This is a genomic window from Nitrospirota bacterium, assembly GCA_016219645.1.
Classification (GTDB): Bacteria; Nitrospirota; Nitrospiria; order Nitrospirales; family Nitrospiraceae; genus Palsa-1315.
Genome location: JACRLR010000007.1, coordinates 57,672 through 115,342, shown reverse-complemented (window position 1 = coordinate 115,342; position 57,671 = coordinate 57,672). Strand labels below are relative to the sequence as shown.

The following is a 57,671-nucleotide window of genomic DNA, read 5'->3' as shown; positions in this document are numbered from 1 at the left end:
GTGGCTGGCATGGAAGGCATGTAAGTAGTTGTCGTCGAAAAAATGGCAGAAGGGCCCGTGGCCGATGTCGTGGACAAGTGCCGTGACACGAAGAAACTCCTCAACATAGTTCGCCGAAGGAATCTCTTTGACGGACTTTTTGAGGAACGGATAGAGATGCTGCGCAAAGCGGCCTGCCACATGCATCGTGCCGATTGAGTGGACAAAGCGCGTATGTTCCGCCGAGGGATAGACCCAACGGGCGCTTTGGAGTTGATAGATGTATCGCAGACGTTGGACCCAGGGGGAATCGATTAGGTCTTTTTCTGTCCGTTCATGCGGGTCCGCAGAGGAGAAGGGCACAGTGAAGGAGACGTATTGATGGATTGGATCGGCGATCAGCGCAGAGCCGTCGTATGGAGCGGTGGATTGATGACTGGATTCGTGCATGACGTCCCGTCATCTTAGCGTACATCTCGTGGGGGCGGCAATGGCTCTGTCTAGCAGGATGCTGAAAAAGGCCGCCAGCTGCGTTCCCTGCCTCCGCCGAAGCGCTTCGCGCAGGCAGGTCGCATCGTTCAGACCCTCAACGTACCCCAAAGGGTACGCCTCGGGCCTTCACTCGTTGCGGCCTTGCTGGACGACCTTTTTGAGCATCCTACTGTTGGGTAGGCTCCTGGCCGAGCGGGTGTGACTGCCGATGTTTGGCCAAGAAATAGTAGGCGAGTGGGTAGGCGATCGCCGACCCCAGTACACTCAAGACAAATCCTCCAAGAAAGAATGGCACGGCGTAGGGCATGATCTGTTCATAGATCGCGCTGAAACTCACATCGTGCCAGTCGAAAGATGGACTGTCCGATCGTCCGAGCAAGAGGGCCCCGACCCAGTAGGTGGCGCCGAGGATAGGAACTATTGTCCAGGGGTTGTTGAGATAGGCGCCTGCCATGAGGGCGAGAAGGTTGAGCCTCAATGCCCAGGCGCAGACAATCACTATCACTGTGTGTAGCCCGTAAACCGGGGAGAAACAGATGAAGACTCCAATGGCGAAGGCTAACGCTGTTCGCTGTGGTGACTCCTGGAGATGGAGAACCTGTTTCAACAGCGATCGGACCGAAGGAATTTTGGCCATGGTGTCGTGGATGAAACTGGTTATGTGAAATGTCGGTAACTGCGGTTCTCTAACCGGTGACGTTGGCCGTAGGGGGAAAGGACTTGGATGCCAAACCGAAGGGGCCGAATATTCCCGATGCAGGTGAGAGCAAATCCTTTGTTGCTGGCCATCCGATCAAGTCGTGCACGTTGGCGTGGCGATACGGTAAAGAGCAATTCATAATCCTCCCCTCCGGTCAGCGCGAGGTCCGCCTGGTTCAGTTTCCTGGTAGCTGCATAGGCGCGGCAAGCTGTCGAGAGGGGGAGAGCGCGCAGATCGATCTCTGCTCCGACATGGCTTTGCTCGCAGATATGGCGGAGATCGCCGGAGAGACCGTCTGAAATATCGATTGCGGCGGTTGCGAGACGATGGGTACCGAGCCATTGGCCCTCTGTGACGCGCGCGGTCGGACGCAGATGCCGTTCGATAAGAAATTGCCGATGTCGATTCGAGAGTGCAGCAGTGCGCCGATGAGGCATCGTGCGAAATGGCGGTTCATTCAAAAGTCTCAGGCCGGCCAATGAATCGCCGATTGTGCCGCTCACGTAGAGGAAATCTCCGACTCGCGCGCCGCTCCGGAGGAGGGCCTGGTGGGGAGGGACCATTCCGGTCAAAGTCAAGCTGAGAAACCATCCGCGGGACGAAGCTGACGTATCTCCGCCGATCAGTCCGACATGGTGTGGGCGGCAGGCGGCCATCATCCCTCGGTACAGCTGGTGGACCTGGCGGCTGGCGCCGGTACGGGGAATCGCCAAGGAAGCGAGCAGGTGCTGCGGGGTTCCCCCCATCGCGGCGATGTCACTGAGATTTGCTGCTGCGGCGCGGAAACCGATATCGAATAGTGTGGCGGTTCGGAGATCGAAATGGATCCCTTCCGTTAACAGGTCGGTTGTCAGCACCGTCCATTGACCGGCCTGCGACGTGATGATTGCGGCATCGTCGCCGATTCCTTGTATCACGGAAGAAGTGCGGCGCCCATGGCGTCGGTGGAGGGCTCGAATGAGATCGAATTCCCGGATCGTGGGGCGGGTCTTTGTGCGGGCCGTGGAGGCCATGCTCGACGGATTGGTCCGGTTCATCCGGTTAGTTTAGTTCAACCAAACAAACCAAATAAACCAAATAAACAAGAGACACTTCGTGTTTCAGTATCCTGCTACTGGAACTGTAGGGGAGACGTCGCCGCACTGCTTGCATGCACGGGCAGGGAGCGAGCCGCTCGCCCTGTCTTCACCCGCGCGGCCTGTTTCTTTGATTGTGGCGGCGGCTGGTCGGGCTTGCCCGCAGGACGTAGGGATTTCGAGCCACGCCGAAGCGCCACCTTCATGACATCATCCATTGTGTCGGCAAACACGAGGTGAATGCCTTTCAAAATGTGCTTGGGGATTTCGTCAAGATCCTTTTTGTTGCGTTTCGGGAGAATCACAGTGGTAAGTTTGGCTCGTTTGGCTGCCAAGAGTTTCTCCTTCAATCCCCCGATGGGGAGCACTCGGCCACGGAGCGTGATCTCGCCGGTCATAGCCAGGTCTCGGCGTACCGGGATTTGCGACAACGTCGAAGCAATGGCGATGGCCATGGTAATGCCTGCCGATGGCCCATCTTTGGGGATGGCTCCGGCCGGCACATGGATATGGATGTCCTGAGTGGTGAATGCATCGGGATTGATGCCGAGCGTGCGCTCCCGCGACCGGACATAGCTCAAGGCGGCTTGGGCGGATTCTTTCATGATATCGCCCAACTGGCCGGTGAGGGTCAATTGCCCCTTCCCTTTCATCGCCGTGGCTTCGATATACAGGACATCGCCGCCGGATTCCGTCCAGGCTAGGCCGGTAGCCACGCCGATCTCGTCCGTTTCCAATTCCTCTTCCGGCACGAATTTGGGGACGCCGAGGTACTTGTGCAGATTGGCTGGATTGACAGGGAACCCGACGCCTTTGCCTTCCGCCACTTTTTTCGCCACTTTGCGCATGACGTTGGCAATCTCGCGTTCGAGGTTACGCACGCCGGCTTCTCTCGTATAGTTGGCGATGATCTGGCGCACCGCCGATTCGGCAATGCGGACGTGCTTTTCGGTGATGCCATGTTCGTTGAGTTGCCGAGGGATCAGATATTTCTGAGCGATGCCCAGTTTTTCTTCTTCGGTATAGCCGGGGATCCCGATCACTTCCATCCGATCACGTAAGGCGGGCAAAATAGGGTCGATCAGATTCGCCGTGGTAATGAACATGACTTCGGTCAGGTCGAAGGGCACGCCCAGGTAATGATCCGTGAACGAGTTATTCTGTTCCGGGTCGAGCACTTCGAGTAAGGCTGCGGAGGGATCACCTCGAAAATCCATTCCGACTTTGTCGACTTCGTCCAGCATGAAGACAGGGTTGTTCGTGCCGGCTTGTTTCATGCCTTGGATGATGCGGCCCGGGAGTGCGCCGACGTAGGTACGTCGATGGCCGCGGATCTCGGCTTCGTCACGGACGCCGCCGAGACTGATGCGGACGAACTCGCGGCCGAGTGCGCGGGCGATCGATTTTCCGAGCGAAGTTTTTCCGACGCCAGGGGGGCCGACGAAACAGAGAATCGGGCCCTTCATTTTGTCTTTGAGCTTCCGTACTGCAAGATACTCAAGGATCCGTTCCTTGACCTTTTCCAGATCGTAGTGGTCTTCATTGAGCACTTTGGCGGCAGCCTTGAGGTCGAGGTTGTCCTTCGATCTCTTGGACCAGGGCAGTTCCACGATCCATTCGATGTAGGTTCTGACGGTCGCAGATTCGGCTGTATCCGGGTGCATCTTCTCAAGCCGTTTGAGCTGCTTTTCGGTTTCCTTCAGCACCTTCTCCGGCATTTTCAGTTCTGCGACACGCTTGCGAAACTCGCTGATTTCCTCCGCGCGCTCGTCGAGCTCGCCCAGCTCTTTCTGGATCGCTTTGAGTTGCTCGCGCAGGAAGTACTCACGCTGGGTCTTGTCCATCTCCCCTTTGGCCTGGGCTTGAATCTTTTGTTGCATGGAGAGGACTTCAATTTCTTTTCCGAGAATCTCACTGACATGCCGGAGGCGTTTGACCGGATCGACGATCTCCAGAACTGCCTGGGTGGCCTCGACCTTGAGGCCGAGATTTGACGCCACCATGTCGGCCAGCCGCCCCGGGTCTTCGAGGTTCTCGATCACGATCATCACGTCCGGGATCAAGACCTTGCCCAGACTAATGATCCGTTCGATCTGTTCCTTGACCGTCCGCATGGCGGCTTCGGTTTCGAGTGCGGCGCCGGCCGGCTTGTGTTCGGTGAGTTTGTCGATACGCACGGAGTAATAGGGTTCAGACTGAACATAGCCGGCTATCTTGGCCTTCGAGAGCCCCTGCACGAGTATTTTGATCCGTTCATCGGGCAATTTCAGCATCCGCATAATGATGCCGACCGTGCCGATCGTATGGATATCCTCCGGTGAGGGATTTTCGACGTCCAGGGCCTTTTGCGTCGAGAGAAAGATCATTCGATTACCGGCTAACGCGGCTTCGATCGCTTTGATCGACATCTCCCGTCCGACAAAGAGAGGGAGGACCATGTAGGGGAAGACGACGATGTCTCGCACCGGCAACATGGGAAGCTGGTCGGGAACGTCGACGTTCTGGGGCAGCTGCAAGTCCTGTTCGCTCGGGTCGTTCATGGGAACTGGTGTCCTTGTTTCTTTGGTTTGTTTGGTTTATTTGGTTGAGGAACGGGATGCACAAAACAATCAGATGACCATTGGCTCTTTAATTGACTGGACCAACCAAATGAACGAAACAAACCAAATCAACCAAACAAACGGAGCCTGTCAGGATTTTCGCGGCGCTGTCGTGCGGCGTCCTCCGGAAGGCCGTATTCGATCCCGGAGATATTCACCGAACTCCGGCCCCAGAGAGGGATTCTTGAGTGCGAATTCAACGGTCGCAATGAGAAATCCCAACTTGTCTCCGGCATCATAGCGCTGCCCCTGTATCTCCAGCGCATACATAGGAGACTTTTTCGCCAGTTCCCGAAGTGCGTCGGTCAATTGGATCTCGCCATTTTTACCCGGCCTGGTTTTTCGAAGAATGGAGAAAATGTCAGGCGGCAGCACATAGCGACCGATGACCGCCAGATCGGACGGGGCTTCGTCCGGCGCTGGTTTCTCAACGAGACCCTCGACTCGATGTAGCCCCCCGGAGATGGCTTTAGGCGATACGATTCCGTAGCGGTTGACTTCATGGTGAGGTACTTCCTGTACACCGAGGACCGCGCCGTGTCGTTTCTTGAAGGCATGAATGAGTTGTGCGAGGCCTGGGACCGGGGCATCGATGACTTCATCGCCGAGTATGACTGCAAAGGGTTCGTCACCGATCAGCCGTTGGGCGCAGAGAACCGCGTGGCCGAGGCCGAGGGCTTCCGTCTGCCGGACGTAGCAGAAATTTGCGAGCGTAGAGATATGGCGCATCTGGCTCAGGAGCTGCGCCTTCCCGCTCCCCTTGAGATTTTCTTCTAACTCGACGGATCGGTCGAAATGGTCCTCGATTGCGCGTTTGCCTCGCCCCGTGATGATAATAATGTCCTCGATTCCGGAGGCGACCGCTTCTTCCACGGCATATTGAATCAGCGGCTTGTCGACGAGCGGCAACATCTCTTTGGGGGAAGCTTTGGTCGCGGGGAGGAAGCGAGTACCGAGGCCTGCAGCAGGAAGTACGGCTTTGCGAACGTCGTAGCGCGACATGTTTCGATACTATGTGATGGGGTAGGCGATGTCAAGGAAAGCAGGAGCTTGCAAGCGAGCGACAAGGGTGCATCTGGTTTATTGGTTTAGTTGGTTTATCTAAACAAACCAAACAGCCCCAAAGAGACAAGCGCAACAAGTCTGGCCCACTCCGTCTGTGTGTAATCGATCTTTGAGAATAATGCGTCCTGCCAGCTTTACATTCAAATACTTGCCCAATATAATTCGGAAGTTTCGCACGCATGTTCCTGTGAGGGATACGTTCGCGCTGACCACCAAGTGCTCCCACGTCAGCTGCCCCTTCGTTGGTCGTCGTTCGTGAAATCTGAGCGAGACAAGCAGGACGTGCGAGACTGGCGCGACTCGCAAAGGGGAACATTCCGGCCCGTCTAGCTTTTCTCGCGAATGTCGGGAGTCCGGCGCGAATAGCGAGATATGCTTCACAATTTGCGGGTATCGAGAATGCCGGGGCAGGGTAACGCATAATGCCTCTATTATCTGTTTTCTTGGTATATGGAACGCAGATCCAGTGAGCACAACTTGTTCCTCAGCATGGACTCGTTGGCCACTCATTATGATCCTCGTCACCCTGGCCTACGGTTCCTTACCGGTGATTGCGGTCGCTGCAGAGGAGGCTGGCGTCAAAGTGAAGGCGATTGAGATTCGAGGGAACAAGCGGATCGAGGTGCCGGCGATTATCAGCCGTTTGACGTTAAGGCCCGGCGATCCTTATATCCCTGAGAATGTTCATGGGCAAATTAAAATTCTCTACGATGCCGGGTACTTTGAAGATGTGCAAGTAGAGACGGAACCAGGAGCAGGCGGGGTGGCTCTGATCTTTCTGGTTCGGGAGAAACCTTTTATCGCCGAGATCGTATTCGATGGCAATCAAGCGTTAAGCGACGATAAGCTGAAAGAAAAGATCACGATTAAGAACCAGACCTTTCTCGATCAGGCCCAGGTCAAAGAGAGTGCGGAGAAGATTCGCCTGGCCTACCAGGGGGACGGTTTCTTCAATTGCGAAGTGATTCCGGTCGTGCAGACCTTGGATGAGGATCGAAAGCGTCTGACGTTCTTTGTGAAAGAAGGGGATAAAGCGCGCATCAAAACGGTCAATTTTGACGGACTGCACGCGGCGACGAAAGATGAAATGTTCAAGGCGATGGCAACACGGGAATGGATTCCCTGGTATGGTCTGTTCACGCAGCGGAAGTTACCGTCGTTTGTTTCAGATGCCGGTGTCTTGAAACGGGAGGAGATGAATAACGATGTTGAGCGGATCAAAGAGATCTTGCTCAACAGAGGCTACTTGAATGCCCAGGTCGGGTTGCCGACCGTGGAACTCAGCGACGACAGGAAATGGTTTGTCGTGACGTATCCGGTGAGGGAGGGGGAGCCTTTCACCATCAGCGAAATCGGATTCCGTGGGAATGTCGTGTTTGAAGATCCGGAGCTCCGCCAGGGGCTCAAAATGAAGCCGGGGGAGATTTTTCAACGCCAGAAGCTCCGCGATGAGATCACCAGACTGAAGGATTTATACGGGAGTAAAGGCTACGCATTTGCCGATGTCTTGCCCAATGTGATTCCGAATGATGCGGACCGGACTGCGGCCGTCATCCTGACCGTCAAGGAAGGGCAGTTGATGCAGGTCCGTCAGATCAACATCAATGGGAACGAGAAGACCAAAGACAATGTCATTCGGCGGGAAATCCGTCTCGATGAGCAGGATGTCATCGACACTCCCGCATTGAAGCGGAGCTTCCAGCGGCTCAATAACTTGAATTTCTTCGAGACGGTGGAAATCCTTCCCCAGCAAGTGGGCCCGGATAAGGTCGACCTGAATGTGAAGGTGAAGGAAAAGCCGACCGGCCAGTTCAGCATCGGCGGTGGATTCAGCACGTTGGACCAATTAGTCGCGATCGCCGACGTTACGGAAGGAAACCTCGGTGGGAATGGTTGGATGGGGCGTGTGCGCGGTCAGTTGGGACAGAGGCGGCAACTGGGGTTGATCACGTTTCGTAACCCCTATTTGAACGACTCCTTGACCTCGATGCAATTCGATCTCTTCAGCACCCAGACGAATTATTTCACCTACAGGGAGCGGAAATTGGGTGGCAGCGTGACGTTTGGCAGATGGTTTTCTGAGTATGTATCGGGGACCTTCAGTCCGGTTGTGGAATACATAAAATATACCGATCCGACGTCATCCGCGCCATCCCTTATCCTCAATCAAATTGGGGAGCAGACGACGACGGGGTTTCGAACCTCGCTGACCCGCGACACGAGAGACTTCCATATGGATCCCCGCAGCGGTTGGCGGACCACCGTCAGTCTTGGTGTCGGCACGCCCTATCTGGGGGGGTCCAACGATTTCTTTAAGTACACCTTCGATGTCCAGAAATATACTCCGCTCCCGTACGATACGCGTTTGTCGATCCGTGCGCGCTATGGGGCTGTAGAGGGCCTCAATACCGGCAGCAAACACGAGCCCGTTCCCCTTACCGAACTGTATTTCGTCGGAGGCATCAACACAATGCGCGGATTTTCTTTCGGCAAGGCGGGGCCGGTGACGTCGACTAACACCCTCCTCGGCGCAGCCAGTGAGTTGATCTTCAACTTTGACTTTATCTTTACGATCTCGGAAGAGGCGAAACTCAATGGCGTGGTGTTTTTCGACTATGGGAAAGGGTTCGCTGATACGAACATAAACTTTCCCTTGCGGTCAGCGGCCGGTTTCGAAGGGCGATGGGTTTCACCGTTTGGCCCTCTCCGCGCCGCATATGGGATTAATCTGGACCCCAACGAAGGAGAGCGTGAAGGGGTCTTCGAGTTTACCGTTGGGTCTATATTCTGAACTGAGCGAATTGTTGCAAGCAGGAGGGAGGTAGAGGTGTGAGCCAGGTTGCTGTCGCCATGCGGAAATTGTGCGGTGCAGGTGGTCTGTTGATGGCGCTCCTCATCGTCTCCGGTTGTGCCTCAGGCGGCCACAAATTTGAGGGGAACGTCGGAGTCGTCGATTCAGCCCGTGTCTTGAACGAAACGAGCTCAGGCAAAAGGGCCAAGGATTCCTTAAGCGCGTTCTCCAAGAATCGCCAGGCGGTCATCGAGATGGACGAGAAGGAACTCCGCCGCATGGAGGAAGATTTCGGGAGGCAGGCCAATGTGTTGAGCGCGATTGCAAAAAAGGAGCGCGAAGATCAGTTTCGACGCCGGGTGGCTGAATATCAGCAGAAAGCGGCCGAAATGAACCGGGAGGTTCAAGAAAAGCAAAAAGACGTGCTCGAAGGGTTCCGTGAGAAGATGGAACTCGTTGTGGGAAAAGTGTCGAAGCGCCTCGGATTGCAGATCGTCATGGAGAAAGGGAAAGGCGGCCCTACCTTATATAGCGAGGCAGGAATCGATATTACGGGTCAGATCATTGATGAAGTGAATCGTGAATATCCGTAGTTAGTCTGTTTGGTTCATTTGGTTTGTTTAGTTTGTTTGGTTTTGGGTTGAACGAAACAAACCAAATAAACAAGACACACCAAACTAACCAGAGGGGCAGAGGAGGATTCAATGGAACGAAGGGGAGTGACTAGTCTGGTCGGTGCAGTGGTATTGTGGCTGGCGATGGTGTTGCCGGGATTGTCGGCTGAGACCTTTAAGGTTGCAGTCATGGACCAACAGATGGTCATTGAACAATCAAAGGCGGGCAAGCGGGCTGTGGAAGAGCTCAAGAGCTACTCTATGGCCAGGCAAAAGATCGTCAATGCCGACGAACAAGAACTGAAAGAGCTGCAAGAGGCGATTCAAAATGGAAAGCTGACTGACAGCGCGAAGCAAGAAAAGCAGACTCAGCTCCAGGCCAAGGCGGAAGCCTATCAACGCCGGGTCGCTGACTTCCGTCGCGAGGTTCAACAAAAGCAGCGTGAAATGGTGATCGAATATTCGAAGAAAATACAATTGGCTGCACAAGCCGTCGGAGAGAAGACCGGGTACGATGCGATCATCGACAAGGGAATCGAGTCAGCGGTGAAAATCGTGATCTACCATCAGCCTGAGCTGGATTTAACCGGCCAGGTGGTGAAAGAGTTTGATCGGCAAAATAAGTAGTTAGGAGGGGATAAGGGTTGATGAACTTCTGTGCTCGCGGAACGCGCCTGGGTTGGTCTGTCTGGTTGGCTGGTCTTTCTGGTCTGTCTGGTTCTTCTGGATGAATTTCCGTTCCGACCAACCAGATAGACCAGATAGACGAGATAGACGAGATAGACCAGATGAACCAGTCTTCATTGGACGCGCGCAGTAGAAGCTCAATCAGCCCTTATCCCCTCGGGAGTGAAGCGCGAGCTACGAAGGAGCAATCGAAGTGTCGCCACGAAAATCTGACGTATCGGTGGCGATTTACAGCATCAGGATGCTCAAAAAGACTGTCCAGCAAGGCCGCAGTGAGCGAAGAAGGCTTAGGTCGAGGTTAAGGTTAAGCGTCGAACAGGTTCTTGTTTGCTCAACCTTAGCCTCAGCCGTAACCTTCCAAGAACACTGGCGGACTTTTTCAGCATCCTGATATAGGAGGTTTGGCCGATGTCTGTGATGGAGCAAGCCGAAATTCAATCCCTCTTGCCTCACCGGTATCCTTTTCTCTTGGTCGATCGCGTGCAGGAGTTGGACCCCGACCGGCGGATCGTCGGGACGAAGAACGTCACGATCAATGAACCCTTTTTTCAAGGGCATTTCCCCGGACACCCAGTCATGCCGGGGGTATTGATTCTTGAAGCCATGTCTCAAGTCGGTGCGATTCTGGCGTTGAAGTCGTTAGGGCACGCAACGCGTCCTGTGGTCTATCTGACCGGTATCGATAGCGCGAAGTTTCGCAAGCCGGTTGTGCCCGGCGATCGATTGCGGTTTGAGATCAACGTCGTCAAGAAACGGGTGCCGTTCTGGAAGATGGAAGGGAAGGCTTTTGTCGAAGAAGAGCTCGTCTGTGAAGCCGAAGTGACGGCTATGGTGACCGAGGAGAAAACCGGTCAATAGTCAATGGTCACTTGTCAATCGTGGGAAAGTAACGGATTGACTTACGAATGACTAATGACCAGTGACCGATGACCGCTTCTACTGGAGGTTACGAGTGCAGATTCATGCAACAGCGATTGTTCATCCTAAGGCGAATGTTGCCGATGATGTGGAGGTCGGGCCGTTCTGCCTGATCGGTGAGCATGTCACGATCGGGCAAGGGACGCGTCTGGTTTCTCATGTCACGGTCGACGGCTGGACGGAGATCGGCGCTCGGTGCCTGCTACATCCCTTTGCTTCGATTGGGACCCCGCCGCAACATCTCAACTACAAGGGCGAACCGACGAAAGTCGTGATCGGCGACGACAACATTATTCGGGAATATGTGACAGTCAACCGGGCGACAGCGCAAGGCGGCGGGGCGACCACCATCGGGTCTAAGAACTTCCTGATGGCTTATGTGCATGTCGCCCACGATTGTCATCTTGGCAGCCATCTGATTCTTGCCAATGCAGCCAGTTTAGCCGGCCATATCACGATCGGGGATCATGCCATCATTGGAGGGCTTACGGGCATCCATCAATACGTACGGGTCGGATCGTACTCCATGGTCGGCGGGTGCTGTGCGTTAGGGCAGGACCTTCCGCCGTTCATGCGGGCTGCGGGTGGCTATCGTGCGAGGATGTATGGCCTCAACTCGGTGGGGTTGCGCCGTCAAGGGTTTTCGACCGACCGGATCTCGGTACTGAAGCGGGCGTACGATATTCTCTTCCGGTCGGGGCATCGAACTGCGGAGGCGGCCAAACTTGCCAAGGTCGAGTTCGGAGATCAGCCGGATGTCATGACAGTGCTGGCGTTTTTGGAGGGGACGAAGCGAGGCATCTGCCGATCGGTTAGCAAGGACCAGGAGGATGAGGAATGAGCGCGGTGCCGTCACGGCCTCAGGTCACCGACGACGAACGGATCGGATTGATCGCCGGCAATGGCCGGTTCCCGATCATTTTTGCGGATAACGCGAGAAAGCTGGGCTACCACGTTTCGGCTGTTGCACATGAAGGCGAGACCGAACCGGAGTTGGCCAGCCATGTGGATCGGATTCATTGGATCAAGATCGGTCAGCTTAGCAAACTGATCAAGGCCTTCAAGCAAGACGGCGTCCATCAAGCGGTCATGCTGGGCGGCATCAAGAAGACCCATGTATTTACCACCGTGCGGCCTGATTTGCGGACCCTCGCGATGGCGACGCGCCTGGCGCTTTGGAAAGATGACGACATTCTGCGCGAGTTTGCGAAGGAGCTGGAGCAGGAAGGCATTGCCATCTGTGAATCGACCTTCGGGCTCCAGGGGATTCTCGCGGAAGAAGGGACCTTGACCGCGCGGGCACCATCGGAAAAGGAGTGGGAAGACATCCGTTATGGATGGAATGTGGCGTATGACATCGGGCGTCTGGATATCGGGCAATGCGTTGTGATCAAGGATCGTGTGGTCGTGGCGGTCGAAGCGGTCGAAGGAACCGACGGGGCCATCAAACGCGGCGGTGAATTAGCCAAGGAAGGCGCAGTCGTCGTGAAACGGTCTAAACCACAACAGGATCTGCGTTTCGACCTTCCCGCAGTCGGGCCCGGAACCATTGAAGTGATGGCGTCGGTCAAGGCTTCAGTTTTGGCCGTGGAAGCTGGTCGAACGATCCTATTGGATCGCGAGATCATGCTGGACAAGGCCCGGTCCGCCAGGATTGCCATCGTCGGTATTGCGAAACTCGAGCCGGGTGGAGATAAGCCGTAGCGCCATGACACGGCTCAGGGTAGGCGTCATCGGCGTCGGACATCTGGGGCAGCACCATGCACGCCTCTATGCCTCGTTGCCTGGAGCGCAGCTTGTCGGCGTGGTGGACCAGTCGGTCGAGCGTGCGCAGGTGGTCGCAGAACGGCATGGGGCGCGAATCTTTCGTACAGCCGATGAGTTGTTACCGGAAATCGATGTTGTCAGCGTGGCAACCCCTACGTCGGGTCACTATGCCATTACAAAGGCCTGTCTCCAGGCCGGGAAACACGTCCTGGTCGAAAAGCCGATTGCTGTGACGCCGTCAGAGGCGCATGAGTTGGTGCAACTGGCCAAGGAACGGGGTTGTTGTTTGCAAGTGGGGCATAGTGAACGGTTCAATCCGGTGATGGCGCTGATGCGCCCTCATATCGGGCGACCTGTGTTCATCGAATGTCACCGGCTCAGCAGTTTCAGTGGACGGGGGACGGACGTAAATGTGGTACTGGATCTTATGATTCACGATCTGGATCTTGTCCTGTCCTTGAATCCCGGCCCGGTTGAAGAGATCCGCGCTGCGGGAGTGGCGGTGTTATCTTCTTCGCTCGATATCGCCAATGCGCGCATTCAGTTCCGGAGCGGCTGTGTGGCCAACCTGACCTCCAGTCGTGTGTCGACAAATAAGATGCGCCGGCTGCGTCTCTTCCAACGGGATAGCTATCTGTCCATTGATTTCCAGACCAGGCAAGGGATGATTGGCCGACGCAACGCCAAGGCAGGGGAGCGGCCGACCGTCGAGGTTGAGCAGTTCCAGGGTGGAGATGAAGAACCGTTGAAACTCCAGCTTCAATCGTTTCTTCAGGCAGTCGGCACCGGGGCAAGGCCTATGATAGCGGGTGAGGATGGCGCGGCGGCAGTGGATGTGGCGCATCAAGTTTTGCAGGCCATTGAGGCCTTTGCAGCTCGCCATAAAGAAGGGGGTAGTAGAGGAAAAGCGGTAGCCGGAGCAGGGGAAAAAAAGGGGTAAAGGGATAGTGGGGTATAGATGGGGCAGGGGATAAAACAGGGTAGGCTGTTACTCCTCTACCCCGCTGCGCCCCCTACCCCGTCCCCAACACCCCGTTACCCCCCTACCCCTTCCCCGAAGCCATGCGAATTTTGATTGTAACCGGTGAAGCCTCGGGTGATCTCCACGGGGCTCATTTAGCTCAAGCGATCATGGCGCTTGATCCGACGGCTCAACTAGTCGGCATTGGCGGGCCTGGGATGCGTGCAGCTGGTGTGAACCTTGTGCCTGGTGTCCCACAGCTGGACGTGATGGGAATGATCGGGCTGTCGGCGATCCCCGCTGTCATTCAACGCATCCGCGCCATCCGGCGGGTGTTGAAGGCAGAGGCCTGGGACCTTGTCGTGCTGATCGATAATCCAGGGCTGAATCTTCATTTTGCCAGGGTTGCCAAAGCCGCCGGTCGCCGTGTGCTCTATTATATTGCCCCACAAGTGTGGGCCTGGCGGCCCGGGCGAATGAAGTGGATCCAGCGCCGGGTCGATCATGTTGTCGTCATCCTTCCATTTGAAGCGGAACTCTATCACCGGGCGGGAGTTCGTTGCACATTCGTCGGCCATCCATTGCTTGATATGGTCGCGTCGCATTATGATCGTGCCAAGCTTCGCAGGGAGTTTGGCTTAGGCGAGTCTGGCCGCGTCGTTGGATTGTTGCCGGGAAGTCGGGTGAGTGAAGTCGAAATGCTCCTGCCGGTACTCCTCAAGGCAGCGGCGCAATTGGTCCTGGCCGAACCGGGAACGCAGTTTATCCTGGCGCAGGCGTCTTCAATTAACGATAATCTGATCCAGGCTCTGCTGCAGGATTGCCCTGTGCCGGTTCGGGTGGTGTACGACAAAGCCAGCGAGGTGATGGCCCTGTCCGATGTGTTGTTCATTGCGTCCGGGACTGCGACCTTGCAGGCGGCTGTCGTGGGGACTCCCATGGTGTTGCTGTACAGGACATCGCCGTTGACCTATCGGTTGGCTCGCTGGCTGATCAGAGTGAAATGGATCGGCCTTGTTAATCTGGTGGCGGGCCGATCAATCGTACCGGAACTGATTCAGGATGAAGCGACGGGCGAGCGGTTATGTCAAGAGGTCCTGCGCCTCTTGCGCGATCGATCGGCATATAATGATATGAAAGAAGGGCTGCGGCAGGTTCGGCAATCATTGGGAGAATCCGGCGCCACCAGCCGGGCTGCACAGGTGGTATTGGCGGAATGTCGACTTTAGATCGCTTGAAACGGTTGCTGCGCTATCTGAAGCCCTACCAGGTTCGGTTGGTTGCGGCGTTCGCATGCTCTGGGTTGGTGGCGGGATTCTCCGGCGCCTATGCCTGGCTCGTCAAACCGGTCCTTGACGAGATCTTCATCAATAAGAATGAAAGTCTCTTGCTGATACTTCCGATCGCGCTCTTCGTCGTAGCTGTCCTGAAGAGCGTCTTTAGCTACGGGCAAAATTATCTCATGAGTTATGTCGGGAATCGGGTGATCACCGACATTCGGCAGGAGTTGTTCGGGAAGCTCATTCGTCTGCCAGTGTCCTATCATGATGTGAATACGTCGGGACGGTTGGTGTCCCGTGTGGTCAGCGACGTCACATTGATGGCCAATGCGGTGGCGGGAGTCCTGAAAGATGTTTTTCAGCACGGCCTCACGTTCCTGGCCATGATGGGCGTGATCTTTTATCAGAACTGGCGGCTGGCCGGCCTCTCGGTGATCGTCATCCCCTTGGCGGTTGTCACAATGGTGCGGATGGGGAAACGGTTGAGGACGTTAGCGGCAAGCGGCCAGGAGCGGATGGGAGATATGGCCTCCACGCTTCAGGAATCGTTATCCGGCATTCGCATGGTCAAGGCCTATGGGCGAGAAGAAACCGAGGGGGAGCGATTTCAGCAGAGCAACCGCTCCTTCCTTAGTACGACAATGAAGGCGATTCAGGTCTCCTCCCTCGGGTCGTCGCATATGGAGGTCATCGGTGTCCTGGGGGTCGCGGCGATTATTTGGTATGGCGGTTTCCTTGTGATCAACGGCTCAATGACGCCGGGGGCATTTTTCTCATTTCTGACGGCGATGTTCATGGCCTATACACCGATCAGGAAACTGTCCGGTTCTAATAATCAGCTTCAACAGTCGCTGGCAGCGGCGGAACGGGTTTTCAGCGTCTTGGACCTCAAGACCGAGCAGGATGCAGAACGGGGTCAGTTGGAGTTGCCGAGGATTGCGGAGTGGGTGACGTTCGAGGATGTGACGTTTCATTATGAGGGTCAGGCAGTGCCGGCTCTCAACGACATCAATCTGACGATTCGCGCGGGAGAAATGGTGGCCCTTGTCGGCAGCAGCGGTAGTGGAAAAACGACTCTTGTCAACCTAATCCCGCGGTTTTATGAACCGACCGCCGGCCGCATTCTCATCGACGGAGTCGATATTCAATCATACACCCTCCGCTCGCTCCGATCCCAGATCGGAATGGTCTCGCAGGATATCGTCTTATTCGACGACAGCATTCGTAATAACATCGCCTTCGGACGGGAAGACGCCACCGACGAAGAGATTATTCGGGCGGCACGATTGGCCTATGCCCATGAATTTGTCGATCGTCTTCCCCAGGGATACCAGACGGTCGTGGGTGAGAAGGGGGTGAAACTCTCCGGCGGAGAGCGGCAGCGCTTGGCCATAGCCCGCGCAATCTTGCGTGACCCTCCCTTGCTCATCCTCGATGAAGCGACGTCGGCCCTGGACACCGAGTCTGAACGGGTCGTTCAGCTGGCGCTCGCCAATTTGATGAAGAATAGGACGACCATCGTCATTGCCCATCGATTGTCCACGATTCAACAGGCAGATCGGATTATGGTTCTGGCCCGAGGGTCTATTATCGAAGTGGGGACGCACGACGAGCTCCTTCGCCGGGGTGGACAGTATCAACGGCTCCACGCGATGCAGTTCCAGGATGTGGCAGATGCGTAGCCCGGCTCTGAAGCGTGTCGAGACGTGGCTGAAGCTCTCTGTACTCCCTCCCCTCGGCGCAGCGGTGATTCGAGGGTTGGGGCGGTCGATGCGGATGGATTCGCAGGGCCATGAGCAGGTCGATGCGTTGTACCGTCAGGGCCAGCACATCATCCTTGCGTTTTGGCACGCGCAGCAACTCATGATCCCGACCGGCTATCGTGGAACAGGGGCCAACGTATTAATCAGCCAGCATCAAGATGGTGAGATCATCGCGCGCATTGTCTCGCGCTTTGGACATTGTGCGGTTCGTGGGTCGAGCACAAGGGGTGGGGCGCTTGCCTTGCGTGAGCTCATCCGTCTTGGGCGATCAGGCGCTGATCTTGTCGTGACTCCCGATGGACCCAAGGGACCTCGCCAGGTTGCGAAACTCGGGGTGGTTCAACTGGCGAAGGCGACGGGGCTTCCGATAGTGCCGCTGGCCTTTGGTTGTTCAAAAAAAAACTTTTCGCGAGCTGGGATCGATTCATGGTCCCATATCCATGGTCCCGTGGTCTCTATCTATGGGGCGACCCCATCTGGGTGCCGCGAGATTCCGATGAACAGGCGTTGGAGGCGGCATGCCGGGAGCTTGAGACGGTCCTCAATCGACTGACGAATCAAGCGGAAAATGCCGTACAGTGTGAAGCGTGAGGGGTTAGGCGTAAGGGGTAAAGGGCAAGTCGCGTCGTTCCACGTTTCACGTCTCTGGCCTAACGCAAAAAGCCATGTGGCATCTCCTCTACAATGTACTGCTACTGATAGCTTCTCCCATCATTCTTGTCATCCTGCTCGCCAAACAGCGTTGTCGCCGAGGATTACCGCAGCGGCTGGGGTGTGAAACAGGTTTGTTTGGTTTATTTAGTTTATTTGGTTTGTTTCGTTCATCGGATCGGAGCCAACCAGACAAACTAAACAAACCAAATGAACCAAACAAACCAGTTATCTGGATCCACGCCGTCTCTCTTGGCGAGGTGGTGGCAGTCACGCCATTGATCAAGGAGCTGCATCGGCGCTATCCGAATCACCGGTTCATCGTGTCGACGGTGACGGAAACAGGACGAGAAGCAGTTGAGCAGCGGCTGGCCGGTCTGGCCGAACATCTCTATGCTCCGTTGGATTTCCCTTGGGTCGTCTCACGGCTGGTTACCCGATTACGCCCGGTACTATATCTCTTCATCGAAACCGAGCTGTGGCCCAATTTGCTCCGGAACCTTCATCGGCAGGGGGTTCCTACTGTGATGGTGAACGGCAGGCTTTCGAGTCGGTCCTTTGCGCGGCAGCAATGGGGGCCTGTGCGATCATTGTATCGATCGATGTTGCAGACGCTCAGTCTCTGTTTGATGCAGTCTGACCGGGATGTCGACCGTATCATTGCCCTTGGAGCAGAGGCCTCGCGGGTCAGGCGAACAGGAAATATCAAATTCGATCAACCGATACCAGCTGTCGTACGAGGCGGAATGGTCAGATCTTCCCTTGGGCTCCAGGCGACGGACCAGTTATTTGTAGCGGGTAGTACCCATCCTGGTGAAGAAGAAGCCCTCGTGGGATGTTATCTGGCACTTGTGAGGCAATGCCCTTCAGCGGTGTTACTGTTGGCTCCACGACACATTGAGCGAGTGGAATCGGTGGAGGCAATGATCCGTGCGCGCGGGCTCGCCGTGCAGCGACGCAGTACCATCGGGCAGGTTGGCGCGTTGCAGCCCATCGGCACCCGTGTGCTGTTGCTCGATTCACGCGGCGAATTGCCCGCTATCTATCGGGAAGCGGTGGTCGCGTTTGTCGGAGGCACGCTCGTTCCAATCGGTGGACATAATTTACTGGAGCCGGCTCAGTGGGCAAAGCCGGTGTTGTTCGGCCCCCACACTGACCACTGTGCGGAGATTGCAGATCTCCTGATTCAGGCTGGTGGAGGATATCGGGTTTCCCATCAGGAGGATCTCACAAGGCAGGTATTAGCTCTTTTTTCTGATGACGAGCAACGGGAGCGGATGGGACGATCGGCTCGTCAGGTGGTGGAACAAAATCAGGGAGCGTTGGAACAAACGCTGGAGGCCATAGAGAAGCTCTTGATGCAACACCAAGGCAGCAGCGGGGCCCCTCGCGCGGAGCGGTCGCTTTCCCTCATGGCTGAGCGATAACAACTGCTCAGGTCGATAGGCTGAAGGCGGGTCTGTCTTGTCTATCTGGTCTATTCGGTCCGTCTCGTCTATCTCGTGTACTTGTTGACTCAGACTAACCGGATAAACCAAACCAACCAGATAGACCAGACAGACCAGATAGACGAAATGAACAAGCTCGACCTTCAGTCTAAAAGCCTTCAGCCTGAATCCCTGAGTTGGTACGAAGAGTGTTGAATCCTGGAACAACCGTCAAGTGGTGGTTGATATGGGCCGCAATCCCTTATGGGGTGGTCGTGCGGCTGCGGCGGTTGCTGTACGACTGGGGTTGGTTTGCTCAACGAAGACTGCCGGTTCCTGTGCTGAGCGTCGGGAATCTCACGCTGGGTGGGACGGGAAAAACACCGGTGGTGATCGCGCTGACCGAGTGGCTGCTGGCACAGGGGAAACGGGTGGCGATTCTCAGTCGGGGCTATCGACGGACCACTACAGATCCACGTCTGTTGGTGTCGGATGGGGAGCGCTTGCTGGTTGGTCCGAATGAGGCAGGCGATGAACCATTCTTGATCGCGCAACGTTGTCCCAAGGCCATCGTTGCGGTCGGCGCGGATCGCTATCAGCTCGGTGACTGGGTGTTGCATCGATTTCCGGTTGATTGTCTGGTGCTGGACGATGGATTTCAGCATCTGGGACTCTACCGCGACGTGAATCTCCTACTGGTCGATGCGACCGACGTGGAAGGGCTTGCCGCTCTGGTGCCGGCTGGTCGGCTCAGGGAGCCACTACAGGCAGCAGCGCGTGCGACGGCGATCGTTGTCACGAGAGCCGACGCGCCGGCTCAGGTGGCTGAGATCGGTCATAGGTTACAGGGAGTGATCGATGCGATACCGGACCAGATCCAAGTGGTGTTTCGTCCGGAATGTCTCCTATCGGTGAAGACAGGAGACTTACAGCCGCTCTCCTGGTCCAAAGGAAAGACCGCGCTGCTCTGTAGCGGTGTGGGCCATGCCGGGTCGTTTCATTCCCTCGTTGAGCAAATAGGCCTCAAGGTTCTCGATGAAGTCGTCTATGCGGATCACCACACATATACGAATCAGGATGTCGAGCGGCTGAGTGCCAAAGCGAGAGACCTTCAGGCTGAATTGGTTGTGACGACAGAGAAAGATGCCTGCAAGTTGGCTGCGTTGCTCCAACACACAGATAACTGGTGGGCAGTCCGACTGACGACACAGGTGACGGTTGGGGAAGAGCGATTGAAACGGTTGGTGTTCGGGGTAGCTGAAAAGGCGAGGCTGAAGGCTGAAGGCTGAAGGCTATCCTCCAGATGACTGGTTGAGTTGGTCTGTTTAGTTTATTTGGTTCATTTGGTTTGTTTCGTTCGAAGACACCAAACAAACTAAACAAACGAGATAAACCAAACGAACCTTCTCGGTTGCGGAGGGTTGTGAATAAAGACGCCATCAAGAGAATTCTTGTGCGTGGGCCTAATTGGCTTGGCGATGCGGTGATGTCCGAGCCGGCGCTCCGCGGATTGCAGAAACTATTTCCCGACGCTCAAATTTCATTGTTGGTGAAACCGGGTGTGGCAGATTTGTTTAAGGACCATCCGGCATTGACGCATGTGCTGACCTATGAGAGTAACGGACGACATACGGGGCTCTCAGGTAAGTGGGTATTGGCCGGGGAGTTGCGGCGGAAAGGCTTCGACCTTGCGATACTGTTTCAGAATGCATTCGAGGCGGCGTTCCTGACTTTCCTGGCTTCTGTGCCTCGGCGCTATGGGTATACGACAGACGGACGAAGTTTACTCCTGTCCGATCCAGTTGCCCCGCCTGACCCCCGTCCGCTCGTCCACCAAGTCCATTATTATTGGGATCTCCTAAAGCCGCTGGGTCTCACTGGGGTTCCGACTGCACCGGAACTCGTCGTCTTTCCGGCAGAGGAGCAGGCGATGGCCGGGCGATTCGCCCAGGGTGGATTGACCGCATCGGATGTCGTCGTGGGCATCAACCCCGGGTCGACGTATGGCGGGGCCAAACGCTGGTTGCCCGATCGGTTTGCCGAAGTGGCGGAGCGACTGTGCCGCACAGTTCGCGAATCGCGAGATCAACAGGTCAGCGTGGTTATTTTTGGAGCCAAGGGGGAAGAGCGTTTAGGCCAGGAGATTGCCGCCCGTCTGTCGTCCCGATCGCTGGTCTTGTCCGGATCAACGACGATCCGGGAACTCATGGCGGCAGTGAAACGCTGTGCCATGCTCCTCTCAAACGATACAGGCCCTATGCACATCGCCGCTGCATTCCAGGTGCCGGTCGTGGCCATCTTCGGCCCGACCGATTGGCGCACCACGTCACCCTTTGGGGGCGCCCATGCAGTTGTGCGGCAGCCGGTCGATTGCGCGCCCTGCCTGTTGCGTGAATGTCCCATCGACCATCGGTGTATGACAGGGGTGTCGGTGGACATGGTGTATGACGCAGCGACCGAACGGTTATCTGGCTCATCTGGTTTGTTTGGTTCATTTGGTTCGAACCGAATAATTCCGACCAACCAAATAAACCAGATCAACCAAACAAACATCCTCGACGGGGTCACCGTCTTTCTGGATCGTGACGGGACATTGAACTACGATCCAGGCTATCTGAAAATCGCCGCTGATCTGAAGTTATTGCCGGGGGTTGCGTCGGCCCTGGCGCGATTGAAACAGGCCGGTGCGAGATTAGTGGTCGTGACGAACCAATCCGCGGTCGGTCGTGGAATGATTACCCTCAAGGATCTGGAAGCGATTCATGCGAGATTACAAGGTCTTTTGGAACAGGAGCAGGCGGCGCTCGATGCCATCTATTTCTGCCCGCACCATCCCAACGATGGTTGCCACTGCCGCAAACCGAATGCCGGAATGGTCGAGCGGGCGGTGTCAGAGTTGCAACTCGACCTCCGCCGTTCCTATATGATCGGCGATCACGCACGCGACGTTCAATTGGCACAAAGAGTGGGCGCCAAGGCTATTCTTATTACAAGTGGCTCGGTAGACCAGCAGGCGTTGGATAGACTCCAGGCTGAGCAAGTCATGCCCGATACAGTGGCGAAGTCTATGGCCGAGGCAGTTGACTGGATCTTGGCCGATGCAGCGACGACACGTCCGCCGTTAATCGTTAATCGCTAATCGGTCACAATAAGGGGCTCAGTCTTACAATTCACGTTTAACGATTGACGAATAACGCTCATGGAAGACTATCGCCATATCTTATTGATCAAGCCGAGTTCTCTTGGCGACATTGTGCATGCGATGCCGACCTGCGCGGCAATTCGCCGAGCCTATCCCAAGGCTCGACTGACCTGGCTCGTCAAGCGTGAATGGGCTAGCCTCGTCGAACGCATCGATGGGGTGGATCGGGTCTGGCCTGTGGAATCGACAGCCGCCGGGTGGCTTTCGCAGGTGTCCCCTCTGCGTGCAGAGCGATTCGATCTCGTCGTGGATCTTCAGGGGCTCTTCCGAAGCGCCGCCATCGGTCGGCTCAGCGGGTCTCCTCTGCTTGTAGGATTTGCCAATGGGCGAGAAGGGAGTCCCTGGTTCTATTCGAAACGCGTGCCGGTTCCGCAAGTGGAGATGCACGCAGTCGATCGCTATTTGCTGGTGGCCAAGGCCGTGGGAGCGGGGGAGTCCGGGGCGCCGGAGTTTCATTTCCGTATTCCGCAAACCGACCATGAGGAGGTCGAACGCCTCTTAACTCGCTCCGGCGTCACGCCTGGAACAAGCTGGGTGGCGATGGGTGTCTCTGCCAGGTGGCCGACCAAGCGGTGGCCGGTTGAATCATTCGCCGAAGTTGCAGATCGGCTGCAACAAGAAGAATCCCGTGCAGTGGTGATGATCGGTGGTCGCAAGGAACGAGCAGACGTTGCCGCGGTCAGCGCCATGATGAAAACCTCTGCCATCGATCTGACCGGAGCCACAACAGTAGGGTTGTTGCCGGCGCTCCTCAGCAAGGCGTCGATGCTGATCACGAACGATTCAGGTCCGATGCATATCGCAGCGGCGGTCGGTACGCCGGTCGTGGCTCTCTTCGGGCCGACAAGCGCGGTGCGAACGGGCCCCTATGGAGTCGGTCATGAGGTCCTGACCGGGAAGGTCCCCTGCAGCCCCTGTTTCAGTCGGACCTGCCACAATACGCTGCCCTTGGAGTGTTTGAAACTGGTGTTGCCTGACCAGGTCCTGGCGGCGGCCCGAGCGCAGAGGCCCCTTCGTATGGTTCCTCGATGAATGTCCTTTTAGTCCGCCCTGATGGGATCGGCGATGAGATCCTCTGTCTTCCGGTCGCCTCCGCGCTCCGCCGCCTCCTGCCGGAAGCGCGCATTGCCTTCCTGTCCAGCGAGTATGCAGCCCCGCTTCTGGCTCACCATCCGGATCTCGACGAGGTCAGGACAGTCACGGGCCGGGAATCCCTGGGCGAGCTGACATCCTTGTTTCGCCGGGCTGTCGACGCCGTAGTGTTTCTCAAGCCGTTCAAACGGCTGATGTGGGCGGCGTTCCTGGCCCGAGTACCGATTCGAGTGGCGACAGGCTACCGCTGGTATAGTCTGTTGGCGAATCGCCGGGTCTATGAACATCGGAAAGATTTTTCCAAACATGAAACCGCCTATAATGTCGGCATGCTCGCCGGGCTGGGATTGCAACCAGGCACCGTGTCGCCACCGAGTCTTGTGATAACTGAGGCGGAACGAGTACGCGGACAGGAACGGTTGCGTAGCATACTGACACCCAGAGTCGTCCTCCATCCAGGCGGGTTCGCCGCTCGGCGCTGGCGCGTTGAACATTATCACTCACTCGCGCAAGAGTTACATCGGAAAGGAGTGGGGGTCGTGCTGACCGGAAGTCAGGCAGAAGCAGACATGTTCAAGCAGCAAACGCCCACTGCCGCGCCGCTTCCTGCACCGGTTCTGAATCTCATGGGGCAGTTGTCGGTGCGCGAGTTGATGGCTGTGATTGCGGAGAGTCACGCGGTGGTCTCAGGAGCCACTGGTCCGGCGCATATTGCCGCAGCCTTCTCAGTGCCGAATGTCAGTCTCTTCGATCCAAGACGGAACAACCTTCCGACTCGTTGGCAGCCGCTTGGCAAAGGGGTGGTCCTCCGCCCTGAAGTGCCGACGTGCGAAAAATGTATTTACGAGGCCTGCCCCTATTGGGACTGCCTCGACCGGCTGACGGTGGACACGGTTGCACAACATGTGCTCCAGGTAGTTGGAGCACCTTCGCCGTTGAAAGTAGTCCATGTCTAAGCGCAGATCGTTATCTGGTTTATTTGGTTTGTTTCGTTCATCTTGTCGACCATGAAATCAGCCCAACCAAATAACAAAATAAACCAAATAGACAAAATGAACCAAATGAACCAAATGAACCAAATAAACCAGAGGGGCGTTCATGCCTAAACTCTCGGTCTACGTGATTGCCTACAACGATGAGCCCAATATGCGGGCCTGTCTTGAGTCTGTGGCAGGTTGGGGTGATGAATTGATCGTCGTGGACTCGCACAGTACCGATCGGACCGCGGCGATCAGCCGGGAATTTACTGACAAGGTGTACCAACTTGACTTTCATGGATTCGGACGATTGCGCAACGAGGCAGTCGCGCTCACGACCCATGATTGGGCTTTCAGTCTCGACAGCGATGAGAGGATGACACCGGAGCTACGTGAAGAGATTCAGGAACTTCTTGAGCGAGGACCGGATGCGGATGCCTACTTCGTGCCACGAAAAAACTATTTCTTAGGCCGGTGGATTAAACATTGCGGCTGGTATCCCGATTATCGGCAGCCGCAGTTGTTTCGAAAGGGAAAGTTTCGGTATCGCGAAGAACTGGTCCATGAGAGTTTCGACTGCGACGGACCGGTCGGGTATCTTAAGAGTCCTGCGCTGCAGTATCCCTTCCGAGGCATCGACCACTATGTGGCGAAACAGGACCGTTACTCGAATCTGATGGCCAAGCGCATGGCGGAGCAGGGCCGGCAGTTCTCCTCCCACCAACTCATCACCCATCCGCTCGGCGCGTTTGTGAAGATGTATGTACAGCGGGCAGGTTTCCTCGACGGCATGCCAGGCTTGATTCTCTCAGGTCTCTATGGCTATTACACCTGCATGAAGTACGCGAAGCTATGGGAACTCACAAAACCATGAACCAGGTTTATTTGGTTTATTTTGTTTGTTTGGTTTATTTGGTTACTCCGGGTTCTAACGAAACAAACCAAACAAACTAAACAAACCAGTTTGCAGCTATGAAAGTCAGCGGATTTACATTCGTACGGAACGCGGTGAAGTACGACTATCCCGTCGTGGAGTCGATTCGTTCCATTCTGCCGATCGTCGACGAGTTTATTGTGAATGTCGGCCGGTGCGAAGACGGCACGCTTGAGCGGATTCGCTCGATCAGCGACCCGAAAATCAAAATCGTGGAGTCGGTTTGGGATGAGACGCTGCGAAAGGACGGACTGATCTACGCCCAACAGACCAACATTGCGTTGTCATACTGTACCGGTGATTGGGCGTTCTACATTCAAGCAGACGAGGTCGTGCACGAAGACGATTTGCCGGTCATCCAGGAGGCGATGCGCCGCCAGCTCGGCAACCCAGCGGTGAAGGGGCTTTTGTTCCGATACCTGCATTTCATCGCGGACTATAGGTCGACGAATCCATGGTTCTATCACAAAGCCGTGCGGATCATTCGACACAACGGTGAAGTGGAGTCTTGCGGCGATGCGGTCGGGTTTCACTTCAAACCGACCGGGCTGTACCTCCAAAGCGGCCCGAAAGAGTGGCTGGTCAATTTAGGCGCAACGATGTTCCATTACGGATGGGTGAAGGATCCTCAAACGTTGTTGGAGAAGAAGCGAGAGCAGGCCCAGAAGCATCATGGGGATAGTTTGCCGTTTGAAGAAGCCAGACGACTTGCGCATGAGCGGTTTCAGTTTGAGGACTATGCCATGTTGAAGGAATTCAGCGGATCGCACCCGGCGGTGATGGCGGAGCGTCTCCGTTTATCTAGGCGTTGGGCAGCCCGCCGCACTCGCTGGTTGAATCCCCAGTTTTATCGGGAAGTTCTTCGGCACGGGTTTCGCGGGTAAGGTGAGAGGGCGGCCGGGTCTCTCTATTGGAAGACGTTCAGCCAATTCGCTACGGCATGAACAATGTGGGCTTGGGAAGTTCCGTGAAAATATTTTCCTAAAGGAACCGATATGCCTCAAACGATTTCTTGCGCGATTGTCGTGTTCAATGAAGAACGAAACATTCGCGAAGCGCTCGCTTCGGTAGCATGGATGGATGAAATCATCGCAGTCGATTCCTATAGTAGCGACAAGACCGTTGAGATTTGCCGGGAGTTCACACCGCATGTTTTTCAGCGCAAGTGGAATGGTTTCGGTGAACAAAAAAACTCCGCGATCGATCGTGCCACATCAGACTGGGTATTTATTCTGGATGCCGATGAACGTGTCAGTGACGATCTCCGTGTGGAGATCCAACGTGTGTTAGAGACCTCCACCCCGGCAGGGCCTGTGGCCTATTCGCTTCCAAGAAAGAATTATTATTATGGGAAGTGGATTCGGTGGGGAGGGGTGTATCCGGATTATCAACTGAGATTGTTTCGTCGTGGCGTCGGCCGGTTAGACGATAGCGAGCCGCACAACCGGTTTGTGTTTGAGGGACTGCATGGAGATCTGACCCATGCGCTCGATCATTACACGGAACGGACGATCGAAGACCACTTCAAGAAGTTCAATAACTTTACGACATTGGCAGCGAGAGAGCGCGGGAAAACGAAAAAGACAGTTCGATGGAGTGATCTGACAATACGTCCGCTGTTTACCTTTTGGAAGTACTATGTCCAAAGGCAAGCATTTCGCGATGGAGTGCGCGGGCTCATTATCTCTGTGTTTGCCAGCATGTACACCTTTGTGAAGTATGCCAAGTTGTGGGATACCACCAGGCAGGCGGCCTCTCACCCGGACACCAGGTAGTGGGCACGCGAATTCTGTATGTGCATGGGATTGAAGCCATCGGAGGGGCGGAGCGGGATCTCATCGCACTGCTGATGGCCCTGGATCGTCGCAAGTGGGAATCTCACGTGGTCTGCCCAGGGTCTGGCCCATTCCGAGATCGGCTTGATGCAATCGGAGTTCCCACTCATGCACTCACCTTCCCACCCTGGAGAAAACCTCTCGCAGTTATTCAGCGACAATCGGCGATCAGGGAGCTGAGTACTCTTGTCACGCAAATCGACCCGGCCGCGGTTCATGTGAACGACATCTGGTGGGTGCCCCATATTGTGAGGGCTGTCGCTCGTTGTGCAGGTAAGCCCGTGCCGATCGTTGCCCATGTGAGACAGGAGATTGAGCCGCCCAAGGTGGGACGCTATGAACTCGATAGGGTCGATGCTGTTATTGCGATCTCTCGCCAAATTGAACAGTCGTTGATTACCGGTGGGGTAATGGCGGGCCGGGTCCGAACCCTCTACAGCGGTATTGATATGTCCCAGGCACAGGTTGCGCATGATGACGGGGCGGTGAGGCAGAAGATCGGGATTCCGAACGGAGCCTTCCTCTTAGGTACTGTTGCCAATTTGTTCCCACGAAAAGGCTATGAGGTCATGCTTCGGGCTCTTCCGGCGATCGCCTGTGCGGTACCGACGGTGCACTATGTGATAGTTGGGAGTGACGACCATAACTATGCTGATCAATTAAAGCGACTCGCACAGGAATTGAAAATTATCGACCGTGTGCACATTGTCGGTTTTCAGGACCCGGTTCAACCGTTCCTGGCCTGTCTCGATCTGTATGTGCACCCGGCACTCATGGAGGGGTTTGGAATTGCGGTGGTCGAAGCAATGGCGATGGGAAAGGCTGTGGTTGCGACTACCACAGGAGGGCTTCCCGAAGTCGTGGCGCAGGGAGAAACTGGGTTGCTTGTTCCTCCGGGAGATGCCGAGTCATTGGCCGCAGCTGTGGTGACACTCTTAAAGGACCGGGCCAGGCGAGAACACATGGGGCTCTGTGGAAAGGCTCGTGCGCGGGAGCGATTTAGTCTCGAAGCATCCATTGTGAATCTGGAACAGCTCTATGGTGAGGTATTGGCAAGATGAAGATCGTTTGTTTGGTTGGTCTGGTCTATTTGGTTTGTTTGGTTGAACCGGATAACAAGATAACCAGATAAACCAAATGAACCAGATAAACCAGAAGAGGATGAGAATCGGTTTTGATGCCAATCCGATGATGGGCGACTTAGGGACTGAAGCTGAGGAGGGAGAGTCATTTCTGCTATAGTGCTGTCTGGTTTGTTTGGTTTATTTAGTTTATTTGGTTTGTTTCGTTCCTCGGATCGGAGCTAGACAGACAAACTAAACAAACCAAATGAACCAAATAAACGAGAGGCACCGGCTTATCCCATCGGCGTGGGGAGGTTGAAGTGAAACGGGCACTGATCACCGGAATCACAGGGCAGGACGGATCCTATTTATCGGAACTGCTCCTCAAACAAGGTTACGAAGTCCATGGAGTGGTGAGACGGGTCGCCATCGAAGATCCGGTTCACCGGCTGCACCGTATCCTGCACCTGAAAGATCAGATCCAGTTCCACGCTGCGTCGCTGGAAAGCTTCCCGAGCATTTATCGTGTGTTCGAGATGGTGAAGCCGGATGAGTGCTATCACCTGGCTGCTCAAAGTTTCGTGGCCTATTCCTTCGAGGATGAATTTTCGACGCTGAATGCCAATATTAATGGCACGCATTATGTGTTGGCCGCTTTGCGAGACGCGGCGCCTCACTGCCGATTCTACTTTGCCGCATCCAGCGAGATGTTCGGGAAAGTGGCACAGGTGCCTCAGAACGAACAGACGCCGTTCCATCCCCGTTCGGCCTATGGCATTTCCAAAGTCGCCGGTTTCCACCTGACGAGAAACTATCGAGAGGCGAATGGAATTAAAGCCTCTTCAGGAATTCTCTACAATCATGAGTCCCCCCGCCGAGGATTCGAGTTTGTGACCCGTAAGATCACGTCACATGTCGCTCGCATCAAGATGGGTTTGGCAAAAGAGCTACGACTTGGGAATCTGGAGGCGCGCCGTGACTGGGGACATGCGCGCGAATACGTGAGAGCTATGTGGCTGATGCTGCAAGAGGACAAACCGGACGACTATGTCATTGCCACGGGAGAACAACATACGGTGAGGCAGTTTGCTGAGGTCGCTTTCGCATATGTCGGCCTCGATTACCATGACTATGTCAAGATCGACCAGCAGTTTATGAGGCCGTCAGAAGTAGAAACCCTGCTGGGCGATGCCTCAAAGGCCAGGCAAAAGCTCGGCTGGTCGTACGACGGCAAGTTCACGGACTTGGTTCACGAGATGGTTGAGGAAGATCTGCGATTGGTTGGACATCGGTAATGCTTTCCTGGCGGACACTCCAGCAGACATTCTATTGAAAGAATTTCAGGAGGCTTTCGTCGAAAGGCTGCTGCCGATCGGCTTCACGTATCATCTTGTGAAACATTGGAAGTTTCAGGATTCAGATGAGAATCGGTTTTGATGCCAACCCGATGGTCGGCGATAAGGGCGGGGTGGGATGGCACAGCTATCATCTCCTTCGTACCATGCTGGCTCAGCAAGGGGGAATCGACTTTGTGGCCTATGCAAAACCTGGCGCGGAGCAGCCTGACGCTGTGAAGGAATGGCAAGGCGTTGAGCGGCTCCAGTGGATAAACTCGAGCAAATGGGGGATGGGGAAGCGGGGCTCCTCCGATCAGTTGGATCTCTACCATGGAACTAATTTCAAGATGCAGACAGTCGGGCGCTATGGCGGAGTCGTGACCATTCACGATCTTTGGCTGGATCGTCATCCCGAATACTCGAAAAAGATGTTGGGACAATGGTCGTCCTCGTTCAAGACGAGACAGACCGCGCTTCGAGCCAGGAAAGCCATCACAGTGTCCGAATTTTCCGCGCGAGAGCTTGTAGAACTCTATGGGCTGAAACGTGAGCACATCAGGGTGATCCCCAACGGAGTGTCGGAGGATTTCGCTCCACGCCGGGACGATCAGGCGATGGCAGAGTTGCGGAAACGGATTGGTCTGACGTCTGGTCACTATGTTTTATTTATCGGAGGGGCAGATCCGCGCAAGAATCATCAGATCTTTCTTGAAGCAGCTGAGATGGTGCGGAAGAAATTGGGGCCACGCATGTTGGTCCTGGTCGGCTCGCCCATTCATCCGTTCGGGAATTATGAGGAGTCGGCCCGAAGGCGCAGTTTAACCGAAAAGGTACTCTGTCCCGGGCGGGTATCCACCACAGATCTACAGCTGTTGTATTCCTGTGCCGATCTGTTCGTTTTTCCCTCGTTGTACGAAGGGTTTGGAATGCCCGTGTTGGAAGCGATGGCCTGTGGGGCGCCCGTGTTGACATCCAACTCGACTGCCTTGGCTGAAGTGGCAGGGGATGCGGCAGTCTTGGCAGACCCTCAAGACGCTCGAGCGCTCGGAGAAGCGATGGTCCATACGCTTGAGGATGAGCCGCTTCGAGCCTCCTTGAAGATCAAAGGATTTGCTCGCGCCAAACAGTTTTCGTGGAACAACGCCGCGGTGAAGACTGTCGCGTTGTACCGTGAATTGTGCGCTGAAAAATCGTAAGTGGTAAGTAGGGAGTGGTAAGTGGTCGGCGGTGAGGGTTGTCGGGTGTAGGAAGTATGAAGAACGTCCTTATCATCAAGCTCCGCTATATCGGTGACGTGCTGTTGGCGACACCGACCGTTCGAGCCATCAAATCGGCACGGCCGGATGTCCGGGTGACGATGATGGTGAATCGGGGGACGGAAGAGGTCTTGTCGGGCAACCCGGACTTGGATGAGGTCATGGTCCTTGATAAAGGGTCTCTAGCGGCACAATCGAGGCTGATCGCCGGACTGCGCGCCCGTCAATTCGACACCGTGATTGATTTGACCGATGGAGATCGGTCTGCGTTTCTGACCCGGATCAGCGGAGCGCCGGTTCGGATCGGATTCAACGACGAACATCGTTGGCGGGGGAGATATTACACAGAGGTGATTCAGCCCGTATCTGGTGTTCGACACCGGATTGACCGGGATCTGGAAGCCCTCAAGCCTCTGAGTATCGAGGCCGAATCAAAGGATCCTCAGCTGTGGCTGACACGGGATGAGAAGAAGAGCGCGGACCAGCTATTAGACCAACTCGGTATTCAGCGATCGCAGTCGATGGTGATCGTGCAACCAGGCGCCAGGTACTGGTTTAAAGCCTGGCCTCCAGAGCGATTTGCCGAGCTGGCCGATTATCTCACGTCTCAGTGCGGTTCTCAGGTGTTGATCGGAGGTAGTGAGCAAGACATCGATCTTGCGCGACAGATTCAAGGGATGGCGAAGACCCCCCCCATCATCATGGCGGGCGGTACAACCATTAAACAGTTCGCAGCCATTGCCAAACAGTCAGTGCTTTTCGTCGGCAGCGATAGCGGCGCCATGCACATGGCCTCCGCAGTGGGTACTCCCGTAGTGGCCTTATTCGGCCCCTCGAACCCTCGCGAGTGGGGGCCACGTGGTGGTCCTGTGGAGGTACTCTACAAGGAAATCGATTGCCGCAGTTGCTTTCACCCGACCTGTACGAGGGGCGAGGAGAATTGCATGAAGTTAATCTCGGTTCCTGAGGTGGTTGCCGCTGCAGAGCGGCTTCTCCATGCCGGGAAGCTGGCTGCAGGGGTAAAGGCTGAAGGCTGAAGGCCGGGTGACATATTTTTTGCTTGACAGAAGAGGTGCATATGTTCATGTTGTGAACGCGCATCAAATTTATCCGTATAATTCATGGATTTACAAGATCAGCGAGATCTTCTCCTCCTCAGCGAGCTCGATCGGGATGGTGGGGCCACTCAGCGTACCCTCGCCCTCAAACTTGGTGTCGCGCTCGGTCTGACCAATCTCTATCTCAAGCGTCTAGCCCGACAGGGCTCCATCAAGGTCACAGCTATCCCGCGCAATAGAACCCGTTATGTACTGACCCCCCAGGGATTGGCTGAAAAATCGCGCCTCACCAATCAGTACATGCAGTATTCGCTGTCATACCACCGCGAGATGCGTGGGCGGTTGAAACAAATGTTGACGTGCCTCGATGGGACAAACGGGCAACGGGTGGCGATTTATGGCACAAACGAACTGGCAGAATTGGCCTATCTCTCGCTCAGGGAAATGAACATCGACTGCGTGGGATTCATCGATGGAAACGCGCGCACGTCGTTCCTCTCGTGCCCCGTGTATTCGCTGGAAGGCATTGCCGACTGGCAGTTTGATCGAGTGTTGATTGCCGATCTTGAGCACGCCGCGGCCTGCGAAGAACAGTTGGTCCAGTCGGGAGTGCCACGGGAACATGTGCTGCGACTCGCCTTGCCTGAATAAGGCGTGACGCGTTGACTGGTTTGTTTGGTTGAAGAGGTTTGTTCAGACAAGCCGTCGTGCCTGAGTCAATGTTGTGTGGGTGTGCGAAGTGGTTCTGTAAGTGAGAGGGCGGAGCTGTCTTCGCAGCCGGTTTGTTTGGTTGAAGAGGCTTATCTGGTTGAAGAGGTTTGTTTAGTTTGTTTGGTTAGAAGAACTGGGCAATCGATCGACTATTCCAAAACCAACCAGATAAACCAAATGAACCAAACAAACGAGACAGGGCATGAAGATCACTCGTTTTGAAGATCTAGACTGCTGGAAGGAAGCGAGGCAATTGACGAGGCTGGTTTATGATGCGATCCATCAGAACTCTAGATGGCAAAAGGATATTCGGCTTTGTAGTCAAATCCAGAGTGCAGCGGGATCTGTGATGGCAAACATAGCTGAAGGATTTGTTCGTCGGTCGAGCAAGGAGTTTACACAGTTCTTGTTCATCGCTATGTCTTCCACAGCTGAGGTACAGAGTCACATGTACATTGCAGTGGATCAAGGCTACGTGTCTAAAGACACATTTGAGTCGATCTACGAGCAAGCCAACAAGACAGCGAGAATAACGTCCGGTCTCATTAAATACCTCCGCACCAAACAAACCAAATGAACGAGATCAACCAGATCAATCAGATCAACCAAACAAACCACACCAACGATCTTCACTGGTTTGCATTACGGACAAAGTCGCGTCACGAGAAGATCGTGCGCGATCAATTGGCCAATCAGGGCCTTGAGCCGTTATTGCCGACGGTGAAGCGTCTCAGTCAATGGAAGGATCGAAAGAAAGAAATTGAAGTCCCTCTCTTTTCGGGCTATTGCTTCGTCCGTTTTGTATTGGAGCACAAACTACCGGTGCTCAAGACTGTCGGAGTCGTCGACATTGTCGGCAGCGGCCATTGTCCGGAGGCGATACCGGACGAGGAAATTGCGGCGATCAAGACCCTGATGAGCACGGTGTTGCCTTACGATCCGCATCCCTATCTACACGAAGGCATGCAGGTGGAAGTGGTCCGGGGACCGCTCCAAGGCGTGCGTGGGATTCTCTTGCGCAAAGACAAGCGCCACCGCTTGGTGTTGGGCGTGCGGCTCATTCAACAAGCCGCAGCCGTGGAGATCGATGTGAATGATATAGCGCCGGCATGATTGTGATGAGGATGAAGCTCGGTGGAGAAATCTTTCATAAAACCTGTCGTAAACATCAGTATCACAAAACCTGATCACGGCGCCCCCACGGCTGCTCCTATCCATACCCCTTGGCGAGCAAGTGCGGTCCTCTGGAAACTTCAGGCCTATGGCCTGCTGGGAATCACATTTGTGAGTTTCTTCCCGATGCTCCATCACTCCCAAGAGTACGCGTTCTTTTTCTTGCTCGCCGTAGCACTCTGTCTCGCCTGGGCTGAGAAAATAAATCCGTGGATTCGAACCCCGATCGACCTGCCGCTGCTCGGGCTTGTCGGGTGGGTGCTGTGTACGGTGCCTTTTGCGACCGATCCAGCCTACAGTTTCTCCGAGTGGCGCAAACTTGTGGCCCACGTTCTGGTTTTCTACTGGGCTATGTTCGTGCTGCGTCATCACAGGCGCATCGAACTTCCCCGGCAGATTGTATGGGCAGTGGTCGTGGGCAGCCTTGTGTTGTCAGGCTATGCACTGGTGGATTTTGTTCTACGTGGAGGGACGTGGAGGGATCGTGTTGTCCGTGCTGAGGCCCCCTTTTCGGACTTCCAATGGCTGACGACTTATCTGGTGCTCGTCATTCCAATCCTCATCGGGTGGGTTGTCACCAACCGGACACGTTGGGCGCGCGCGCTCGGGGTTCTGACTCTCGTGGCGGCAGGATTCGCGCAAATCGCCGCCTATACGAGGGCCGGCTGGGTAGCGCATTTCGCTCAGGCAGTCGGTTTCGGGCTTATGGCTGGACGACGCCGACTGGTCATCTGGGTCATAACGGGCACAATCGCGGTAGGAGTAGGCTTGCTTGCCCTCTCCGCGACCGGATACCAACGGAGTACCACCGACCCATGGACCCTCACTGCCCGCGTGAAAACATGGCAACTTGGGTTTCACCAAGTGATTCAGCATCCCCTCGTCGGAATAGGGTATGGGAATAACACGTTCCTGAAGGTGTACAAGGCTGAGATAGAAGCGGATCAAGACAAACGCCTGGAGGACAGACTGCTCCCTGCGTTACACAACACATTTGCCATGGTACTCATGGGGAGTGGTGTGCCGGCCATCATCTTATACATCTGGATATTCGCCTCTATAGTCTTAACGCTGTCAAGACAGTGGCGGCGGTCAATAGGCGAAAATAAGTGGCTACTCTTGGCGATTGCGGTTGTCACAGTAGGTTTCGTAACGCGAAACCTGTTCGATTACATGTTTGCGGGGAGTCTCGCGCACCTCTTCTGGATTCTCGTGGCCGCCGGACTGTGTTCGGTGAGTTCTCAGATCTCGACTGAGGCAGAGGCAGGCGATCTTTCATTGAGCAAGGTCGCACAAAGCAAGCACTGATTTAGCAGGAGTTACAGGCCAGTCGGTTTGTCCCTGGCCCATTCACATGAATACACAGCCCCCAGCCTCAACCAACGTTGTCTGGCACCACGCCACTGTTACCCGTGCCCGCCGCGAAGCGCAAAACGGTCATCGCGGTGCGATCATTTGGTTTACCGGATTATCCGGATCGGGCAAATCTACGCTGGCGCATGCCGTTGAAGAAGCTCTGCATCAGCAAGGACACCACACCTTCGTGCTAGACGGTGACAATGTCCGCCATGGGCTCTGCGGCGACTTGGGCTTCTCAATCAAAGACCGTGAAGAAAACATCCGCCGCATTGGCGAAATGGCTAAATTGTTCATGGAAGCGGGGGTGATCGTACTCACCGCCTTCATCTCACCGTTTCTTGCGGACCGAGAACGCGTGCGTGGCATGGTTGAGCACGGCGACTTTATCGAGATCTATTGTAACGCCCCGATCGAAGTCTGTGAGACACGAGATACAAAGGGCATATACAAAAAAGCCCGCGCCGGGCTAATCCCCGAATTTACTGGCATCTCATCGCCGTACGAAGTCCCCAAAAGCCCAGAACTCACTGTAAACACAGCTGGGGTAGAGCTGGAAATATGTGTGCAACAGGTCATAGGTGAAATGATAAAACGCGGATTGATTAAAGGCGTGGAAGAGAGGAGAAATCACAAGGGAAATGACTGAACCACGCAGCACTATCTACACACCGGATTCCATGCTAGCCAGTCCCCTGAGAATGGCGCGAGAGATGTTGCGTGACTTGGCCTCCAGCCGGGAGCTCGCATGGCGATTGATGGTGCGAGATTTAAGCGCCCAATATCGGCAAGCCTTCCTCGGGTTTCTTTGGGCCATCCTATTGCCATTGGCTAATACGCTGGTATGGATTTTTCTGAGTCGCAGTGGCGTTGTCAACGTAAGCGACACGCCCTTGCCCTATCCGGTATACGTATTTACGGGCACGATGTTGTGGGCAATCCTGATGGATGCATTGAATGCCCCGTTACAAATTGTCACCGCTTCCAAGATCATGCTGGCAAAAATAAATTTTCCACGTGAGGCACTTGTGGTTGCTGGCATCTACCAGACGATAGTCAATGCGCTGATCAAGGTCTCACTGCTGTTGGTTGCCTTGCTGGTAATGGGGATCCACCCGGATTGGAGCCTGTTGTTGTTTCCCATGGGTTTGCTTTCGCTGATCCTGGTAGGAACACTTATAGGTCTGGCGCTTACACCAGTGGGTTTGCTGTACACCGATGTGGGCAAGGGTATCCCTTTGTTGATGCAATTTCTCATGTACCTTACCCCCGTAGTTTTTGCGATGCCAAAAGAAGGCCTGTCGGCAACTTTGTTTCAGCTAAATCCGCTAACCCCGCTGATCCTTACCGCGCGTGACTGGCTGACGGGATTTACACCGGAGCACTTGGGCTATTTTGTGGTTGTCAATTTGGTTTCGATTGGATTGTTGCTTATAGCTTGGGTAGTTTTCCGTCTTGCCATGCCTATCTTGATAGAGCGCATAGGTAGTTGACATGGGAGAGACGCTGATCAAGGTTAATGGGTTGTCCAAGAAATTTTGTCGCAGCCTCAAGAAATCCATGTGGTATGGCATGCGGGATATTGGCAGTGAATTGCTGGGTAGGCGGCATGGCACAGACGGTGTTCTGCGTGAGGATGAATTCTGGGCGGTCAAGGATATAAGCTTTGTGCTTAATAGGGGCGACTGTCTGGGCCTTATAGGTCATAACGGTGCAGGCAAAACGACTTTGTTGCGCATGCTGAATGGGTTGATCAAACCGGACCAAGGTCGTATTGAAATGCGCGGAAAAGTAGGGGCATTGATCGCCCTAGGGGCTGGGTTTAATCCCGTCCTGACCGGACGTGAAAACGTCTACGTCAATGCCGCGGTCCTGGGTATTGGCAAGAAATATGTCGACAGCAAGATAGACGAAATCATCGACTTTGCCGAGATCCGAGAGTTCATCAATTCGCCAGTACAAACCTACAGCTCAGGTATGAATGTGCGCCTGGGTTTTGCTGTTGCCGCAATTTTGATAGAGCCGGACATCTTGTTTCTGGATGAAGTGCTGGCAGTCGGCGACATAGGCTTTGCCATCAAGTGTCTCAATACGGTTAGGCGAATTGCAAACAAATCTGCAGTGGTCTTTGTGTCACACAATATGCAGCAAATTTCCTGGTTTAGTACGAGAGTAATGGTACTGGACCACGGGTTGGTGGTGGCTGACAGCCCGAATCCTTCAGAAGGAATCGACCGATATTATGGCCTAGTAAAGCACGAACAACAGACTTCCGGAACCGGCGATGCTGAAATATATAGCGTGGAGTTGTTAGTAAATAAGCAATGTGCGGAAAGCAAAGAGCCCACAATACCGCACGGCGCAGAATTAGGTTTCAGAATAAAACTTCATATCAATAGCAACAGATCAGTGGCGATCATGCATATCTATATAATGGATGAGGCAATGAACCCGGTTGTTTGTTTGCCGGTGAACAACACAGAGGGTAAATTGAATCTGTTTCCCTCAGGTGTTCTGGAAGTAAAAATATCAATGGGCACAGTGGAATTGTCTTCGGGGAAGTACAGCATTACCATAGCCGTGATGGATTCAGAAACTAACGAAGCACTATCACGGGTACAGGGCCTGAGCCCTTTCCGAATAATTTCAGACAGAGTGCAGTGGGGCAAGTTGGTTCGTCACATAGTGCCACAACACATTGATGTGCGGACTCCTTCCTTGTGAATTAAACGATCGAGCAATTATATGGAAAAAGATTTTCTGGTCGCCTACAGGCAAAACATAGCAAACTGCCTTAAAAACGACTTTAAGGACAATTGGGACGAGCGCCGTTTTGGTGCAGAGAAACAACCTGTGCAACCAGATGCCAGGCAACAAGTAAAACACTCTATCAAGAATCTGCTGGCTATGGTTGGACTCTATGATCTGAATGATCCGATGGAATATTCGATGACTTTGCTTGAGCCCAACGTAGAGCAGTTTCAATGGATATATCAAAGATTGGTAGATGATGAATCAAGGCAATTACTGGTGCAGTTGCTTTCATTTCGCGCGTTAGGCTACCGCCGTGTTAAGTTGCCTCTGAATAATCCGCAATATTGGAAGGCGGTGGAAGATGCGGAGCGATTAGGGCAGGGCAGAGATGCGAAAGATTTTGGATGGGGGGGGCGTAAAGCATGCAATGTTGATCTCTCCAGTATTGGTTACTCCATCATAATTTTTTTCCCACCTTTCGCGATCACCACAGTTTTTGTGTTCAATCAATACGAGTGCAGGACGGCCGATAAAGTGATCAAGGCTGAAGCCGGTGACGTCGTCATTGATGCAGGCGGTTGTTACGGAGACACAGCACTGTATTTTGCCCATGAGGCAGGGGAAAATGGAAGGGTATATTCATTCGAATTCATGCCGGAAAGTCTGGTGATTTTCCAGCAAAATATGACATTGAATCCAGAGCTTTCTCGGAAGATTGATCTAGTAAAGATGGCTGTCTGGTCTCAGTCCGGCGTGCAACTGTTTGTCGAAGGCAGCGGACCGGGAACAAGGGTGAGAACGAAAGCCAGCCGACCGGATGCTACCCGCGTTGAGACGCTTACGATAGACGATCTGGCCAGTAATAAGAATCTGGATCGTGTCGATTTCATCAAGATGGACATAGAGGGTGCTGAACTGGAAGCGCTCCGCGGCGCACAAGACACCATACGCCGGTTTCGTCCCAAGCTGGCTATCTCCGTCTATCACAAATTGAGCGACTTCTGGGAAATCCCACAATACATAGATAGCCTCGGCCTTGGGTACAAATTCGCACTGAGACACTTCACCATTCATGCTGAGGAATCGGTTCTGTTTGCCTATTGATTGATTCGAGTCTATTCACAGGAAAAATGATGGAAGAGAAAAAGAATTTCTATGTGACGCAGCCGTTTCTTCCGCCATTGGAAGAATTCATTCCTTATCTGGAAAAGATGTGGGATAGTAAAATCCTCACCAATGGTGGCCCCTTCCATGAGCAACTGGAAACGGCGCTCTGTGAATATCTCGGAGTGGAACACATCTCGATATTCACGAACGGCACGATAGCGCTGATCACCGCCCTGCAGACATTACGCATCACAGGAGAGGTAATCACCACACCCTATTCATTTGTCGCCACGTCCCATTCTTTGTTGTGGAACGGTATCAGGCCAGTGTTTGTAGACATTGATCCAATTACACTGAATCTTGACCCGAGCAAAATCGAAGCAGCCATCACGCCGCATACCACCGCCATCATGCCAGTGCACTGCTACGGCCATCCCTGCGATGTGGAAGGTATCCAGAAGATCGCCGACAATTACAATCTCAAAGTCATCTACGATGCGTCGCATGCGTTTGCCGTGCAAGATACCAAAGGCAGCATACTCCGGCATGGCGATCTCTCAGTGCTGAGTTTCCATGCCACTAAAGTGTTCAACACTTTTGAGGGTGGCGCGATCGTCTGCCAGGATGAAAAGACAAAACAACGAGTCGATCATCTGAAAAACTTTGGTTTTGTCGATGAGGTGACTGTGGTGGCACCGGGCATCAACGGCAAGATGAGTGAATTTAATGCGGCATTAGGGCTGTTGCAATTGCGATATATCAATCATGCTATTGCGCGTCGCAAAGAAATTGATTCCAGATATCGGGAACGCCTAGCGGATGTAAAGGGCATTCGTTGCTTGAGGGGAGCTGACCAAAAGGTCGACAACTATGGGTACTTTCCCATTCTGGTGGACGTTGATTATCCGTTGAGTCGTGAAGCCCTATACCAGAAACTGATAGACAACAACATATTTTCACGCCGGTATTTTTACCCGTTGATTTCAGATTTTCCTATGTATCGGGGATTGCCATCAGCGCATAGAAGTAACCTTCCAGTAGCGACGGATATAGCGCTGAAGGTGTTGTGCCTACCTATCTACCCTGATCTTTCTGCAGGCCAGATAGAGTTCATTGTATCGCTGATTGTCGATTTGCCATGAAACTTGCGATCATGCAGCCGTATCTATTTCCTTATCTGGGATACTGGCAATTGATGGCTGCGGTGGATATGTTTGTCATTCTGGACGATGTGAACTACATCAACCGGGGATGGATTAACCGCAATCGGGTGGTTGTCAATGGCAAGACAGCCTGGATGACCGTGCCGCTGGTGGGAGCCAGCCAGAATAGACTGATCAGCGAGATTGACATCGTACCCGACAATGGTTGGAAGAATAAGATGGAGCGCATGATTGTGGAGGCGTATGCGCAGGCCCCAGAAGCGCGAACTGTTCTGCCACTGTTTAATCGCTGGCTTAAAGGCGCCAGTGGGAGTCTTTCAAGATCATTATATGAAAGCATTAAGGACGTTGCTGTGCATCTGGGAATTGCGACAACGATTATTCCGAGCAGCAGCGTCTATCCGAAAAACGATTTGAAGGGCCAGCATCGTATTCTGGATATTTGTCAGCGCGAAGGTGCAGTAACGTATGTGAATCCGCCGGGCGGAAGGGATATGTACGATACGGTCCTATTCAGGCGCGCCGGTATTGAACTGCTGTTCCTGGAACCCAATCTGCACGTGGGGAGACTAAGATCCGGGGCTAACGATGGCACGGTCTTATCCATCCTCGACCACATGCTATACAATCCGCGCCGCCTGTTAATGGACGCCGTCGCCAGTTTTGATCTGAAAGTGGCTTGAGTTTAACCAATCCTATTTGCTGGAGTGAGACAAATGAAGTTAGAGGTTGTAGTTGCGGAGACATTTCATATTTCCAAGGATTCAATCAAGGATGAATTAGCGCTGCAAAACATTCCCGCTTGGGATTCAATGACACATATCGTATTGATCATGCGGATAGAAGAAGCCTGGAATATCCAGCTCTCGGGTGATGAGATTGCCGATATGAAAACCGTGGGTGATGCCCGGAGGATGATCTTGTCCCACGGTGGCTTGGCTTGAATATCGCTGGTTCAAAAGTACTTGTCACGGGCGGGGGTCGCGGGATTGGCCGTTGGCTCGTGGAGGGGTTTGTCCGAGATGGGGCTAGCGTTGGTGTTTTCGAGCGTGATTTGGACTTGTGCTCTGAGTTGCGAACAGCCTTTAGGGAATCAGTCGGTGTATGGCATTGCGATGTTGCTGATGCAGAAGCCGTGGATCGTGCAGTTCACCAGGCCGCAGATGATGGATTTGAGCCAGAGGTGCTGGTCAATAATGCCGGCATTATCCATAGCGAGCCGTTGGTCAATTTGAGTATTCGCGGTGACCGTGCGCATTCCCGTGATACATGGCGCAGGGTTCTGGCTGCCGATTTGGATTCGGTGTTTTATGTGACCAGCCGGGTGGTGGATCAAATGATTGCGCGGCGATGTAAAGGAGTGATCATTTCAATTAGTTCTGTTTCGGCTGCCGGCAACCCAGGTCAGTCTGCATACTCGGCGGCAAAAGCAGGAGTGAATGCATTGACCAGTACATGGGCGAAGGAATTGGGGGTGCTAGGGCTGCGTTTTGCGGCTATTGCGCCCGGGTTTTTGGATACCGACTCCACCCGCACAGCGTTGAGTGAGGCAATACTCACGAAGTTACAGCAGCAGATTCCACTACGCCGGTTGGGCGCACCAGAAGCAATTTACCAGTCAGCCCGTCATATCGTCGAAAACGACTACATTACAGGTACTGTGCTAGAGGTGGATGGCGGGCTATCCCTTTGACTCGGGTGCGAAGGAATCATCCGAATGTTTGTCTCCAATCTTGCCATTGCGTTTGAGAGTGTTGTCGAAGAATACCCGGATCGCCCGGCTCTGATATATCCGGATATCGGCAGTGTGGTGACCTACAGGGAACTTGCAATACTGGCTACAAGAATAGCAGGGGCTCTACACGTCCGTGGTGTCAGGAAGGGAGAAGTTGTTGCGCTCTTTCACGACAAATCTCCTGCGGCTTTTGCAGCCATGCTTGCCTGTCTGCGGCTGGGCATTACGTATACAAATCTCGATCCTGACAGCCCGCGGGAAAGACTGCGGAAAATCCTGCAGACTTGTCAGCCGCGTCTCATCATCAACGCCTTTACCGAGTTGCCTCATACTGAGGTCATTCTTGCCGAGCATCGCTGCGAAGTGATCGATTTGTGCAAGATCGCCGATGCGCACTGCGAAGGAGATCTTCCTGACTCGCGCAATATCGGCGGCGGCACGCCTGCCTACATCATGTTCACCTCAGGATCTACCGGTACACCCAAGGGAGCGGTCATTTCCCACGCCAATCTAATCTGGTTTTCAGCGTGGTCGCGAGATCGATTCGCCATCACATCGGAGGATGTATTGACGAACGTTAATCCGATTTACTTCGACAACTCAGTGTCTGACTTCTACTCTGCTGTTTTTTCAGGTGCCGCGCTGGTGCCGTTCACGCCTGTCCAAGTAAAAGATCCCCGTCGCCTAATTAGACTCGTGAACCAGGCTCTCTGCACGATCTGGTTCTCTGTGCCGTCCTTGTTGGTGTATCTGCTGACGACACGCGCCATTGCTGTCGATGATTTTCCTGCAGTACGCAAGATCATTTTCGGTGGTGAAGGGTTTCCCAAGGTCAAGCTCAAACAACTTTACGACCTCTTCGGCGCCCGTGCAGACTTGGAAAATGTTTATGGTCCGACGGAGTGTACCTGCATCTGCTCTGCTCATACCATCGGGCCAGCGGATTTTGACGATATGAAACAGGTGGCCACATTGGGCTCGCTAGCACAGAATTTTGAGGGAGAAATTCTGCCGCAGGATGAGAGCCATCCCGATTTCGGTGAGTTGTTCTTGCGGGGTCCGCAGGTGGGATTGGGTTATTATAATGACCCCGGGCTGACGGCAAGATCGTTCATCCAGAATCCGCACCATGCACAGTATCAAGACATCGGTTATCGCACCGGCGATCTTGTGCAGCGCGATGCTCAGGGGCGTTTGCACTTCAAGGGACGTGCCGATTTCCAAATCAAACATATGGGATACCGTATCGAATTGGAAGAAATCGAAGTGGCCTTGTCAACGCTGACCGGCGTGGCGGAATGTGCCGTGATTTATCAGAGGCTGGGTGACGGACTGGGCGAGATTCTTGGTTTTGCGGCAATGCCCATACCCGAAGCATCTGAACAGCTAGTCGACAAAATGAGAACGATCATTCCATCCTATATGCTGCCGCGGCGCATCTATGTATTGGAATTTCTCCCAAAAAATGCCAATGGCAAGATTGATCGGCTTGCATTGCATCGATTGGTCGAAAAGGAAACTGCACAATGAAACCGCTTGTAATCTTCGGCGCAGGGAAGATTGCCGAGGTACTCCTGTATTTTTTTCGCAACCACAGTGATACAGAAGTTGTCGCCTGTACCGTAGATAAGCAGTATATGCCGGGGACGGTATGGCAGAAATTGCCGATAGTGGCATTTGAAGAAGTGTCAGAAAAGTACCCTCCTACAGAATATTCCATGTTTGTCGCATTAGGCTATCAGGGCATGAACTCTCTGCGCACCGATACCTGCGCCAGGGCTCGAAGCCTGGGTTATACTCTGGCTTCTTACATCCATCCCGACTCAGGCTTGCCCAGGGACTGCACCCATGGAGACAACTGCTTCATCATGAACCAGGTTCTCATCCACCCGTGCGTGCAGCTTGGCAATAATGTATTCGTCTGGAGCGGCGCCATGATCGGTCATCATTCGACGATCGGGGATAACTGCTGGCTGACATCATGTGCCAACATTTCTGGGGTCGTCACAGTGGGAAAAAATTGCTTCTTTGCAGTAAACGCCACCGTGGCCCACGGTTTGAAAGTGGAGGATGAATGCTTCATCGGAGCCAACGCATTGGTTACCAAATGCACACATTCTGGCGAGGTGTATCTGGCGGAAAGCACCAAAGCCTTCCGCTTAAGTAGCAGGCAGTTCTTGCGCATGTCAAAATTTGGCGATCTATGAACGAAGGGGATGGAACTAGTTTTCTGCCGTCGTACCCGGATGGTTACCGGTTGCAAACTTCCCGCCTGCAGTTACGGGCGATTACAAATTTGGACGCAAATGACCTCTGGCCACTAATGTCTGATCGTCGCCTTTCAACGTTTCTGGCTTGGGCGCCACACGAGTCAATCGAGGAAACCGAGGAAATGATTCTCACATTGGTAGCGGCGCAGCAGTCGGGAAGAGGATTTCATTGGGTCGCGATTCATGCCGGGAAGGTAGTTGGCCTGATTTCGTTAATTGACGTGCGTAGAAAACACCGTTGCTGGACATTGAATCGCTCCGAGCTGGCCTATTGGATTGGTTTACCCTATCAGGGTAACGGTTTCGCTACAGAAGCTGCCGCATCTGTCATTGAATTTGGTTTTACCCGATTGCATCTTCATAAAATATTGGTGTATCACGCGGCCGATAACCCACCGTCAGGGCGGACAATAGAAAAATTGGGATTCCGTTTTGTGGGTGAAGAAAAAGATTCCTTTAAGAAAGACAACGTGTGGCACAACTTGCGCCATTTTGAAATGCTGGCAACTGAGATGCTGCAACAAGTATCAATTACATGAGGGCTATCTAATGAATTCCAGGTTAGCTGCAATTTATACCTGTCCTGTTACACGATCTTCCTTGGAACTGGATGTTTTTACTGCCGTTGGCGATGAAGTGGTTGAGGGTTCATTCCACAACACATCTGGATCAACATTTCGAATCGCTACCGGCATTCCTGACTTCACATGGCCCCGAGTGTTGCAGGAGTCCGACGAGCGGACCCGTCAGTCTTATGAAGATATAGCGCAGGATTATGATCGCTACGCTGTGCTACCGTTTATCACTTACCGTGCAGATGAAAATGCTGTGCGTGAGCGCATGGTGGATCGGCTTGAGCTGCAACCGGACTCGAAGGTGTTGGAGATCGGTTGCGGCACCGGGCGTGGTGCAGAGCACCTGGCAAGACGGTTAGGCCAAGCTGGCCAACTTTATCTACAGGAATTGTCTCCCAGCCTGCTGGCAATTGCCATGAAGAAGATGCAAGCACAATCAATTACCGCCGAGTTTTCAATAGCTAATGGTAGCTATCTTCCGTTTCCAGACAATTATTTTGATGCCGCACACCATTTTGGCGGTATTAACACTTTTTCGGAGATTCCGCGTTGTCTGAACGAATTGGCACGAGTGGTCAGGCCCGGCGGCAAGGTGGTGGTTGGGGATGAGGGGCTGGGTCCATGGCTGCGGAACACAGAGATGGGAAAGATCATGTCCAACTCCAATCCATTACTGAAGTGCGAACCACCTCTGGAATCACTGCCCGTTACCGCGACTGACGTGCAACTGGAGTACATCATGATGGGAGCGTTCTATGTAATCGAATTCCGCGTTGCCGAGGAATCACCAGTTCCCGATTATCACATGCAAATACCTAGCGCGCGTGGTGGAAGCCACTGGACACGCTATCACGGCCAACTCGAAGGGGTGAGCGACGAGGCGAAGCGCCTTGCACAAGAAGCCCGCACCAAAGCGGGGCTTTCGATGCATGATTGGCTGGAACGGACGGTTCGTGCCACGGCCAAGAACGAATTGTACAACAAATCAAGCTGAGATGACGGCACAGTGAAAACTTATTTTTTCCCTTGGAAAAAACGCGGGAAAATTTTTGCATCGGTGGGTCAATATCCCTGGATGATGAGTCACAATCAGAATCCCTGTGCCTTGGTGCTCGCGGATTGCATCCGAGTCTATTTTACCTGTCGCCCGCAACCCGATCAGCGCGGCTATTTTTCCAGCGTTATCTCCTTTGTCGAGATCGACCGCGATGATCCGCAGAAAGTCCTGCGGATCCATGAACGACCGATTCTCGAAGCGGGAGGGCTCGGGGCCTTCGACCAGTTCGGCGTGATGCCAGGAGTGGTGTTGCCAGTGGGCGACGAGGTGTGGATGTATTACGTCGGCTGGATGCGCTGCGAAGGGGCTCCTTATTCACATGCCATCGGCCTGGCGATCAGCCTGGACGGTGGGGTAACCTTCCAGCGCTATGCCGAAGGACCATTGCTGGGTCGAACACACGCAGAGCCTTTTCTGCAGAACAGCCCCACCGTCACCATCATCGATGGGAAATTCCATATGTGGTACAGCTCCGGCATCAGGTGGATCATGCACGAAGGGCGTCCAGAATCGGTATATGTCCTGATGCATGCGGTATCAAATGACGGCATCCATTGGGAGCGCGAAGGAATTCCCTGTGTTGCCTCCCATACCCTGGACGAATGCCAGACCAACCCTTCCTTATTGGAAATGGATGGCGTTCATCACCTTTGGTTCTGTCACCGTCTAGGTAAGGATTTCCGCAATAAAGCTGGCGGGTATCGCATGGGTTACGCCACTTCAACCGATCTTGTCCATTGGATCCGGCGTGACGAAACCAATTCACTGGAACCTTCGGCTGAGGGCTGGGATTCGGAAATGGTTTGTTACCCCTATGTTTTTCCATTTCACGATGAATTGTGGATGCTTTACAGTGGCAATCATTTCGGACGTGACGGCTTCGGTTTGGCAACCTGTCCTAGGCCATGATCGATCAAACCACGAAAGTTCTCACGAAATGACCTCACATACCCCACAAGCAGGCGGCTGGGGGGAGTTTTACTTAAATCGTATCCGATCTTCCGTCGGGCGCTATCCGACCGAATGGGTGGTACGCACCTTGGCGGGGGGTAACTACCCGGGCCTGAAAATCGACAAAACCCGTTACCGAGGTGCACGCATCCTTGACATGGGCTGCGGCGACGGCAGGAATCTGCCATTATTGCTGGACTTGGGCTTTGAGGTTCACGCCTGCGAAACCTCAAAGGAGATGGTGAATGGTCTGGAGACACTGGCAGGTCAACTTTGCTGGCCGGTGCACTTCGCGGTGGGCCAGAACTCCAAGCTACCTTATCCGGATCATTACTTTGACTATATGTTGTGCTGTGCGAGTTGTTATTACCTCGATGGTGCGATCATCTGGCCATTGGTGCGTGCCGAGCTGGCACGGGTCGTCAAGCCGGGCGGTCTGTTGGTGGCAAATTTTCCGGACGAAGACAACGCAATATTAGCCAATGCGATACGCCAGCCGGACGGCAGTTTGCTCATTACGTCCGATCCTTTCGGGTTGCGCAATGGCAGCCGATTTATGGTCCCAAAAGATGTAAAGGATATTCAGGCACTTCTTCAGCCACAGTTTCATGTTATTGGAACTGGACGCAACGATGATGATTTCTACGGCTTGAGAGTTTCGGGATATCAAGTCGTTGCTCAGCGATTGTAGTGTATGTATTGCAGGCAAACTGATTCTCAACAAATGGCCAGCTGTCTATCCCGGAACAGCCTGAAAATCCCAACTAAATGCATAGGGTGTCACTGTGAGAGCCCCGGTTGTTATTACAACCTATACGCGCATTAATCACTTGCAGAGTACGATCAATGCGTTACTTAAAAACGATCTAGCCGGCGAAACTCCTGTTTTCGTTTTTTCTGATGCCGCCTGCAGCGGTGATGAAGATAAGGTTGAAGCTGTGCGGGCTTATCTGGCAACCGTACGCGGATTCTCTCTATTCCATGTTGTGGCCAGGGAATACAATATGGGGTCGGTTTCCAATGGGGTATCAGCAGTGAATGAGGTCGCAGAAAAATTTGGAGTTGTGATATCAATGGAAGACGATATTGTTACTGCACCAGGCTTTCTACGATACATGAATTCGGCATTGGAGAAGTATCGACTTGATTGCAAAGTGTTCAGCATTTCAGGATATTGTCCGCCCATTCCGATTCCAACTACTTATCCTTATGATGCTTTTTTTATGAGAAGGTTTAATGGATGGGGGGTAGGTGAGTGGAAGGACAGGCGAGATAGTGTTTGTCATATTACCCCTGAAGAATTTCACAAATTTGCTTCGAATAGGAAGCTATCTCGATCTTTCACGAGGGCGGGTGGCAAGGATATGTTGACAATGTTAGAGCACGTGGCCAATGGTAGGCTCGATGCAGCATACGACGTGAAGTGCATGTATACCCAGTTTATAAAAGACCAATACACGGTATATCCTACCCAGTCCCTCATTCAGAACATTGGATTTGACGGCTCAGGAATACATTGCGGTAAGACTGACAGGTTTAATGTGCCGCTGAGTGATAAGACCACATTCCGGCTTCCCGAAGACGTGTTTCTTGACGAAAGAATTGTTAAAGCAAATCGAAAATTTAGGGCTGGTGCCGGTTATGCAAGAAAACTTATGTCGAGAACTCAAGGGTTAGTGGAGCAATCGCTTCGTGTATTTAAGCGCTAGACCTAGCTAGCAGCAGGCCAATTAATGCAAAAAGAATTAAGTTGAAACCACTTTTCATATTTTCATTGCCACGGTCTGGTTCAACATTATTACAGCGGGTGTTGGCTGCAGATAGCCGAATTTCATCCGCAGCAGAACCCTGGCTGTTGCTGCCTTTTGTATATGCGTTGAGAGCGCATGGGGTAAAGGCCGTGTACTCGCACCAATGGGCAAATTTTGCGTTGAACGATTTTATTGGTGAACTACCGAATGGGAAGCAAGATTATCTGTTGGCGATTGGATCGGCAGTGAACGAGCTTTACGAAAAGGCTGCGAAAAACAAAGATGCGCGTTACTTTTTGGACAAAACTCCACGCTATGCACTTATTATTGATGAGATAATAGATATGTTCCCCAATGGTAAATTTATTTTTCTCTGGCGCAATCCTTTAGCTGTCCTTGCCTCCATTGTCGAAACCTGGGCGGGCGGGAAGTGGGATCTGTCGATGTGCAAGGTGGATCTCTATCTTGGGATAGGTAACTTAATTGCCGGCTATCAAGCACACTCTGAGCAAATATTGGCAATTCAATATGAAAGTTTCTTGCAATCGCCAGGAATAGAGTTGGCCAGAATGTCCGAGTATCTGGAATTGAGATTCGATCCCGATGTGTTGAAACAATTCTCACAAGTCAGCTTCAAGGGAAAATTGGGCGATCCGACTGGAACCAAGAATTACCGAACACTTGACACCGCGCCGCTGGAGAAATGGAAATCAATCATCAATAACCCGCTTAGAAAAATGTGGTGTCGGCGCTATCTCTGGTCGCTTGGCGAGGAGCGATTAAAGGTCATGGGATATGATTTAAAGGCATTGCTTCACGAGCTTGACTCAACAGGAATGACCCTTAGCAATGTGTTCTCGGATATCGTAAGTATGATCAAGCCAACGAGCAAGCCGGAACTGCCCAGTAATGGCCATTTCTAACATGTTTCTCCCAGGCCGCCGTGCGGGCTTGTGCTTCCACCACTCTGCCAGTGTCTTGTGATCCTGCACGTAGCCAAGACTACATAAGTCTTGAAGGCACCGATAAAATTCTACAGCTGGGCTCTCTCTTCGCAACTATGCGGTCGCTTTGATGAGGAACGGCCACCACTTATTCGCACTGAGGGGGATAGGGCTTTCGCTGAGAGTTATAGATAAGATGCCGCGAGGATGAAGCTTTTGATTATTGAACCCTGGTTTAGTGCCATCGGTCACCCGGCGCAGTCGCTCATCAATATGGCATCCGCAATCGGTAGGGATGAACGCGTGGACTATTTGGTGTCTGATAACACCGAAGCTGGATTTTGCCTGGAGTCAATAGAGCGATTAAAGGCGTGGGGCAAAGTTGAGAGCTTTGTTGTCACGACACCAACAGGTCATTCCAACACGGTCAGGGCATTGTTACGGCTCTTGCGTATGCCGATGAATGGCCGTCAATATCAGCGTATTTTCTTTTTTGATGAATCGCTTGTTGTACTTGCGTTGCTTTGGCCCTTGTTATCGTTGTGGCTCCCGGTTGAGAGATTTACCGTGCTGCATCTTTTTGGGCCGAGGTTGGGAGTGAGAAATTGGTTGGCTCGTTTAGTTATCGGGCGATTCTTGAAGCGTCCTGAGGTGAGGTTGTATTTGCGAACTGAGGAAATGGCGCAGGCGTGGCGCGATGCTTATAGCTTTGTAGCAAGCGGACAAATCAGCTATTTGCCATCACTCGAGATTCCCGACGGTGAGCCTCGGCAGTATCCCGTGAGCCATTCAGGACAATTGGCATTTGGCATCATCGGGCAGATTCGAGTCGGTAAAGGTATTGAATGGCTGGTGCCGGCTTTTCAAGGAGATGCCGGTCTAGGGAGGCTGACGGTCGCCGGTGAATTTGCCAGTCCACAAAGCAAAGAACAATTGTCGGTTTTGGGTGGGTTTGATGGCTTCATTAATAGTTTTATGTCAGAAAGCAATATGCTGGAGCGGGCGGCTGATCAGAATTATTTGTTGATGTTGTACGACATGTGGGACAAGCGGATGGAAAGCGCGGTGTTATACCTTGCGGCGCGGGTCAACCGACCGGTCGTTGTTTATGGCGACAGCTGGTGTGGCAGAATGGTCAGAGAATTCGGGTGCGGTGTGATCGCGCCTGATAGCCGTCAAGAGACAGTGGATTTGCTGCGGAGGATTCCGCGACCTCAGAGTGCTGAGTATGCCGGGTTGCTCAAAGGGATGGCCGAATTCAGACAGGCACATTCCGTCAAATCATTGCGAGGCAGGGTCATTCAGGAATTACTCGGTTAGATATGTTAGGGAAGCTGATGTGTAATGGGCTTTATCAAAGGTATCATTAAGGCCATTTTGCGAGATGTGTTTGGGCTCGAGGTATTTTGGGCTAGGAATCTCCCTCAATCTCCCGTCCAAGAGGCCACGATGCAACTAGTTTCTTCGCTGTGCGAGAAATGGTCCGTTACGAGCAACAGATGTAAAAATACGAGATCGCGTTATCAGATATTTGAGTAGATGAAATGAGGTGATGATGTTGAGTTCTGCAAAGCAAGGTGTAAAACAGCTCTTACATGCTGCGGGCATTGAGGCTCACCGGTTTCATCCTGGCACTTCGCCATTGGCACGGCGGATGGCCGCTTTGCGCGCCTTTGATATAGACCTGGTAATTGACATCGGTGCCAACGAAGGACAATTTGCAAAAGAATTACGTGCAGGCGGCTACTCAGGGCGTATTGTCTCCTTCGAACCACAATTGGCTGCCCATGGTCGGCTTTTGCAGGAGAGCAATAGTGACCCAGCCTGGCATGTGCATGCGCGTTGCGCGTTGGGAGATCATCTTGGCGTGATCGACCTAAATATCTCCGGCAACTCGGACAGTAGTTCGATCCTCCCTATGCTTACGACGCATACCAGTGTGGCACCTGAGTCTGCTTATGTTGGACATGAGTCGGCTCCGCTGATCACACTGGACTCGGTTGCGCCGCCCTATCTCAAGGATGCTCAGGCGGCGTTTCTCAAGATCGATACTCAAGGCTATGAATGGTATGTACTCGACGGAGCTATCGCAACATTGGCAAAGGTACGTGGAGTCCAGATGGAGCTTTCTATGATTCCGTTGTACGAAGGTCAGCGGCTTTGGCGGGAGTCAATTGAACGCCTGGAATCAGAAGGTTTTGTAGTGTGGGCGTTAGAGCCGGTGTTCGTCGATCCAGCGACTGGGCGCACTCTTCAGGTAGATGGGGTGTTCTATCGGAGACCCTGAGCAGTGAATTAAGACTGGCGGCGATGGCCTATATGCTACTGATATCGCAATGAAGCATGAGCCGTTGTATGACTGTCGCTGGCATATTCGGGTGTAAGCAGGCTTTGGCGATGCATAACTTGTTAAGTGAGGTGCATAGCTCTTCCCCAAAAATATCCGTGGGTATCGTCGTCTATAACGGGATCGAGCATATCAGAAGTGCTTTGGACAGCATTGCAAAGCAGACCTATGAGAATATCGAGCTGGTTGTTGTAGATGGTGCTTCCGATGATGGCACTCAACACGTCCTGAATGAATATGCTAAACGCATCTCTACCCTGGTCTGCGAGCCGGATAAGGGGATTTATGACGCGATGAACAAGGTGTGCTCGCTCGCGACTGGCGACTGGCTGATTTTTCTTGGTTGTGACGATGTGCTCTTGGATACGCTCAGCAATGTCGCGGAAAAAATGTCCGATCCAGATTCCGTCTATTACGGAAATGTAGTCCTCCGTTCCAGTGGCAAGATCTACGGCGGTAAGTTTTCTAAACGCAGGTTGGCACGGATGAATTTCTGCCACCAGTCGACCTTTTATCCCAGATCGGTGTACAAAAAATATACCTACAGTTTGGAATATAAATGGTTGGCAGATTACGCGTATAACATCAAATTAGTTGGCCTCGGGATTCCCTTCATCCACGTGGCAGAAGTGGTGTCGGTATTCAACGACAAGGGCGGATCGTCGTGTGGAGATGCTGAATTTGAGAAGATAAAGCCTGACTTATTACGCTTATCATTGGGCACCCCCTATGCGCTGCTTGGAAATTTATACCGACCAATATCGAAAATGTATCGCTATTTAAGGTATGGAGTGCGCCTCTGAAATCAATCCAGTGCCGTGATTTCAGGGGATTATTACAGCAAGTCGATGGATGAGGGTTTTAACCCCACAAGCAGATAACTCAGAGATTTGAGCCAAGGCTTGTTCAGGAAAGTCGGCCAGCTTGAAGTAGCCTAAGTCATTTCTCTGCCAAAAATTCCATAGGAGGCTAACACGATTGTTGGGTGCTGAAAGCATTGTCATTCTTTTAGGAACTTACAACGGGGGCCAGTTTGTCGGAGAGCAGATTCGAAGCATTCAAGGTCAGACCGTCTCAAATTGGAAGCTTCTTATAAGAGATGATGGTTCTCAGGATGGGACACTGGAAGTGATCGCAGACGTTTCCGGACGTGATGAGCGTATCCGTTGCGTCGGTGACGGGCATGGGAATTTGGGGGTCGTCGGGAACTTCGGCGAGTTGATGCGTATTGCTCATGCAGAGGAGGCTGAGTATATTTTCTTTTCAGATCAGGATGATGTGTGGGTATCCAACAAAATTGCAGACCAGTTGACGTACCTGAAGGAGATGGAATCACAGCATGGGCAGAAGACTCCCATTCTCGTCTACTCAGATTTGGAGGTGGTGAGTGAACAACTCGAAGGGATCCACCCTTCTTTCATGGGCTACCAGGGTTTGACTCATGAGTCTCGTGATCCACTTCGTGTGTTGCTGACTCAGAACTTTGTGACTGGTTGTGCCATGGTAATCAATCGTCCCCTGCTGGAGTTGGCTACCCCTCTGCCTGCTGACGTTATCATGCATGATTGGTGGCTTGCACTTTGCGCGGCCGCCTGTGGCCGCATCGAGTATCTGCCTCTCGCGTTGGTCCGGTATCGCCAGCACGGTGCGAACCAGATCGGGGCGGAGGGATTTTTCACTATGGTGAATCCGCTGTCTGACGCTTCGGGGCGTCGCTTGGGTCGAAGCGGGTATTACGTGTTTGGCTCGATTCGGCATGCGGCTTTGCTGGGCGAGCGAGTCGCCTCGCTCGACGTTCCCTGCTCGGCTGAAGCGTTATGGCTGCTGAAAAGGTTTGCCGCTTGTGCACATGAAGGCCGATTTCGGCGATTGTGGACCGTCTTTCAACTGAGGTTACGGCGGCAGGGATTGTTCAGACAAGTTTTATTGTACTGGAGATTGTTTGTGTCGCCGCGGGCATCAGTGATGCGCTAGATCTGGTAGCTTCAGCCAGGGACGGACAACAACTGGTCTCGACAATGCGGAGTCATTGAAAAATCCCTCACGCAAATCAACGTCCGGTTTTCTTTGTCTTTGTGAGGGAAGTGAGGGTTGTGTGGTCAGTGTTGTCATTCCAACGTATAACGCCTCGCGGTATCTCGATGGACAGTTGAGAGCTTTACGCGCGCAGACTGTGAGGGACCTCGACATTCTCGTTATCGACTCGTCTTCCTCTGATGAGACTTTGAAAATTGCTAAGCAGCATGCAATTCAAACTGTCACTATTCCGAAGGAGATGTTTGACCATGGAGGAACCAGGACCCTGGCAGGGAAGACTCGATCGGCAGGGGATATCCTTGTTTACCTGACGCAGGATGCCTTGCCTTGTGATGACAGGGCCATTGAGACTCTCATTCAGCCTCTTCTTGCGGAGCAGAAATGCGGAGCAGTGTTTGGCAGGCAGATTCCATATCAGAACGCCACGCCTTTTGCCCAACACCTGAGACAGTTTAATTACCCGCCTCAATCCTATCTCCGTACGTATGCAGACCGTAAAGCGCTCGGTATCCGGGCAGCGTTCTGCTCAAATTCATTCGCGGCATATAGGCGAGACGCGCTTGAGGATGTCGGGTGGTTCTCGGAGAATCTCGTCCTTGCTGAAGATATGCATGTATGTGCCAGAATGCTCATGAAAGACTACAATCTGAGATACGTGGCTGAGGCATCGGTGTATCATTCGCATAACTACACGGTGGCGGAAGAATTCAAGCGCTATTTTGACTTGGGTGTATTCTTCGAGAAGCAACGATGGCTACTCGATGAGTTCGGAAGACCTGAAGGGGAGGGAGTCAGGTTTGTGCGGTCTGAGCTCTCCTATCTTACGTCTCAAGGACTTCTTCACCTGCTCCCGATCAGTCTGATGAGAGCGGGGGCAAAGCTAATTGGGTATAGGCTCGGACACTACTATTCACACTTGCCACGAGCGGTGTTGAAGCGTGTGAGCATGCACTCTGCCTGACTTGCCACGATGATGCTGTCTCCAAAAGAGGCTGGTAATCGGCCATGCTGAAACGCCACTCCCAATTTCTTCAGAGTCTCCTCTTTCTGTTTGATCTGACGCTGATCTGTGCCTGCTGGATGGCGGCTTACTATATTCGATTCAAGGCTGGATGGGGGCCGGTTGAGAAGGGTGTCCCACCTCTGGAAATTTACATCTATTTGCTTGTGCCTATCCTGATCGTTTGGGGAATCTCTTTTAGGGCATTTAATTTGTATCGGCCTCGCCGGATGGGTTCCCACCTGGCCGAAGTTTTCGACATTGCCGTAGCCAACTCCCTGTCGGTGCTCATTCTCATCGGGTTGACCTTCTTCGTACGGCAGTTCGAATATTCACGTCTTGTCTTTCTGTATTTCTGGATTCTGAACCTTATCGCGCTTGGCTTCTCGCGAATGGTCTTTCGCGAAGGCCTGAGGTTCTTCCGAAGGCAGGGTTACAACCAGCGGCACTGCCTGATCATCGGGGCAGGCAAACTCGGACAGAGAATTGCCCATTCACTGTCGCTTCATCCGGAATTCGGTGTCAAAGTCCAGGGTTACTTGACTCGCCGGCCACAAAAGCTGGGCGAAACCTTTGAGGGGGTTTCGGTCATCGGGTTGTACGGCGATGTGGAGAAGTATGCGTCGGCTTTGGACATTGTCTTTATCTGTCTCCCTCCGGAGGCTGAGCCTCAAGCGGAAAAAATGTTGGCGTATCTGGCAACCACGACCGTTGAAGTGAAAGTCATCCCGTCAATCTATGAGTTTATTACCCTTCGTGCCGAAGCAGAGATGTTTGAAGGGTTGCCGGTTATCACGTTGCAGGGTTCTCCCCTGTATGGATGGAACATTATCCTCAAGCGTGGCAGTGATGTAATTGGTAGTGTAATCGCTCTTCTCCTGACGCTGCCTGTGCAGGGATTGATCGCGTTGCTGATTAAGCTGACTTCGCCCGGGCCGATCCTCTTCAAGCAGGAACGCATGGGGTTGGATGGCAAGCCGTTCATGATGCTCAAGTTTCGTACGATGCAGGTTGATCAGCCGGGAGATACGGTCTTGTTGACCCCAAAAGGCGACCCCCGTGTGACTCCAATCGGAAAATTCCTGCGTCGAATGAGTCTCGATGAACTGCCTCAATTTTGGAATGTATTGAAAGGCGAAATGAGTGTCGTGGGGCCACGGCCGGAACGGTCCTGGGTGGTCGAGGAGGTTCGAAAACAGATTCCCCTCTATATGCTCAAGCATAAGATGAAGGCCGGGATTACAGGATGGGCGCAAGTCAGTGGCTGGCGTGGCGATACTTCGCTTGAAAAACGAGTGGAGTGCGATCTCTATTACATCGAGCATTGGTCCATCTGGCTCGATTTGAAGATCATGTGGCTGACGATCTGGCAGGGATTTGTTCACAGGAATGCCTATTGAACGCGTACTGATCAGAAGTCATAGGATCGTAAGCGTGATTGACCGTATGATCTATTACAAGTATACTAGTTGTAGCAATGGAGGTGATGCATGATGGAGACAGTGTCCACGCTTGAGATTCGCCAACGGCTCGGAGACCTGTTGAATCGAGTGGCGCTTCGTCATGATCACTTTGTCATCGAGCGGAAAGGCAAACAGTTGGCTGCGATGGTGCCGGTGGAGCGGCTTGAACAGATGCAGCAAGCGGCGCGATTACACTTGATGTCTATCCTCGACCAGAGAGCAGAAGGGATATCTCAGAGCGAGGCCGACCAAGTTGCCAACGAAGCCAAGCATCGTACTCGTCGACCACGTCGGAAATAACAGGTGATTCGGGCTGTCTTAGATGCCAATATTTATGTGAGTGCCTGCATTCGGCCCCAAGGACCACCGGGGCGCATTCTTCGCCGTTTGGTAGACGATCAGTCGTTCCAGCTTGTCGGGTCTGGTGCAATCTTTGATGAGGTTCGACGCAGCCTCACATATCCGCGAGTGCGCCGGTATCTTTCCCTCTCTCGTGAAGAAATTGATCGTTGGGTTATTGCGCTCGCACTGATTGCCGAACCCACTGAAAGCCGCTTGAAGCTCAAGGCGGTTGAGAACGATCCTGATGATGATAAGTATCTGGTTGCTGCGCTTGAAGGGCGTGCAGAGTATCTCGTCAGTGGAGATTCTGATCTTCTTGAACTTCATGAATATAAAGGTGTGAGAATTGTCACAGCTCGTGAGTTCCTTAGTCTCGTAGAAAAGCTGAAATGAGAAAACACGTGTGAAACCAACGGGGTTGGGATGGATTCTTTGGTAGGGTTGGGACGTTCTTCCTTATCTGAGATGGTACTGGCCGATCGACGATGATGCTCTATTTGGACATGAGTGCGCTGGTCAAGCCCTATGGTGAAGGATCTCGATATTCTGATTATCGAATGAGCCTCCGCAAACACGCCTATTAAGTGTGTCTCGATCAGAAGCAACACACAGGGACTCCAACAGCTAGATGAGTATCGTAGTTACCGGCGGAGCCGGGTTTATCGGCGCCAACTTCGTTGTCGACTGGCTGGCGCACCACGACGAGCCTATCGTCAATCTCGACAAGCTCACCTATGCGGGCAATCTCGAAAATCTCGCCGGTGTGCAAGGCGATGAACGGCATGTCTTCGTGCGCGGCGACATCGGCGAGACTGCGCTGGTCGATCGACTGTTGGCCGAGCACCGTCCCCGCGCCGTCATCAACTTTGCCGCTGAGAGCCATGTCGACCGCTCCATCCACGGCCCAGGCGAATTCATCCAGACCAACATTGTCGGTACCTTTCATCTGCTGGAATCGGTGTGTGCCTACTGGAACAAGCTGGAGGGTGAGGCCAAAGGCCAATTCCGTTTTCTCCACGTGTCTACCGACGAGGTCTACGGTTCATTAAAGAAAGATGACCCGGCTTTCAGTGAAACAAATCGTTACGAGCCCAATAGCCCCTATTCAGCCAGCAAAGCTGCCAGCGACCACCTGGTGCGTGCCTACCACCACACCTACGGTCTGCCGGTTCTCACGACAAATTGCTCCAACAACTACGGTCCTTATCAGTTCCCGGAAAAGCTCATTCCGCTGGTGATCCACAATGCACTGTGCGGCAAGCCCTTGCCGATCTATGGTGATGGCCAACAGATCCGCGATTGGCTGTACGTCAACGACCATTGCAGTGCCATCCGGCGGGTGCTCGAAGCCGGTCGGGTAGGCGAGGTCTACAATATTGGCGGTGGGAGCGAAAAGACCAATCTCGACG

56 protein-coding genes (2 of these 56 cut by a window edge) are annotated in these 57,671 nt (G+C 53.3%); 51 read left to right on the top strand and 5 right to left on the bottom strand.

Going from position 1 to position 57,671, the window contains the following annotated elements:
* From HZB34_01215 to galU, 5 genes are all read right to left on the bottom strand, one after another.
* Nucleotides 1-429 carry the start of an HD domain-containing protein gene (locus HZB34_01215; GenBank protein ID MBI5314573.1) on the bottom strand. The gene continues 993 nt to the left of window position 1, outside the view, so 429 of the gene's 1,422 nt are visible here — the first part of the coding sequence; it begins with the start codon at nt 427-429; the stop codon falls past the left edge of the window.
* 208 nt (nt 430-637) lie between these two features.
* Entirely contained in the window at nt 638-1,099 is a 462-nt protein-coding gene (locus tag HZB34_01210) for a DUF2062 domain-containing protein (GenBank protein MBI5314572.1), read from the bottom strand.
* 29 nt (nt 1,100-1,128) lie between these two features.
* Nucleotides 1,129-2,208 (bottom strand): thiamine-phosphate kinase, encoded by a 1,080-nt coding sequence (gene thiL / locus HZB34_01205; GenBank protein MBI5314571.1) that lies wholly within the window; start codon nt 2,206-2,208, stop codon nt 1,129-1,131.
* Nucleotides 2,209-2,282: 74 nt separating this feature from the next.
* A complete protein-coding gene (lon, locus tag HZB34_01200) occupies nt 2,283-4,787 on the bottom strand; it encodes an endopeptidase La (protein ID MBI5314570.1) in 2,505 nt (834 codons plus the stop codon).
* A gap of 150 nt (nt 4,788-4,937) precedes the next feature.
* Nucleotides 4,938-5,849, bottom strand: coding sequence for a UTP--glucose-1-phosphate uridylyltransferase GalU (galU, locus tag HZB34_01195; protein MBI5314569.1), 912 nt, complete (start codon nt 5,847-5,849; stop codon nt 4,938-4,940).
* 574 nt (nt 5,850-6,423) lie between these two features.
* Between galU and bamA the strand changes: the two genes are divergently transcribed.
* The 51 genes from bamA to rfbB form a co-directional block, all read left to right on the top strand.
* Nucleotides 6,424-8,703 carry an outer membrane protein assembly factor BamA gene (gene bamA / locus HZB34_01190; GenBank protein ID MBI5314568.1) on the top strand — a complete coding sequence of 760 codons (2,280 nt, stop codon included), beginning with the start codon at nt 6,424-6,426 and terminating at the stop codon, nt 8,701-8,703.
* Nucleotides 8,704-8,741: 38 nt separating this feature from the next.
* Nucleotides 8,742-9,296 carry an OmpH family outer membrane protein gene (locus HZB34_01185; GenBank protein ID MBI5314567.1) on the top strand — a complete coding sequence of 185 codons (555 nt, stop codon included), beginning with the start codon at nt 8,742-8,744 and terminating at the stop codon, nt 9,294-9,296.
* A gap of 111 nt (nt 9,297-9,407) precedes the next feature.
* Nucleotides 9,408-9,944, top strand: a complete 537-nt coding sequence (locus tag HZB34_01180) for an OmpH family outer membrane protein (protein ID MBI5314566.1) — start codon at nt 9,408-9,410, stop codon at nt 9,942-9,944.
* Nucleotides 9,945-10,412: 468 nt separating this feature from the next.
* Nucleotides 10,413-10,862, top strand: coding sequence for a 3-hydroxyacyl-ACP dehydratase FabZ (gene fabZ, locus HZB34_01175; GenBank protein ID MBI5314565.1), 450 nt, complete (start codon nt 10,413-10,415; stop codon nt 10,860-10,862).
* A gap of 94 nt (nt 10,863-10,956) precedes the next feature.
* Nucleotides 10,957-11,763 (top strand): acyl-ACP--UDP-N-acetylglucosamine O-acyltransferase, encoded by an 807-nt coding sequence (gene lpxA / locus HZB34_01170; GenBank protein ID MBI5314564.1) that lies wholly within the window; start codon nt 10,957-10,959, stop codon nt 11,761-11,763.
* Nucleotides 11,760-12,626 carry a UDP-2,3-diacylglucosamine diphosphatase LpxI gene (lpxI, locus tag HZB34_01165; GenBank protein MBI5314563.1) on the top strand — a complete coding sequence of 289 codons (867 nt, stop codon included), beginning with the start codon at nt 11,760-11,762 and terminating at the stop codon, nt 12,624-12,626. Before lpxA ends, lpxI begins: the two co-directional genes overlap by 4 nt.
* A gap of 4 nt (nt 12,627-12,630) precedes the next feature.
* Nucleotides 12,631-13,629: a Gfo/Idh/MocA family oxidoreductase gene (locus HZB34_01160; protein ID MBI5314562.1), complete on the top strand. Its 999-nt coding sequence runs from the start codon at nt 12,631-12,633 to the stop codon at nt 13,627-13,629.
* Nucleotides 13,630-13,751: 122 nt separating this feature from the next.
* The gene (lpxB, locus tag HZB34_01155; protein ID MBI5314561.1) at nt 13,752-14,879 is read left to right on the top strand and encodes a lipid-A-disaccharide synthase; all 1,128 of its coding nucleotides are present in this window, start codon (nt 13,752-13,754) and stop codon (nt 14,877-14,879) included.
* Complete coding sequence (gene msbA / locus HZB34_01150; protein MBI5314560.1) at nt 14,867-16,612, top strand: lipid A export permease/ATP-binding protein MsbA; 1,746 nt, start codon at nt 14,867-14,869, stop codon at nt 16,610-16,612. The genes lpxB and msbA overlap by 13 nt, the downstream gene beginning before the upstream one ends.
* Nucleotides 16,596-17,246: a DUF374 domain-containing protein gene (locus HZB34_01145; GenBank protein MBI5314559.1), complete on the top strand. Its 651-nt coding sequence runs from the start codon at nt 16,596-16,598 to the stop codon at nt 17,244-17,246. Before msbA ends, HZB34_01145 begins: the two co-directional genes overlap by 17 nt.
* A 112-nt stretch (nt 17,247-17,358) precedes the next feature.
* On the top strand, nt 17,359-18,771 hold the full coding sequence (locus tag HZB34_01140; protein MBI5314558.1) for a 3-deoxy-D-manno-octulosonic acid transferase: 1,413 nt from the start codon (nt 17,359-17,361) through the stop codon (nt 18,769-18,771).
* A gap of 212 nt (nt 18,772-18,983) precedes the next feature.
* A complete protein-coding gene (gene lpxK, locus HZB34_01135) occupies nt 18,984-20,060 on the top strand; it encodes a tetraacyldisaccharide 4'-kinase (GenBank protein MBI5314557.1) in 1,077 nt (358 codons plus the stop codon).
* 134 nt (nt 20,061-20,194) lie between these two features.
* On the top strand, nt 20,195-21,910 hold the full coding sequence (gene waaF, locus HZB34_01130; GenBank protein MBI5314556.1) for a lipopolysaccharide heptosyltransferase II: 1,716 nt from the start codon (nt 20,195-20,197) through the stop codon (nt 21,908-21,910).
* A gap of 60 nt (nt 21,911-21,970) precedes the next feature.
* Complete coding sequence (locus HZB34_01125) at nt 21,971-23,005, top strand: glycosyltransferase family 9 protein (protein MBI5314555.1); 1,035 nt, start codon at nt 21,971-21,973, stop codon at nt 23,003-23,005.
* Complete coding sequence (locus HZB34_01120) at nt 23,002-24,021, top strand: glycosyltransferase family 9 protein (protein MBI5314554.1); 1,020 nt, start codon at nt 23,002-23,004, stop codon at nt 24,019-24,021. The genes HZB34_01125 and HZB34_01120 overlap by 4 nt, the downstream gene beginning before the upstream one ends.
* 142 nt (nt 24,022-24,163) lie before the next feature.
* Complete coding sequence (locus HZB34_01115) at nt 24,164-24,916, top strand: glycosyltransferase family 2 protein (GenBank protein ID MBI5314553.1); 753 nt, start codon at nt 24,164-24,166, stop codon at nt 24,914-24,916.
* A gap of 98 nt (nt 24,917-25,014) precedes the next feature.
* On the top strand, nt 25,015-25,860 hold the full coding sequence (locus HZB34_01110) for a glycosyltransferase (protein MBI5314552.1): 846 nt from the start codon (nt 25,015-25,017) through the stop codon (nt 25,858-25,860).
* Nucleotides 25,861-25,971: 111 nt separating this feature from the next.
* Nucleotides 25,972-26,751, top strand: coding sequence for a glycosyltransferase family 2 protein (locus tag HZB34_01105; GenBank protein MBI5314551.1), 780 nt, complete (start codon nt 25,972-25,974; stop codon nt 26,749-26,751).
* Nucleotides 26,751-27,872 carry a glycosyltransferase family 4 protein gene (locus tag HZB34_01100; protein ID MBI5314550.1) on the top strand — a complete coding sequence of 374 codons (1,122 nt, stop codon included), beginning with the start codon at nt 26,751-26,753 and terminating at the stop codon, nt 27,870-27,872. Before HZB34_01105 ends, HZB34_01100 begins: the two co-directional genes overlap by 1 nt.
* A gap of 323 nt (nt 27,873-28,195) precedes the next feature.
* A complete protein-coding gene (locus HZB34_01095) occupies nt 28,196-29,170 on the top strand; it encodes a GDP-mannose 4,6-dehydratase (protein MBI5314549.1) in 975 nt (324 codons plus the stop codon).
* A gap of 125 nt (nt 29,171-29,295) precedes the next feature.
* Entirely contained in the window at nt 29,296-30,408 is a 1,113-nt protein-coding gene (locus HZB34_01090) for a glycosyltransferase family 4 protein (GenBank protein ID MBI5314548.1), read from the top strand.
* A gap of 56 nt (nt 30,409-30,464) precedes the next feature.
* A complete protein-coding gene (rfaQ, locus tag HZB34_01085; protein ID MBI5314547.1) occupies nt 30,465-31,505 on the top strand; it encodes a putative lipopolysaccharide heptosyltransferase III in 1,041 nt (346 codons plus the stop codon).
* Between the two features lie 84 nt (nt 31,506-31,589).
* Nucleotides 31,590-32,177, top strand: a complete 588-nt coding sequence (locus tag HZB34_01080) for a winged helix-turn-helix transcriptional regulator (protein ID MBI5314546.1) — start codon at nt 31,590-31,592, stop codon at nt 32,175-32,177.
* A gap of 262 nt (nt 32,178-32,439) precedes the next feature.
* Nucleotides 32,440-32,814: a four helix bundle protein gene (locus HZB34_01075; GenBank protein MBI5314545.1), complete on the top strand. Its 375-nt coding sequence runs from the start codon at nt 32,440-32,442 to the stop codon at nt 32,812-32,814.
* On the top strand, nt 32,811-33,350 hold the full coding sequence (locus HZB34_01070; GenBank protein MBI5314544.1) for a UpxY family transcription antiterminator: 540 nt from the start codon (nt 32,811-32,813) through the stop codon (nt 33,348-33,350). The genes HZB34_01075 and HZB34_01070 overlap by 4 nt, the downstream gene beginning before the upstream one ends.
* A 21-nt stretch (nt 33,351-33,371) precedes the next feature.
* A complete protein-coding gene (locus HZB34_01065) occupies nt 33,372-34,718 on the top strand; it encodes an O-antigen ligase family protein (GenBank protein ID MBI5314543.1) in 1,347 nt (448 codons plus the stop codon).
* A 46-nt stretch (nt 34,719-34,764) separates the two neighbouring features.
* Complete coding sequence (gene cysC, locus HZB34_01060) at nt 34,765-35,415, top strand: adenylyl-sulfate kinase (protein MBI5314542.1); 651 nt, start codon at nt 34,765-34,767, stop codon at nt 35,413-35,415.
* Complete coding sequence (locus HZB34_01055) at nt 35,408-36,259, top strand: ABC transporter permease (protein ID MBI5314541.1); 852 nt, start codon at nt 35,408-35,410, stop codon at nt 36,257-36,259. Before cysC ends, HZB34_01055 begins: the two co-directional genes overlap by 8 nt.
* Before the next feature lies 1 nt (nt 36,260).
* Nucleotides 36,261-37,490: an ATP-binding cassette domain-containing protein gene (locus tag HZB34_01050; protein MBI5314540.1), complete on the top strand. Its 1,230-nt coding sequence runs from the start codon at nt 36,261-36,263 to the stop codon at nt 37,488-37,490.
* Between the two features lie 21 nt (nt 37,491-37,511).
* Nucleotides 37,512-38,624 (top strand): FkbM family methyltransferase, encoded by a 1,113-nt coding sequence (locus HZB34_01045; GenBank protein MBI5314539.1) that lies wholly within the window; start codon nt 37,512-37,514, stop codon nt 38,622-38,624.
* A gap of 29 nt (nt 38,625-38,653) precedes the next feature.
* Nucleotides 38,654-39,769: a DegT/DnrJ/EryC1/StrS family aminotransferase gene (locus HZB34_01040; GenBank protein ID MBI5314538.1), complete on the top strand. Its 1,116-nt coding sequence runs from the start codon at nt 38,654-38,656 to the stop codon at nt 39,767-39,769.
* Entirely contained in the window at nt 39,766-40,473 is a 708-nt protein-coding gene (locus tag HZB34_01035; protein MBI5314537.1) for a WbqC family protein, read from the top strand. The genes HZB34_01040 and HZB34_01035 overlap by 4 nt, the downstream gene beginning before the upstream one ends.
* Before the next feature lie 33 nt (nt 40,474-40,506).
* Nucleotides 40,507-40,734: an acyl carrier protein gene (locus HZB34_01030; protein MBI5314536.1), complete on the top strand. Its 228-nt coding sequence runs from the start codon at nt 40,507-40,509 to the stop codon at nt 40,732-40,734.
* A complete protein-coding gene (locus tag HZB34_01025) occupies nt 40,731-41,483 on the top strand; it encodes an SDR family oxidoreductase (GenBank protein MBI5314535.1) in 753 nt (250 codons plus the stop codon). The genes HZB34_01030 and HZB34_01025 overlap by 4 nt, the downstream gene beginning before the upstream one ends.
* Nucleotides 41,484-41,507: 24 nt before the next feature.
* A complete protein-coding gene (locus HZB34_01020) occupies nt 41,508-43,055 on the top strand; it encodes an amino acid adenylation domain-containing protein (GenBank protein MBI5314534.1) in 1,548 nt (515 codons plus the stop codon).
* Nucleotides 43,052-43,732 carry an acetyltransferase gene (locus tag HZB34_01015; GenBank protein ID MBI5314533.1) on the top strand — a complete coding sequence of 227 codons (681 nt, stop codon included), beginning with the start codon at nt 43,052-43,054 and terminating at the stop codon, nt 43,730-43,732. The genes HZB34_01020 and HZB34_01015 overlap by 4 nt, the downstream gene beginning before the upstream one ends.
* Nucleotides 43,729-44,334 carry a GNAT family N-acetyltransferase gene (locus HZB34_01010; protein MBI5314532.1) on the top strand — a complete coding sequence of 202 codons (606 nt, stop codon included), beginning with the start codon at nt 43,729-43,731 and terminating at the stop codon, nt 44,332-44,334. Before HZB34_01015 ends, HZB34_01010 begins: the two co-directional genes overlap by 4 nt.
* A gap of 10 nt (nt 44,335-44,344) precedes the next feature.
* Nucleotides 44,345-45,364 carry a methyltransferase domain-containing protein gene (locus HZB34_01005; protein ID MBI5314531.1) on the top strand — a complete coding sequence of 340 codons (1,020 nt, stop codon included), beginning with the start codon at nt 44,345-44,347 and terminating at the stop codon, nt 45,362-45,364.
* Nucleotides 45,365-45,475: 111 nt separating this feature from the next.
* On the top strand, nt 45,476-46,336 hold the full coding sequence (locus tag HZB34_01000) for a glycosylase (GenBank protein ID MBI5314530.1): 861 nt from the start codon (nt 45,476-45,478) through the stop codon (nt 46,334-46,336).
* 28 nt (nt 46,337-46,364) lie between these two features.
* Nucleotides 46,365-47,069, top strand: a complete 705-nt coding sequence (locus HZB34_00995; protein ID MBI5314529.1) for a class I SAM-dependent methyltransferase — start codon at nt 46,365-46,367, stop codon at nt 47,067-47,069.
* Between the two features lie 139 nt (nt 47,070-47,208).
* Nucleotides 47,209-48,087 carry a sugar transferase gene (locus HZB34_00990; protein MBI5314528.1) on the top strand — a complete coding sequence of 293 codons (879 nt, stop codon included), beginning with the start codon at nt 47,209-47,211 and terminating at the stop codon, nt 48,085-48,087.
* A gap of 41 nt (nt 48,088-48,128) precedes the next feature.
* Complete coding sequence (locus HZB34_00985) at nt 48,129-49,052, top strand: sulfotransferase (protein MBI5314527.1); 924 nt, start codon at nt 48,129-48,131, stop codon at nt 49,050-49,052.
* Between the two features lie 228 nt (nt 49,053-49,280).
* On the top strand, nt 49,281-50,393 hold the full coding sequence (locus HZB34_00980; protein MBI5314526.1) for a hypothetical protein: 1,113 nt from the start codon (nt 49,281-49,283) through the stop codon (nt 50,391-50,393).
* Between the two features lie 229 nt (nt 50,394-50,622).
* Entirely contained in the window at nt 50,623-51,360 is a 738-nt protein-coding gene (locus HZB34_00975) for an FkbM family methyltransferase (protein ID MBI5314525.1), read from the top strand.
* A gap of 68 nt (nt 51,361-51,428) precedes the next feature.
* Nucleotides 51,429-52,223, top strand: a complete 795-nt coding sequence (locus HZB34_00970) for a glycosyltransferase (GenBank protein ID MBI5314524.1) — start codon at nt 51,429-51,431, stop codon at nt 52,221-52,223.
* Between the two features lie 175 nt (nt 52,224-52,398).
* Nucleotides 52,399-53,394, top strand: a complete 996-nt coding sequence (locus HZB34_00965; protein MBI5314523.1) for a glycosyltransferase family 2 protein — start codon at nt 52,399-52,401, stop codon at nt 53,392-53,394.
* A 121-nt stretch (nt 53,395-53,515) separates the two neighbouring features.
* The gene (locus HZB34_00960) at nt 53,516-54,418 is read left to right on the top strand and encodes a glycosyltransferase family 2 protein (GenBank protein MBI5314522.1); all 903 of its coding nucleotides are present in this window, start codon (nt 53,516-53,518) and stop codon (nt 54,416-54,418) included.
* 44 nt (nt 54,419-54,462) lie between these two features.
* Nucleotides 54,463-55,857 (top strand): undecaprenyl-phosphate glucose phosphotransferase, encoded by a 1,395-nt coding sequence (locus HZB34_00955; GenBank protein ID MBI5314521.1) that lies wholly within the window; start codon nt 54,463-54,465, stop codon nt 55,855-55,857.
* Nucleotides 55,858-55,947: 90 nt separating this feature from the next.
* The gene (locus tag HZB34_00950; GenBank protein MBI5314520.1) at nt 55,948-56,220 is read left to right on the top strand and encodes a type II toxin-antitoxin system Phd/YefM family antitoxin; all 273 of its coding nucleotides are present in this window, start codon (nt 55,948-55,950) and stop codon (nt 56,218-56,220) included.
* A 3-nt stretch (nt 56,221-56,223) separates the two neighbouring features.
* Nucleotides 56,224-56,655, top strand: a complete 432-nt coding sequence (locus HZB34_00945) for a putative toxin-antitoxin system toxin component, PIN family (protein ID MBI5314519.1) — start codon at nt 56,224-56,226, stop codon at nt 56,653-56,655.
* Nucleotides 56,656-56,890: 235 nt separating this feature from the next.
* On the top strand, nt 56,891-57,671 hold the 5' portion of the coding sequence (gene rfbB, locus HZB34_00940; protein MBI5314518.1) for a dTDP-glucose 4,6-dehydratase. The gene runs 332 nt beyond the window's last position; 781 of the gene's 1,113 nt are visible here — the first part of the coding sequence; the start codon lies at nt 56,891-56,893; its stop codon lies beyond the right edge, outside the window.

Excerpts from the sequence above, each read along its gene's own strand:
- HZB34_01105 (MBI5314551.1), top strand. The coding sequence starts at position 25,972 with ATGCCTCAAACGATTTCTTGCGCGATTGTCGTGTTCAATGAAGAACGA.
- HZB34_00950 (MBI5314520.1), top strand. The coding sequence starts at position 55,948 with ATGATGGAGACAGTGTCCACGCTTGAGATTCGCCAACGGCTCGGAGAC.
- HZB34_01015 (MBI5314533.1), top strand. The coding sequence starts at position 43,052 with ATGAAACCGCTTGTAATCTTCGGCGCAGGGAAGATTGCCGAGGTACTC.
- HZB34_01020 (MBI5314534.1), top strand. The coding sequence starts at position 41,508 with ATGTTTGTCTCCAATCTTGCCATTGCGTTTGAGAGTGTTGTCGAAGAA.
- HZB34_01125 (MBI5314555.1), top strand. The coding sequence starts at position 21,971 with ATGGAAGACTATCGCCATATCTTATTGATCAAGCCGAGTTCTCTTGGC.
- HZB34_01180 (MBI5314566.1), top strand. The coding sequence starts at position 9,408 with ATGGAACGAAGGGGAGTGACTAGTCTGGTCGGTGCAGTGGTATTGTGG.
- HZB34_01050 (MBI5314540.1), top strand. The coding sequence starts at position 36,261 with ATGGGAGAGACGCTGATCAAGGTTAATGGGTTGTCCAAGAAATTTTGT.
- HZB34_01145 (MBI5314559.1), top strand. The coding sequence starts at position 16,596 with ATGTGGCAGATGCGTAGCCCGGCTCTGAAGCGTGTCGAGACGTGGCTG.
- HZB34_01090 (MBI5314548.1), top strand. The coding sequence starts at position 29,296 with ATGAGAATCGGTTTTGATGCCAACCCGATGGTCGGCGATAAGGGCGGG.
- HZB34_00955 (MBI5314521.1), top strand. The coding sequence starts at position 54,463 with ATGCTGAAACGCCACTCCCAATTTCTTCAGAGTCTCCTCTTTCTGTTT.
- fabZ (MBI5314565.1), top strand. The coding sequence starts at position 10,413 with ATGTCTGTGATGGAGCAAGCCGAAATTCAATCCCTCTTGCCTCACCGG.
- HZB34_01115 (MBI5314553.1), top strand. The coding sequence starts at position 24,164 with ATGCCTAAACTCTCGGTCTACGTGATTGCCTACAACGATGAGCCCAAT.
- HZB34_01005 (MBI5314531.1), top strand. The coding sequence starts at position 44,345 with ATGAATTCCAGGTTAGCTGCAATTTATACCTGTCCTGTTACACGATCT.
- HZB34_01080 (MBI5314546.1), top strand. The coding sequence starts at position 31,590 with ATGGATTTACAAGATCAGCGAGATCTTCTCCTCCTCAGCGAGCTCGAT.
- rfaQ (MBI5314547.1), top strand. The coding sequence starts at position 30,465 with ATGAAGAACGTCCTTATCATCAAGCTCCGCTATATCGGTGACGTGCTG.
- thiL (MBI5314571.1), bottom strand. The coding sequence starts at position 2,208 with ATGAACCGGACCAATCCGTCGAGCATGGCCTCCACGGCCCGCACAAAG.
- HZB34_01075 (MBI5314545.1), top strand. The coding sequence starts at position 32,440 with ATGAAGATCACTCGTTTTGAAGATCTAGACTGCTGGAAGGAAGCGAGG.
- lpxI (MBI5314563.1), top strand. The coding sequence starts at position 11,760 with ATGAGCGCGGTGCCGTCACGGCCTCAGGTCACCGACGACGAACGGATC.
- HZB34_01140 (MBI5314558.1), top strand. The coding sequence starts at position 17,359 with ATGTGGCATCTCCTCTACAATGTACTGCTACTGATAGCTTCTCCCATC.
- HZB34_01120 (MBI5314554.1), top strand. The coding sequence starts at position 23,002 with ATGAATGTCCTTTTAGTCCGCCCTGATGGGATCGGCGATGAGATCCTC.
- HZB34_01070 (MBI5314544.1), top strand. The coding sequence starts at position 32,811 with ATGAACGAGATCAACCAGATCAATCAGATCAACCAAACAAACCACACC.
- HZB34_00995 (MBI5314529.1), top strand. The coding sequence starts at position 46,365 with ATGACCTCACATACCCCACAAGCAGGCGGCTGGGGGGAGTTTTACTTA.
- HZB34_00980 (MBI5314526.1), top strand. The coding sequence starts at position 49,281 with ATGAAGCTTTTGATTATTGAACCCTGGTTTAGTGCCATCGGTCACCCG.
- lpxB (MBI5314561.1), top strand. The coding sequence starts at position 13,752 with ATGCGAATTTTGATTGTAACCGGTGAAGCCTCGGGTGATCTCCACGGG.
- HZB34_01055 (MBI5314541.1), top strand. The coding sequence starts at position 35,408 with ATGACTGAACCACGCAGCACTATCTACACACCGGATTCCATGCTAGCC.
- HZB34_01010 (MBI5314532.1), top strand. The coding sequence starts at position 43,729 with ATGAACGAAGGGGATGGAACTAGTTTTCTGCCGTCGTACCCGGATGGT.
- galU (MBI5314569.1), bottom strand. The coding sequence starts at position 5,849 with ATGTCGCGCTACGACGTTCGCAAAGCCGTACTTCCTGCTGCAGGCCTC.
- HZB34_01110 (MBI5314552.1), top strand. The coding sequence starts at position 25,015 with ATGAAAGTCAGCGGATTTACATTCGTACGGAACGCGGTGAAGTACGAC.
- msbA (MBI5314560.1), top strand. The coding sequence starts at position 14,867 with ATGTCGACTTTAGATCGCTTGAAACGGTTGCTGCGCTATCTGAAGCCC.
- HZB34_01160 (MBI5314562.1), top strand. The coding sequence starts at position 12,631 with ATGACACGGCTCAGGGTAGGCGTCATCGGCGTCGGACATCTGGGGCAG.
- HZB34_00970 (MBI5314524.1), top strand. The coding sequence starts at position 51,429 with ATGACTGTCGCTGGCATATTCGGGTGTAAGCAGGCTTTGGCGATGCAT.
- HZB34_01045 (MBI5314539.1), top strand. The coding sequence starts at position 37,512 with ATGGAAAAAGATTTTCTGGTCGCCTACAGGCAAAACATAGCAAACTGC.
- HZB34_01030 (MBI5314536.1), top strand. The coding sequence starts at position 40,507 with ATGAAGTTAGAGGTTGTAGTTGCGGAGACATTTCATATTTCCAAGGAT.
- lon (MBI5314570.1), bottom strand. The coding sequence starts at position 4,787 with ATGAACGACCCGAGCGAACAGGACTTGCAGCTGCCCCAGAACGTCGAC.
- bamA (MBI5314568.1), top strand. The coding sequence starts at position 6,424 with ATGATCCTCGTCACCCTGGCCTACGGTTCCTTACCGGTGATTGCGGTC.
- HZB34_01035 (MBI5314537.1), top strand. The coding sequence starts at position 39,766 with ATGAAACTTGCGATCATGCAGCCGTATCTATTTCCTTATCTGGGATAC.
- HZB34_01040 (MBI5314538.1), top strand. The coding sequence starts at position 38,654 with ATGGAAGAGAAAAAGAATTTCTATGTGACGCAGCCGTTTCTTCCGCCA.
- cysC (MBI5314542.1), top strand. The coding sequence starts at position 34,765 with ATGAATACACAGCCCCCAGCCTCAACCAACGTTGTCTGGCACCACGCC.